The sequence below is a fragment of the Pseudomonas sp. GD03903 genome, assembly GCF_029840045.1.
In the GTDB taxonomy this organism is placed as follows: domain Bacteria; phylum Pseudomonadota; class Gammaproteobacteria; order Pseudomonadales; family Pseudomonadaceae; genus Pseudomonas; species Pseudomonas pseudonitroreducens.
This window is the reverse complement of sequence record NZ_JAOCBT010000001.1, coordinates 224,528-282,198: the sequence shown is the minus strand read 5'-3', so window position 1 is coordinate 282,198 and position 57,671 is coordinate 224,528. Positions and strand designations below refer to the sequence as shown.

Annotated in this window: 47 protein-coding genes and 2 tRNA genes (2 of these 49 running past the window's edge); 43 read left to right on the top strand and 6 right to left on the bottom strand. The window is 62.6% G+C overall.

Annotation, left to right across the window (positions count from 1 at the left end):
* The 4 genes in view from hisA to hisB are tightly spaced (at most 40 nt apart) and all read right to left on the bottom strand, a layout consistent with a single transcriptional unit that may run on beyond the window.
* On the bottom strand, positions 1-707 hold the 5' portion of the coding sequence (gene hisA / locus N5C91_RS01290) for a 1-(5-phosphoribosyl)-5-[(5-phosphoribosylamino)methylideneamino]imidazole-4-carboxamide isomerase (RefSeq protein WP_236171139.1). 31 nt of this gene lie to the left of the window's left edge; only the first 707 of its 738 coding nucleotides appear in the window; it begins with the start codon at positions 705-707; the stop codon falls past the left edge of the window.
* Between the two features lie 40 nt (positions 708-747).
* Positions 748-1,008: a DUF2164 domain-containing protein gene (locus N5C91_RS01285; protein WP_045215778.1), complete on the bottom strand. Its 261-nt coding sequence runs from the start codon at positions 1,006-1,008 to the stop codon at positions 748-750.
* Positions 1,009-1,011: 3 nt separating this feature from the next.
* Entirely contained in the window at positions 1,012-1,650 is a 639-nt protein-coding gene (hisH, locus tag N5C91_RS01280) for an imidazole glycerol phosphate synthase subunit HisH (RefSeq protein ID WP_024762242.1), read from the bottom strand.
* Positions 1,650-2,243 (bottom strand): imidazoleglycerol-phosphate dehydratase HisB, encoded by a 594-nt coding sequence (gene hisB, locus N5C91_RS01275; protein WP_015479330.1) that lies wholly within the window; start codon positions 2,241-2,243, stop codon positions 1,650-1,652. Before hisB ends, hisH begins: the two co-directional genes overlap by 1 nt.
* Before the next feature lie 139 nt (positions 2,244-2,382).
* Here hisB and N5C91_RS01270 point away from each other — a divergent pair, with 139 nt between their 5' ends.
* The 40 genes from N5C91_RS01270 to N5C91_RS01075 all read left to right on the top strand — a co-directional run bounded on the left by N5C91_RS01270 (position 2,383) and on the right by N5C91_RS01075 (position 52,950).
* Complete coding sequence (locus N5C91_RS01270; protein WP_279827139.1) at positions 2,383-2,781, top strand: acetyl-CoA sensor PanZ family protein; 399 nt, start codon at positions 2,383-2,385, stop codon at positions 2,779-2,781.
* Positions 2,782-2,922: 141 nt separating this feature from the next.
* Positions 2,923-5,151, top strand: a complete 2,229-nt coding sequence (locus tag N5C91_RS01265) for an AsmA family protein (protein WP_279827136.1) — start codon at positions 2,923-2,925, stop codon at positions 5,149-5,151.
* Positions 5,148-6,215, top strand: coding sequence for an A/G-specific adenine glycosylase (mutY, locus tag N5C91_RS01260; protein WP_279827133.1), 1,068 nt, complete (start codon positions 5,148-5,150; stop codon positions 6,213-6,215). Before N5C91_RS01265 ends, mutY begins: the two co-directional genes overlap by 4 nt.
* Entirely contained in the window at positions 6,212-6,484 is a 273-nt protein-coding gene (locus N5C91_RS01255; RefSeq protein WP_236171135.1) for an oxidative damage protection protein, read from the top strand. Before mutY ends, N5C91_RS01255 begins: the two co-directional genes overlap by 4 nt.
* A gap of 78 nt (positions 6,485-6,562) precedes the next feature.
* Positions 6,563-6,638: transfer RNA gene (locus N5C91_RS01250), tRNA-Phe, on the top strand.
* A 231-nt stretch (positions 6,639-6,869) separates the two neighbouring features.
* Positions 6,870-9,200 carry an LTA synthase family protein gene (locus N5C91_RS01245; RefSeq protein ID WP_236171134.1) on the top strand — a complete coding sequence of 777 codons (2,331 nt, stop codon included), beginning with the start codon at positions 6,870-6,872 and terminating at the stop codon, positions 9,198-9,200.
* Positions 9,201-9,495: 295 nt separating this feature from the next.
* Positions 9,496-10,269 (top strand): ABC transporter ATP-binding protein, encoded by a 774-nt coding sequence (locus tag N5C91_RS01240; protein ID WP_236171133.1) that lies wholly within the window; start codon positions 9,496-9,498, stop codon positions 10,267-10,269.
* Positions 10,270-10,283: 14 nt separating this feature from the next.
* Positions 10,284-11,036 (top strand): ABC transporter substrate-binding protein, encoded by a 753-nt coding sequence (locus tag N5C91_RS01235; RefSeq protein ID WP_236171132.1) that lies wholly within the window; start codon positions 10,284-10,286, stop codon positions 11,034-11,036.
* Positions 11,037-11,092: 56 nt separating this feature from the next.
* Positions 11,093-11,788, top strand: coding sequence for an ABC transporter permease (locus N5C91_RS01230; RefSeq protein ID WP_169935796.1), 696 nt, complete (start codon positions 11,093-11,095; stop codon positions 11,786-11,788).
* Positions 11,785-12,477, top strand: a complete 693-nt coding sequence (locus N5C91_RS01225) for an ABC transporter permease (protein ID WP_024762234.1) — start codon at positions 11,785-11,787, stop codon at positions 12,475-12,477. The genes N5C91_RS01230 and N5C91_RS01225 overlap by 4 nt, the downstream gene beginning before the upstream one ends.
* A gap of 66 nt (positions 12,478-12,543) precedes the next feature.
* The gene (locus tag N5C91_RS01220) at positions 12,544-13,764 is read left to right on the top strand and encodes a methyltransferase (protein ID WP_279827116.1); all 1,221 of its coding nucleotides are present in this window, start codon (positions 12,544-12,546) and stop codon (positions 13,762-13,764) included.
* 389 nt (positions 13,765-14,153) lie between these two features.
* Positions 14,154-14,627 (top strand): MarR family transcriptional regulator, encoded by a 474-nt coding sequence (locus tag N5C91_RS01215; RefSeq protein ID WP_236171129.1) that lies wholly within the window; start codon positions 14,154-14,156, stop codon positions 14,625-14,627.
* Positions 14,624-16,111, top strand: a complete 1,488-nt coding sequence (locus N5C91_RS01210; RefSeq protein ID WP_279827111.1) for an efflux transporter outer membrane subunit — start codon at positions 14,624-14,626, stop codon at positions 16,109-16,111. Before N5C91_RS01215 ends, N5C91_RS01210 begins: the two co-directional genes overlap by 4 nt.
* A 14-nt stretch (positions 16,112-16,125) precedes the next feature.
* On the top strand, positions 16,126-17,310 hold the full coding sequence (locus tag N5C91_RS01205; RefSeq protein WP_236199159.1) for an efflux RND transporter periplasmic adaptor subunit: 1,185 nt from the start codon (positions 16,126-16,128) through the stop codon (positions 17,308-17,310).
* Positions 17,311-17,323: 13 nt separating this feature from the next.
* Positions 17,324-18,862 carry a DHA2 family efflux MFS transporter permease subunit gene (locus tag N5C91_RS01200; protein WP_279827108.1) on the top strand — a complete coding sequence of 513 codons (1,539 nt, stop codon included), beginning with the start codon at positions 17,324-17,326 and terminating at the stop codon, positions 18,860-18,862.
* A 75-nt stretch (positions 18,863-18,937) separates the two neighbouring features.
* Positions 18,938-19,013: transfer RNA gene (locus N5C91_RS01195), tRNA-Thr, on the top strand.
* A 243-nt stretch (positions 19,014-19,256) separates the two neighbouring features.
* Positions 19,257-20,693, top strand: coding sequence for a mannose-1-phosphate guanylyltransferase/mannose-6-phosphate isomerase (locus N5C91_RS01190; RefSeq protein ID WP_279827107.1), 1,437 nt, complete (start codon positions 19,257-19,259; stop codon positions 20,691-20,693).
* 186 nt (positions 20,694-20,879) lie between these two features.
* Positions 20,880-21,677 (top strand): ABC transporter permease, encoded by a 798-nt coding sequence (locus tag N5C91_RS01185; protein ID WP_236199162.1) that lies wholly within the window; start codon positions 20,880-20,882, stop codon positions 21,675-21,677.
* Positions 21,674-22,924 (top strand): ABC transporter ATP-binding protein, encoded by a 1,251-nt coding sequence (locus N5C91_RS01180; RefSeq protein ID WP_279827103.1) that lies wholly within the window; start codon positions 21,674-21,676, stop codon positions 22,922-22,924. Before N5C91_RS01185 ends, N5C91_RS01180 begins: the two co-directional genes overlap by 4 nt.
* A complete protein-coding gene (locus N5C91_RS01175) occupies positions 22,917-24,227 on the top strand; it encodes a hypothetical protein (RefSeq protein WP_279827101.1) in 1,311 nt (436 codons plus the stop codon). The genes N5C91_RS01180 and N5C91_RS01175 overlap by 8 nt, the downstream gene beginning before the upstream one ends.
* Positions 24,228-24,318: 91 nt before the next feature.
* The gene (locus N5C91_RS01170) at positions 24,319-27,285 is read left to right on the top strand and encodes a glycosyltransferase (protein ID WP_279827099.1); all 2,967 of its coding nucleotides are present in this window, start codon (positions 24,319-24,321) and stop codon (positions 27,283-27,285) included.
* The gene (locus N5C91_RS01165) at positions 27,282-28,187 is read left to right on the top strand and encodes an NAD-dependent epimerase/dehydratase family protein (protein ID WP_236199166.1); all 906 of its coding nucleotides are present in this window, start codon (positions 27,282-27,284) and stop codon (positions 28,185-28,187) included. Before N5C91_RS01170 ends, N5C91_RS01165 begins: the two co-directional genes overlap by 4 nt.
* 2 nt (positions 28,188-28,189) lie before the next feature.
* A complete protein-coding gene (locus N5C91_RS01160) occupies positions 28,190-29,392 on the top strand; it encodes an acyltransferase (protein WP_279827097.1) in 1,203 nt (400 codons plus the stop codon).
* Positions 29,389-30,423 (top strand): GDP-mannose 4,6-dehydratase, encoded by a 1,035-nt coding sequence (gene gmd, locus N5C91_RS01155; protein WP_279827095.1) that lies wholly within the window; start codon positions 29,389-29,391, stop codon positions 30,421-30,423. Before N5C91_RS01160 ends, gmd begins: the two co-directional genes overlap by 4 nt.
* A gap of 67 nt (positions 30,424-30,490) precedes the next feature.
* On the top strand, positions 30,491-31,645 hold the full coding sequence (locus tag N5C91_RS01150; RefSeq protein ID WP_279827093.1) for a glycosyltransferase family 1 protein: 1,155 nt from the start codon (positions 30,491-30,493) through the stop codon (positions 31,643-31,645).
* 96 nt (positions 31,646-31,741) lie between these two features.
* Entirely contained in the window at positions 31,742-32,884 is a 1,143-nt protein-coding gene (locus tag N5C91_RS01145; RefSeq protein ID WP_279827092.1) for a glycosyltransferase, read from the top strand.
* Positions 32,885-33,046: 162 nt separating this feature from the next.
* Entirely contained in the window at positions 33,047-34,018 is a 972-nt protein-coding gene (locus tag N5C91_RS01140) for a glycosyltransferase family 2 protein (protein ID WP_279827090.1), read from the top strand.
* A gap of 4 nt (positions 34,019-34,022) precedes the next feature.
* On the top strand, positions 34,023-35,081 hold the full coding sequence (gene rfbB / locus N5C91_RS01135; RefSeq protein ID WP_236199172.1) for a dTDP-glucose 4,6-dehydratase: 1,059 nt from the start codon (positions 34,023-34,025) through the stop codon (positions 35,079-35,081).
* Entirely contained in the window at positions 35,078-35,983 is a 906-nt protein-coding gene (rfbD, locus tag N5C91_RS01130) for a dTDP-4-dehydrorhamnose reductase (protein WP_279827088.1), read from the top strand. The genes rfbB and rfbD overlap by 4 nt, the downstream gene beginning before the upstream one ends.
* A complete protein-coding gene (rfbA, locus tag N5C91_RS01125) occupies positions 35,980-36,861 on the top strand; it encodes a glucose-1-phosphate thymidylyltransferase RfbA (RefSeq protein WP_279827085.1) in 882 nt (293 codons plus the stop codon). Before rfbD ends, rfbA begins: the two co-directional genes overlap by 4 nt.
* Positions 36,861-37,406 carry a dTDP-4-dehydrorhamnose 3,5-epimerase gene (gene rfbC, locus N5C91_RS01120; RefSeq protein WP_236199175.1) on the top strand — a complete coding sequence of 182 codons (546 nt, stop codon included), beginning with the start codon at positions 36,861-36,863 and terminating at the stop codon, positions 37,404-37,406. The genes rfbA and rfbC overlap by 1 nt, the downstream gene beginning before the upstream one ends.
* Before the next feature lie 64 nt (positions 37,407-37,470).
* Positions 37,471-41,445: a rhamnan synthesis F family protein gene (locus N5C91_RS01115; protein ID WP_279827083.1), complete on the top strand. Its 3,975-nt coding sequence runs from the start codon at positions 37,471-37,473 to the stop codon at positions 41,443-41,445.
* 19 nt (positions 41,446-41,464) lie between these two features.
* Positions 41,465-42,076 (top strand): adenylyl-sulfate kinase, encoded by a 612-nt coding sequence (cysC, locus tag N5C91_RS01110; RefSeq protein ID WP_236199177.1) that lies wholly within the window; start codon positions 41,465-41,467, stop codon positions 42,074-42,076.
* 48 nt (positions 42,077-42,124) lie between these two features.
* Positions 42,125-43,924 (top strand): sensor histidine kinase, encoded by a 1,800-nt coding sequence (locus N5C91_RS01105; protein WP_236199178.1) that lies wholly within the window; start codon positions 42,125-42,127, stop codon positions 43,922-43,924.
* On the top strand, positions 43,921-45,315 hold the full coding sequence (locus N5C91_RS01100; protein ID WP_279827081.1) for a sigma-54 dependent transcriptional regulator: 1,395 nt from the start codon (positions 43,921-43,923) through the stop codon (positions 45,313-45,315). The genes N5C91_RS01105 and N5C91_RS01100 overlap by 4 nt, the downstream gene beginning before the upstream one ends.
* Positions 45,316-45,901: 586 nt before the next feature.
* Positions 45,902-47,353: an arginine-ornithine antiporter gene (gene arcD, locus N5C91_RS01095; RefSeq protein WP_233297491.1), complete on the top strand. Its 1,452-nt coding sequence runs from the start codon at positions 45,902-45,904 to the stop codon at positions 47,351-47,353.
* Positions 47,354-47,369: 16 nt separating this feature from the next.
* On the top strand, positions 47,370-48,626 hold the full coding sequence (gene arcA, locus N5C91_RS01090; RefSeq protein ID WP_045215707.1) for an arginine deiminase: 1,257 nt from the start codon (positions 47,370-47,372) through the stop codon (positions 48,624-48,626).
* Between the two features lie 141 nt (positions 48,627-48,767).
* Complete coding sequence (locus N5C91_RS01085; protein WP_045215705.1) at positions 48,768-49,778, top strand: ornithine carbamoyltransferase; 1,011 nt, start codon at positions 48,768-48,770, stop codon at positions 49,776-49,778.
* 72 nt (positions 49,779-49,850) lie between these two features.
* A complete protein-coding gene (gene arcC / locus N5C91_RS01080; RefSeq protein ID WP_054908066.1) occupies positions 49,851-50,783 on the top strand; it encodes a carbamate kinase in 933 nt (310 codons plus the stop codon).
* A 268-nt stretch (positions 50,784-51,051) separates the two neighbouring features.
* Positions 51,052-52,950, top strand: a complete 1,899-nt coding sequence (locus N5C91_RS01075) for a beta-ketoacyl synthase (RefSeq protein ID WP_279827074.1) — start codon at positions 51,052-51,054, stop codon at positions 52,948-52,950.
* Positions 52,951-53,186: 236 nt separating this feature from the next.
* Here N5C91_RS01075 and N5C91_RS01070 read toward each other — a convergent pair whose 3' ends face one another.
* The gene (locus N5C91_RS01070; RefSeq protein WP_236199286.1) at positions 53,187-54,011 is read right to left on the bottom strand and encodes an HDOD domain-containing protein; all 825 of its coding nucleotides are present in this window, start codon (positions 54,009-54,011) and stop codon (positions 53,187-53,189) included.
* A gap of 192 nt (positions 54,012-54,203) precedes the next feature.
* On the opposite strand from N5C91_RS01070, the gene N5C91_RS01065 reads away from it, so the two are divergent.
* Both N5C91_RS01065 and N5C91_RS01060 read left to right on the top strand, forming a co-directional pair.
* Complete coding sequence (locus N5C91_RS01065) at positions 54,204-54,743, top strand: type 1 glutamine amidotransferase (RefSeq protein WP_279827072.1); 540 nt, start codon at positions 54,204-54,206, stop codon at positions 54,741-54,743.
* An 87-nt stretch (positions 54,744-54,830) separates the two neighbouring features.
* A complete protein-coding gene (locus N5C91_RS01060) occupies positions 54,831-56,027 on the top strand; it encodes a class I SAM-dependent rRNA methyltransferase (protein ID WP_279827071.1) in 1,197 nt (398 codons plus the stop codon).
* Between the two features lie 234 nt (positions 56,028-56,261).
* Here N5C91_RS01060 and N5C91_RS01055 read toward each other — a convergent pair whose 3' ends face one another.
* Positions 56,262-56,576, bottom strand: a complete 315-nt coding sequence (locus N5C91_RS01055) for a hypothetical protein (RefSeq protein ID WP_279827070.1) — start codon at positions 56,574-56,576, stop codon at positions 56,262-56,264.
* A 375-nt stretch (positions 56,577-56,951) separates the two neighbouring features.
* Between N5C91_RS01055 and ilvD the strand changes: the two genes are divergently transcribed.
* A protein-coding gene (gene ilvD, locus N5C91_RS01050) for a dihydroxy-acid dehydratase (protein ID WP_279827068.1) crosses the window boundary here: on the top strand, positions 56,952-57,671 show its start. It continues 1,119 nt past the right edge of the window; 720 of the gene's 1,839 nt are visible here — the first part of the coding sequence; its start codon is at positions 56,952-56,954; the stop codon falls past the right edge of the window.

Here is a 57,671-nt window from a genome sequence, read left to right as displayed (position 1 = left end):
GCTTCGGCGACGTCCAGGGTGCCTTCGTAGATCGCCCGGCCGGTGATGGCGCCAACGATGCCCGGCGTGCGAGCGTCCAGCAGTTTCTGGATGTCGCCCAGGTTGTGGATGCCGCCCGAAGCGATCACCGGGATGCGCGTGGCGTTGGCCAGCGCGGCGGTGGCTTCGACGTTGCAGCCCTGCATCATGCCGTCCTTGGAGATGTCGGTGTAGACGATGGCGGAGACGCCGTCGGCTTCGAAGCGCTTGGCCAGGTCGATCACCTGCACTTCGCTGACTTCAGCCCAGCCGTCGGTGGCAACGAAGCCGTCTTTGGCGTCGAGGCCGACGATGACCTTGCCCGGGAAGGCGCGGCAGGCTTCGGCGACGAACTCCGGCTGCTTGACCGCTTTGGTGCCGATGATCACGTAGCTGACGCCGGCGCGGACGTAGTGCTCAATGGTTTCCAGCGAGCGGATGCCGCCGCCGATCTGGATCGGCAGGTTCGGGTAGCGCTTGGCGATGGCGGTGACCACTTCACCGTTGACCGGCTTGCCTTCGAAGGCGCCGTTCAGGTCCACCAGGTGCAGACGGCGGCAGCCGCCCTCCACCCACTTGGCGGCCATGGATACCGGGTCGTCGGAGAAGACGGTGGCGTCTTCCATCAGGCCCTGGCGCAGGCGCACGCAGGCGCCGTCTTTCAGATCGATTGCGGGGATGATCAGCATGGGTTGAACCTGCTCGAATCCAAAGATGAATGGGGTCGGGTCAGCTCTTCTCGAGCGCCCACAAGTCGCTTTCGATGCTCTCGAACCGGTCTTTCAGGTGAGATTGCACGTCGAAGATCGCCTTGTTGTAGAACAGCGGGCCGAACTCGCGCAGGAAGAAATCCAGCGCCTCCTCGGCCTCGAAGGAACCTACATCCAGCTCGAAGCGGTCTTCGAGAAAACGCTGGATGGCCCGCGCCGCGCTCTGGCGCTGGGCGCCATCGAGCTCGAGGATCGCAGGCTTGTCCTTCTGCCGAGCCATGGCTTACCAGCGCCCATCCCAGGCGGCGAAGTTCTGCAGCAGCTGCAGGCCATGGGTATGGCTCTTCTCCGGGTGGAACTGCACGGCGAAGCGCGAGCCATCGGCCAGTGCGGCGGCGAAATCACGCCCGTAGTGGCCGCGGCCAACCACCTGGCGCGGGTTGCCCGCCTCGATGTAATAGCTGTGCACGAAATAGAAGCGCGCGTTGTTCGGGATGTCGTGCCACAGCGGGTGATCGACGCCCTGCGCCACTTCGTTCCAGCCCATGTGCGGCACCTTCAGGTGCTCGCCGTCCTCGTGCAGGTCCTTGCCGAAGAAGCGTACCTGGCCGGGGAACAAGCCGATGCAGTCGACGCCGTCGTTCTCTTCACTACGCTCCATCAGCGCCTGCATGCCGACGCAGATGCCGAGGAACGGACGGTCCTGACTGACTTCACGTACCAGGCTGTCGAAGCCCAGGCGCTTGATCTCGGCCATGCAGTCGCGGATCGCGCCGACGCCGGGGAACACCACGCGGTCCGCCTCGCGGATCACGTTGGCGTCACTGGTCACCAGCACGCGCCCGGCGCCAACGCGCTCCAGCGCCTTGGACACCGAGTGCAGGTTGCCCATGCCGTAGTCGATGACGGCGACGGTCTGCATTACAGGCACCCTTTGGTGGACGGCATCTGGCCGGCCATGCGCTCGTCTAGCTCGATGGCCATGCGCAGCGCACGGCCGAAGGCCTTGAACACGGTCTCGATCTGGTGGTGGGTGTTGTGCCCGCGCAGGTTGTCGATGTGCAGGGTGACGTTGGCGTGGTTGACGAAGCCCTGGAAGAACTCCATGAACAGGTCCACATCGAAGCCGCCGACGCTGGCGCGGGTAAACGGCACGTGCATCTGCAGGCCGGGGCGCCCGGAGAAATCGATGACCACGCGCGACAGCGCCTCGTCCAGCGGCACGTAGGCGTGGCCGTAGCGACGGATGCCTTTCTTGTCGCCGATGGCCTTGGCGAAGGCCTGGCCGAGGGTGATGCCGATGTCTTCGACGGTATGGTGGTCGTCGATATGCAGGTCGCCCTTGCACTCGATGTCCAGGTCGATCAGGCCGTGGCGGGCGATCTGGTCCATCATGTGCTCGAGGAAGGGAACCCCGGTATCGAAGCGGGCCTTACCCGTTCCATCCAGGTCGATGGAAACCTTGATCTGGGTTTCCAGGGTGTCGCGCGCGACGGATGCCTTGCGTTCGGCCATCACCAGCTCCACAGCTAACACTGCACGTAATTATAAGAAGGGCCGGCATTATAGGCGCGCCGGGCGCTGCGCGGCTACGGGCGGTGGTCGGCGCTGGCCGATGGTCCTAAACTGCGCGCCCCGAACACGAGGATCGCCCATGCCCGTCGTCGTCCAGCACCTGACCCAGCCCAGCGACCAGGACCGCCAGGACCTGCTGAAGATCTACGTCGATGCGCCACAATGGCTGCTGGCGCCCTTCGCCGACGCCGCCGAACTGGTCGAGCGCGGGCTTGCCGAAGGCCAGCTGTTCACCGGGCGCTTCAACGATCGCCTGCTGGGCGCCGCCTGGATCGAGCGTGACAGCGATACCTGGCGACTTTCCCGCCTCTGTGTACGCCAGCTCACCCGCAATCGCGGCGTGGCCCGCCGCCTGCTCGAAGAAGCGCAGCGCCTGGCCGTGCTGCAGGGCGCCGCGCTGCGGCTGGCAGCGCCGGAGGGCCAGCACGACGTGGCTGCCTTTGCCGAGCATCTCGGCCTGACACTGGAAACGACCTGATCTCGCTCAAGGCGGGAACCGAGCGCCGCGTCCCCGTTCCAAACCCGCAGTAGCGGCACCTTGCCTTGCGGGCTGGGGTGCCGGCCCGTCATTGGTATACTTTCTCGCCATTCCATTCGCCGCCTGAACAAGGACCCGTCCATGAAAGCGTTCGGCAAAATCATCGGCATCATTGCCCTGGTCCTGCTGCTGCTCATCGTCGCCGCCGGCTTCGTGCTGACCCATTTCTTCGATCCGAACGACTACAAGGACGAGATCCGCCAGCTCGCCCGGGACAAGGCCAACCTCGAACTGAACCTGAAGGGCGACATCGGCTGGAGCCTGTTCCCCTGGCTCGGCCTGGAGCTGCATGACACCAGCGTGGCGAGCCTGCAGGCACCGGACAAGCCGTTCGCCGACGCACAACTGCTGGCCATGTCCGTGCGCGTGCTGCCGCTGCTGCGCAAGGAAGTGCAGATGAGCGACATCCGCGTCGAAGGCCTGACACTTTCCCTGAACAAGGACAAGAACGGCGTCGGCAACTGGGAAACGATCGGCAAGCCCCTGCCACCGGCCAACGGCACGCCACCCGCTGCACAGCCTGCTCCAGCACCGAGCGAACAGGCCAAGGCGGACGCGCAGCAATCCCACCAGGCAATGAAGCTGGATATCGACAGCCTGAGCGTGAAGAACGCCCGCATCGACTACGCCGACGCCCAGAGCGGCAAGAACTACAGCGTTGAAGGTATCGAGCTGAGCACCGGCGCAATCCGCGAAGGCAGCAATATCCCGCTCAAGCTCAGCGCCTACCTGGGCACCAACCAGCCGGTGATCCGCGCCCGCACCGAGCTGACCGGCAACCTGCGCTTCGACCGCGCGCTCAAGCGCTATCAGCTCGAAGACGCCAAGCTTTCCGGCGAAGTCTCCGGCGATCCGTTCCAGGGCAAGACCGCCAACTACAGCGCCCAGGGCCAGCTGGTACTCGACCAGGCGGCCCAGGTTGCCGAGTGGAATGGCCTGAAAGTCAGCGTCAATCAGCTGCGCGCACTGGGCGAGATCAAAGCCCGCGAATTGGACAAGGAGCCGAAGTTCGATGGCGGCCTGTCCCTGGCGCCATTCAACCTGCGTGAGTTCCTCGAAGGCATTGGCCAGACCCTGCCGGAAATGGCCGACACCACCACCCTGACCAAGCTGGAGCTGGCCGCCCGCATCAGCGGCACCCGCAACAGCCTGGCCTTGAACGATATCAAGCTGAAGCTGGACGACAGCACCTTCAGCGGCAGCCTCGGCCTCGCCGACTTCAGCAAGCAGGCCATCCGCGCGCAGCTGGCCGGCGACAAGCTGAATCTCGACCGCTACCTGCCCGCCAAGGTGAAGCAGGCCCAGGACGCCAGCAACAGCGCACGCAAAGCGGAAGTCGCGAGCACCGAGCAAAGCGCCATCAAGGGCGACACCCCGCTGCCCAGCCAACCGACCCAGCAGGCCTGGAGCGACGCCCCGCTGCTGCCTGTCGCCCGCCTGCGCGCGCTGGACCTGGACACCGGGCTGACCCTAGGCCAACTGACCCTGGACAAGCTGCCCATCGACAACGCCGTGCTCAAGCTGCGCGGGCAGGGCGGCCTGCTCAACCTCGACGACCTGCGCGGCGAGCTCTACGACGGCAAGTTCAACGCTACCGCGACGCTTGACGTGCGCCAGGACGTACCGACCCTGCAGGCGAAGAAGCATATCGCCGACGTGCCGGTGGAGCGCCTGCTCGAATCCCAGGGCCAGAAGCCGCCGGTGAAGGGCCTGCTGGACCTGGATGCCGACATCAGCACCCAGGGCAACAGTCAAAAGGCCTGGATCGACAACCTCAACGGCACCGCGCGCTTCGTCCTGACCCAGGGCGTGCTGCTCAATGCCAACCTGGAACAACAGCTGTGCCAGGGCATCGCCACGCTCAACCGCAAGTCGCTCAGCGCCGAGCACGGCGGCAAGGACACGCCGTTCCGCGAACTGCAGGGCAACCTCACCTTCCGCAACGGCGTGGCCAGCAACCCCGACCTCAAGGCCAGCATCCCCGGCCTGACCGTCAAGGCTGACGGCGACCTCGACCTGCGCGTGCTGGGCATGGACTATCGCGTTGGCGTGACCATCGAAGGTGACAAGAGCGACATGCCCGACCCGGCCTGCGAAGTGAACAAGCGCTACGTCGGCATCGAATGGCCGCTACGCTGCCGCGGCCCGCTGGAGCTGGGCGCCAAGGCCTGCCGCCTGGACAAGGACGGCATCGGCAAGATCGCCGCACGGTTGGCCGGGGACCGGCTGAACCAGAAACTCGAAGAGAAGCTCGGCGACAAGGTCAGTCCCGAACTCAAAGACGCACTCAAAGGGCTGTTCAAGAAGTGACCCCGCAAAGCTTCAATTCGGCCGTGCTCGACTGGTTCGACACGCACGGCCGCCATGACCTGCCCTGGCAGCAGAACATCACGCCCTACCGGGTGTGGGTTTCGGAAATCATGCTGCAGCAAACCCAGGTCAGCACCGTGATGGGCTACTACGACCGCTTCATGACGGCGCTGCCGACGGTGGCGGATCTCGCCAACGCGCCGGAAGACGAAGTGCTGCACCTGTGGACCGGGCTGGGCTACTACACCCGCGCCCGCAACCTGCACAAGACGGCGAAGACGGTGATGGAACAGCACGGCGGAGAATTCCCCCGTGACGTCGAGCAGCTCGCCGAGTTGCCCGGCATCGGCCGCTCCACCGCCGGCGCCATCGCCAGCATCTCCATGGGCCTGCGCGCGCCGATTCTCGACGGCAACGTCAAGCGCGTACTGGCTCGCTACCTCGCCTGCGACGGCTACCCGGGCGAGCCCAAGGTGGCCAAGCAGCTGTGGGAGGCCGCCGAGCGCTTCACCCCGCACGAGCGGGTCAACCACTACACCCAGGCGATGATGGACCTGGGCGCCACCCTCTGTACCCGCAGCAAGCCGAGCTGTCTGCTCTGCCCGCTGCGCGAGGGCTGCCGTGCGCACTTCCTCGGCCGCGAGACCGACTTCCCGGTGTCCAAGCCGCGCAAGGCGCTGCCGCAGAAGCGCACGCTGATGCCGATCCTGGCCAACCGCGAGGGAGACATCCTGCTCTATCGCCGCCCGTCGACCGGTCTCTGGGGGGGTCTGTGGAGCTTCCCCGAGCTGGACGACCTGGCCGCCCTCGACCCGCTGGCCCAGCGCCACGCCCTGCGCCTGGGCGAGCGCCGCGAGCTGCCCGGCCTGACCCATACTTTCAGCCACTTCCAGCTGGCCATCGAGCCCTGGCTGGTGCGCGTCGAGGACGCAGCCCCCGCCGTGGCCGAGGCCGACTGGCTCTGGTATAACCTCGCCACCCCGCCGCGGCTCGGCCTTGCCGCCCCGGTGAAGAAGCTGCTCAAACGAGCCGCCGACGTGTTGAACGCAGGAGAAATGTCATGACCCGACTGGTGATGTGCCGCAAATTCAAAGAAGAGCTGCCCGGCCTCGATCGCGCGCCCTATCCCGGAGCCAAGGGCCAGGACATCTTCGAACACGTTTCGAAGAAAGCCTGGGACGAATGGCAGAAGCACCAGACCATGCTGATCAACGAGCGTCGCCTGAACATGATGAACGCCGAGGATCGCAAGTTCCTCACCGCCGAAATGGACAAGTTCCTCTCCGGCGAGGAATACGCACAGGCCGAGGGCTACGTCCCGCCCAGCGCGTAAGCTTCGGTATTATTTGAAAAATTTTTTCGCGGCACGCTTGACACCCTTTCCGAAAACCCTTTTAATGCGCGCCACGTTGCCCAGGTAGCTCAGTTGGTAGAGCAGGGGATTGAAAATCCCCGTGTCGGCGGTTCGATTCCGTCCCTGGGCACCAAGCCTTCCGAAAAGCCCCTGAAATCGCGAGATTTCAGGGGCTTTTTCATTCCCGTCCGAACAAGTCACTCCCCCGCCCTGGCTCGCTCCCGCGATTCGTATCGAATGTTTGCCTAAGTACAGTGTCTACTGGCACATAGCACACCGATCTTTCAGAATCATGACCATCCGGGCGATTTCCACACATCAGTGGGATACCCTCCGGGATTCGATGTTTGGTAGCGGAGTCACTGTGCGCAAACTCATTAGCTGGTGGAATTCCCGGGGCAACCTGGTTTCCCTGTCTGCCCTCTTCCTGCTGGTCCCTCTGGTCGGCCGCTACAGCCTTGGCTGGGGTTCCCCGCTGGGCTACCTGTCGGACCTGGCACTCGGCACACTGCTGGTCGTCGCCCTGCACAACCGCCGACTGTTCATCGCCCTTCCGCTCATGCTGGTCTGGGCACTGTCGGTAATCGGCACCGCCGAGCTGGTCAGCGCCGTGGGCCGCATGCCCGCACCGGAAGACCTGCACTTCCTCGCCGACCCGACCTTCGTCGCCAACTCCACCGAGGGCGGCGGCCTCAACCACCTGCACCTGGCGATCCTGATCGGCGCCGGCATCCTGCTCAGCGCATTGCTCTGGCGCCGCCGCGAGAAGCCGCTGCCGCGCTACGCCTATGCCGTGCCCGCGGTTCTGCTGGCAAGCCATGCCGCGGTGCAGTACTTCCAGCCCAGCGATGCGGAAATGTGGAAGCAGTTCAACCTGCCGCACCAACTCGTCTCCCGCGCTGTCACCAGTGGCGAGATCGCCTATCAGGACTGGCGCGACCGCGACCTTCCTGAAGTCCGCCCGGACGTCACCGGCCTGACCCAGCATGACCTCAATGGAACGCCGCTGCTGGCCGGCCGCGGCCAGGCGAAGAACGTGCTGATCATCGCCATGGAAGGTATTCCTGGCGCCTACGTGGCCACCAACCGTGCCGCATTGAGCAGCAGCTACGAAGAATCCATGATGCCGCGCCTGAGCACCTGGGCCGAGCGCGCCATGACCACCCCGGACTACGTGGTGCACAGCCACCAGACCATCCGCGGCCTCTACGCCATGCTCTGCGGTGACTACAGCAAGCTCGACAACGGCACGCCCAAGGGCGTCGAGCTGCTGGGCAATCCGACCCGTGCCGCCGAATGCCTGCCGGCGCAGATGCACCAGGCCGGCTTCAGCACCCACTTCCTTCAGGGCGCCGGGCTGCGCTTCATGGCCAAGGACAAGGTGATGCCGGCCATGGGCTTCGACAAGACCCTGGGCCGCGACTGGTTCAAGAAGAAGCCCTACCTGGAATTCGCCTGGGGCATGGATGACAAGGCCTTCTTCGAAGGGGCGCTGGACTATGTCGGCCAGCTGCGCCAGAAGAAACAGCCGTGGATGCTCACCCTGCTCACCGTCGGCACCCACCAGCCGTATTCGGCCACCCCGGAATACCTGGCCAAGTACCCGACGCCACGCCAGGCGGCCGTCGCCTACCTGGACGACGCCGTCGACGCCTTCCTCAAGGGCCTGGAAGAAAAAGGCGTGCTGAAGGACACCCTGGTGATCGTCACCTCCGACGAATCCCACGGCATCGACAACGTGCGCCTTGCCTCGGCCTGGGGCCTGAACCTGATCCTTGCACCGGAACAGGCCGCTTTGCCGCCCGTGAAGGCTGGCGTCTACGGCCACGTCGACCTGGAGTCCTCGGTGCTCGACTACTTCGCCATCAAGGCGCCGCAGGATATCGCCGGCCGCTCGCTGTTCCGCGAATACACCAATGGACGGGAGATGGTCTCCTTCACCAACGGCATGCAGCGTTACCACGACGGCAAGGGCAACTTCACCGAGTGCGACTTCCAGCAGGTCTGCCGGCGCTACCAGAGTGACGGCTTCATCGCCGACAGCGCCAAGTTCGTCGGCCGCTTCAGTGGCCGTGACGCCCGCCTGATGACCGCCCGCGCCGATATCCTCGACCAGTCGGTAACCAAGGCTCAGTCGGCCCGCGAATACCAGTTCGCGACCAAGGAACGCATCCGCCTGAAGCCGCAGATCGACAACGAGTACACCGACAACCTGATCGGCGCGCAGTACCTGGAGTTCCCGGCCAACACCCACACCACGGTGAGCCTGAAGATCCGCGCGATCCAGATGGACGCCAATGGGGCGAAAGTGACGCTCAAGACGCGCTCCTTCGAAAAGCCGGTGCCGATCGAGATTCCCGAACTCCCGCTGGTCAAGCGCAACCAGCCGCTGGAAGTGACCTTCGGCTTCGACAACGAGGAGGCGCGCAAGGCCTTCTCCTTCCACCTGCTGGCCGAAGGCAAGGGCATCATCGAGATCACCGACTTCCACGTGCTGACCCAGCCGCGCAAATCGACGATCAATGCCACCGAGGCTGGCGGTACCGGCCTGGCCGACGCCAAGCCACTGCCGATCCCGCGTCTTTCCGGGCACCCGAACCTGATGGCCAGCCAGCCTCCGGAATCCCAGGACGACATCACCCCCGCCGAAGCGATCGAAGACCCGAGCCCGCAACTGCGACAGATGATGCAGTGACCCAACCGGCGGCCCCAGCGCCGCCGGGCTTTTACTGGTCGGTCCAAACTGGCACTATCGCGCCCCCGCGCCATCAGCCGACGCCCTGATCCGGCGCAGCTAGTTCAGCCCAGGCGACAACGCCGAGCGGCAATGCGACAACTTGCCACTACAGCCGACGACCGCGGCAGATGGGCGCTTGGCGCACCCCGGAGTGCGTGTTAGGTTGCCCCTCGCCAGGATGGCCCCGATTCTGCAGCGAACTGCTGTGAAAGCCTGCTGCGAAAGCGTCCGAATAACAATAGAGGAGCCCCCTATGGCCACGGCCATACCCGCATTGGAAATCCGTAACCTGCACAAGCGTTACGGTGACCTGGAAGTGCTCAAAGGCATTTCCCTGACCGCCCGCGACGGCGATGTGATTTCCATTCTCGGCTCTTCCGGTTCCGGTAAATCCACGTTCCTGCGCTGCATCAACCTGCTGGAAAACCCGCACCAGGGCCAGATCCTGGTCGCCGGCGAAGAACTCAAGCTGAAGAAGTCCAAGGACGGCTCGCTGATCGCCTCCGACAGCAAGCAGATCAACCGACTGCGCAGCGAACTGGGCTTCGTCTTCCAGAACTTCAACCTCTGGCCGCACATGAGCATCCTCGACAACATCATCGAGGCGCCGCGCCGTGTGCTGGGCAAGACCAAGGCCGAAGCCACCGAGATCGCCGAGGCCCTGCTGGCCAAGGTCGGCATCTCCGACAAGCGCCACAGCTTCCCCGCGCAGCTTTCCGGTGGCCAGCAGCAACGCGCCGCCATCGCCCGCACCCTGGCGATGCAGCCCAAGGTCATCCTGTTCGACGAGCCGACGTCGGCACTGGACCCGGAAATGGTCCAGGAAGTGCTTAGCGTTATCCGCGCGCTCGCCGAGGAGGGTCGCACCATGCTGCTGGTGACCCATGAAATGAACTTTGCCCGCCAGGTGTCCAGCGAGGTGGTGTTCCTCCACCAGGGCCTGGTAGAAGAGCAGGGACCGCCGCAGCAGGTATTTGACAACCCGCAATCGGCACGCTGTAAACAATTCATGTCCAGCCACCGCTAACGGAGCATCACTGCATGAACAACTATAAGAAGATCGTTCTGGCTATCGCGGCCACCTTTGCACTGGGGAGCCAGGCCATCGCCGCGGACAAACTGCGCATCGGTACCGAAGGCGCCTACCCGCCCTTCAACGGCATCGACGCCAGCGGCCAGGTTGTCGGTTTCGACATCGAGATCGGCAAGGCGCTGTGCGCCAAGATGAAGACCGAATGCGACGTCGTCACCTCCGACTGGGACGGCATCATTCCGGCACTGAACGCCAAGAAGTTCGACTTCATCGTCGCGTCCATGTCGATTACCGACGAGCGCAAGCAGGCCGTCGACTTCACCAACCCCTACTACACCAACAAGCTGCAGTTCGTGGCGCCGAAGTCGACCGACTTCAAGACCGACAAGGGCTACCTCAAGGGCAAGGTGATCGGTGCGCAACGCGCGACCATCGCCGGTACCTGGCTTGAGGACAACATGGCCGACACCGTCACCATCAAACTGTACGACACCCAGGAAAACGCCTACCTCGACCTGTCCTCGGGCCGCCTTGACGGCGTGCTGGCCGACAAGTTCGTGCAGTACGACTGGCTGAAGAGCGATGCCGGCAAGGACTTCGAGTTCAAGGGCGAGCCGGTGTTCGACAACGACAAGATCGGCATCGCCGTGCGCAAGGGCGACCCGCTGCGTGACAAGCTGAACGCCGCTCTGAAGGAAATCGTCGACGACGGTACCTACAAGAAGATCAACGACAAGTACTTCCCCTTCAGCATCTACTGATGCACGTGCCGCGCCGCCCATTGCCGGGCGGCGCGCGCCTTCAGGCGTGACTCCCCATGATTTTCGACCTGCACGGCTTTGGCGATCAGTTGATCGCCGGCACCTGGATGACGCTCAAGCTCTCGCTCGCCGCAGTCTGCGTGGGACTGATCCTCGGCCTGCTCGGCGCCGTCGCCAAGACCTCGAACAACAGCTTCCTGCGCATGCTCGGCGGCTTCTATACCACCGTGGTGCGCGGCGTACCCGAGACACTCTGGGTACTGATGATCTATTTCGGCACCGTGGCCGGCCTCAACGCCATCGGTGACCTGTTCGGCTACCCCGAATTCGCTCTCTCGCCCTTCGCCGCCGGCACCTGCGCCCTGGGCCTGTGCTTCGGCGCCTACGCCACCGAAGTCTTCCGTGGCGCGCTGCTGGCGATCCCCAAGGGCCATCGCGAGGCAGGCCAGGCGCTGGGCCTCTCGGCTCCACGGATATTCTGGCGCATCGTCCTGCCGCAAGTGTGGCGCGTGGCGCTACCGGGCCTGGGCAATCTCTATCTGATCCTGCTGAAGGACACCGCCCTGGTCTCGCTGATCACCCTCGATGAAATCATGCGCAAGGCCCAGGTCGCTTCCAACGCGACCAAGGAGCCCTTCACCTTCTACATGACCGCGGCCTTCATCTACCTGGGCCTGACCGTCTTCATCATGGCCGCCCTGCACTTCCTCGAGCGTCGCGCCGGCCGTGGCTTCGTGAGGAACGAGCTATGACCGATCTCGAGCTGATCCTCAAATGGCTGCCGAAGATGCTCCAGGGCGCCACCCTGACCCTGGAGCTGCTGGCCATCGCCGTGGTCGCCGGCCTGTGCCTCGCCGTACCGCTGGGCATCGCCCGCGCCTCGCGGCACTGGTATGTGCGCGCAGTGCCCTACGCCTACATCTTCTTCTTCCGCGGCACGCCTCTGCTGCTGCAGCTGTTCATCGTCTACTACGGCTTTGCCCAGTTCGAGAGCGTGCGCAAGGGACCGCTCTGGCCATACCTGCGCGACCCGTACTGGTGCGCGCTGCTGACCATGACCCTGCACACCGCGGCCTACATCGCCGAAATCCTGCGCGGTGCCATCCACGCCATCCCCGTCGGTGAAGTGGAAGCCGCCCGCGCGCTGGGCATGTCCCGCCGCCAGGCGCTGTTCCACATCATCCTGCCGCGTGCCGCACGTATCGCCATGCCTGCCTACAGCAACGAGGTGATCCTCATGCTCAAGGCCAGCGCGGTGGTCTACACCGTGACCCTGTTCGACATCATGGGCATGACCCGCACCATCATCGCGCGTACCTACGAGGCCATGCTGTTCTTCTGCCTCGCCGGGGTGTTCTACCTGGTCATCACCCTGCTGCTGACCCGCATCTTCCGCCTGCTGGAACGCTGGCTGAAGGTCGACTCCATGCAGGGCCGCTGACCGGCGCACCACTCGCCCATGGGGCCGCTATAATGCGCGCCCCGTGGTTTGCCTCCGCTTCGCATCGTGCTTCCGAACGACACTCTCCTCACCGGCCCCGACCTGCTCCAGCGCTTCCTCGCGCTGGACAGCTTCCTGCTGGAACACCAGGCACTGTGGCGACCGAAACCCTTCACGATGCAGGAGATACCCTGGGAACGCGACCACCCGGAATTGGCCGCCTGGCTGCGCAGCCGCAGCCTCGAAGACGCTGACGCCGTGCACAACGAGCCAGAGCATCTCGACGCCCCTGCGCCCTTTCCCGCCCTGGCCGCCGAGGCAGCCAGGCTGTCCGCCATCGGGGCATTCCCGGCAACACCGCTGGGCAAGCTGCCAAACCAGCTGACCGTCGATGTTCCCGGCCGCAAATGGCAGCAGATCGAAGCCTTCGCCAGTTGCCTGGGTTTCACCGAAGCGCCGCAGCAATGGCTCGACTGGTGCGCCGGCAAAGGCCATCTGGGCCGCCTGCTGGCCCGCGACGGCAAGCCGCTGCTGAGCCTGGAGTTCGACAGCGCACTGGTGGAAGACGGCCAGCGCCTGAGCGACCGGCTTCAGTTGCAGGCCCGCCACCGCCAGCAGGACGTGCTCGCCCCGAGCGCCCATGAGCACCTGCAAGCCGGGCATACAGCCGTCGCCCTGCACGCTTGCGGCGACTTGCACGTACGCCTGTTGCAGCTCGCCAGCCGCCATGGCTGCCGGCAGCTTGCGGTGGCACCGTGCTGCTACAACCGCATCGATAGCGAGCACTACCGGCCGCTTTCGCACGCCGCGCAACGCTCCACCCTTCAGCTCTCGCGGGACGACCTGCGCCTGCCGCTGGCCGAAACCGTAACCGCCGGCGCCCGCGTGCGCCGCCAGCGCGACGCTTCGATGGCACGTCGACTGGCCTTCGATCTGCTGCAACGGGATATCCGCCGCAGCGATGACTACCTACCCACCCCTTCATTGCCGCCGGCCTGGCTGGACAAGCCCTTCGCCGACTATTGCCGCGACCTCGCCGCCCTCAAGGGACTCGAACTGCCTACCGACGCAGACTGGAAGGACCTGGAGGCCAGGGGCTGGCAGCGACTGGCTCAGGTCCGCAACCTGGAACTGGTGCGCGGACTGTTCCGCCGGCCCATGGAATTATGGCTGCTGCTCGACCGCGCACTATTCCTCGAAGAGCAAGGCTATCGCGCCATCCTGGGGGCCTTCTGCGCCGCCCGGATGACCCCACGCAACCTGCTGTTGCTGGCCGAACGCATCTGAGACGGGCGTTCCAGAGATTCACTCACAGCACCTGTGGATAACTCTGTTGGTAAGCCGGGAAAAACATCCTCTTGCCGGGCACCTAGACCGCCTCGCCACAATCTGATCATTTTCTGTACAGCCGATTTTAATCCTTTAAAAACAAATAGTTATCGAATTGCGTGATTGCTATCACATCTCATATGCGATTTACGCCCTATAGCCTTCCTGCTTGTGCATAAAGAGCCGTCGACGGTGTAGGAAATCGGCTATTCGTGTTGCCAATCCTGAACCAATAGCGCTTCGTCGAACGGATTGTTGCGTAATCGCGACAATTGAGCCTTGTCAATCGCTGCCTAGGCAGTATCATTTCGAAACATTTCACTGCCTAAGCAGCTTTTTGTTTTGACATGAATCACTACAACGTCGCGGACTTTCCGTTCAAAGGCTCCATCGGCCAGCTGCTGGGCGCTACGGCGATCCTCAAGGATCGTCTGATGGACAAGCACCTGGCACACCTGGATATCACCGCCGCCCAGTTCAAGGTCCTGTTCTTCGTTGGCCAGGGGCGCGCCAACACTCCGGCCGAGCTGTGCCGCGAGCTGTCCATCGATAGCGGCTCGATGACCCGCATGCTTGATCGCCTGGCGCGCAAGGACCTGCTCGTTCGCGAACCCTGCCAGAACGACCGCCGCAGTGTGCGCCTGAGTCTCAGCCCCGCGGGCGAGGCAGTGAACGACGAAGCGCCGCGCATCGCCGCCGCCGCGATGAACGAGCTGGTTGGCGGCCTCTCCCGCGATGAACTGCAGACCCTCACCGGCCTGCTCGACAAGATCCTGCGCGCCCACGGCGCCGCGGCCCATTGCGCGGCGCAGGAGAAATGAACATGAACCACCCTCGTATCGCCCTGCTGCCCGCCGCCGTGTTCGCTGCGATGCTGGGACTTTCCGGCTGCGTCAGTTACTCGGGCCTGGATACCAGCGGCAAGGCCGTCGACCCCGCCAGCCTGAAGGCGGGTGTCAGCCTCGACGGCACTCCGCTATCGCCGGCCGCATGGCCCAGCGAGCACTGGTGGACCAGCCTCGGTGATCCGCAACTGGACAGCCTGATCGGCGAAGCACTGCGCGGCACCCCGGACCTGGATATCGCCAGCGCCCGTGCCCGCCAGGCCATCGCCGCCGCGCAAGCGCAGGACGCCGCACGCATGCCCAGCGTAAAGGGCAGCGCCAGCTATGCCGGTATCCGCGCGCCGGAGAGCGTCCTGCCGGCACCGACGGGCGGTCGCTACTCGGCGGTGAAGTACCTGTCGATGAGCTTCAGCTACGACCTCGATCTCTGGGGCGGCCAGCGCGACGCCTGGGAAGCGGCCCTCGGCCAGGCCAACGCAGCCGAGGTGGATCGCCAGGCCGCGTCGATCACCCTCTCGACCAATGTCGCCCGCGCCTACAGCGAACTGGCCCACGCCTTCGTTGCGCGTGACCTGGCCCGCGACGAACTGGACCGCTCCCAGCATCTGTTCCAGCTCAGCCAGAAACGCATGGACGCCGGCCTCGACAGCAAGGTCCAACTGCAGCAGACGCAAACCCAGGTCGCCAGTGCCAAGCAGCAACTGGCCGCCGCGGAGCAGGACATCGCCAGCGACCGCATTGCCCTCGCCGTCCTGCTCGGCCAGGGTCCGGACCGTGGCCTGGATCTGCAGCGCCCCCAGGAGCTCAAGCCCGGCGCACTGAGCCTGCCGTCGAACCTGCCGGCTGAGCTGCTGGGGCGGCGCCCGGATATCGTCGCCGCGCGCTGGCGGGTCGAAGCCGCGTCGAAAAGCATCGACTCGGCGAAGACCGAGTTCTACCCCAACGTGAATCTGGGTGCGATGGTCGGCCTGGCCGCCCTGCACACCAGCGACGTGCTGAAGGCGCCGAGCCGTTTCTTCCAGATCGCCCCGGCGATCTCCCTGCCGATCTTCGATGGCGGCCGCCTGCGCGCCAGCCTGGCCGGGAAGGACGCCGACTACGACCTCGCCGTCGCCCAGTACAACAAGACCCTGGTCAACGCCCTCGGCGAGGTCGCCGACGATCTCGGCAAGCTGCGCTCGCTGGAGCAGCAGCTCGACGACCAGCGCGATGCCCGCGACATCGCCAAATCCAACTTCGACCTGGCCATGCGCCGTTACGGCGAAGGCGTCGGCAACTACCTCGACGCCCTCAGCGTGCAGCAGCAGTTGCTCCTCACCGAGCGCCAACTGGCCAGCCTGGACGCCCAGCGCATCGATATCTCGGTGCAGCTGGTCCAGGCCCTGGGCGGTGGCTACCAGCCCGACACTACTTCCACTCCCGCCCCGCTCGCCCAGGCGAACGCGGCCGCCGCGCACTGAACGAGGCACCCGACATGAGCACCGCCACCCAAGAAACCCCGAACAGCAATCCCAAGCGCAAGCGCTGGCTGCTGATCCTGCTCGCCGTCGTCATCCTCGCCGGCCTCGCCAGCATCGCCTGGGAAATCCTCTACGGCCGCTGGCACGAGGACACCGATGACGCCTACGTGAACGGCAATATCGTGCAGATCACGCCGCAGATCACTGGCACCGTGGTCAGCATCGGCGCCGATGACGGCGACCTGGTGCACAAGGGCCAGGTACTGGTGAAATTCGACCCCAGCGACGCCGATATCGCCCTGCAGCAGGCCGAAGCCAACCTGGCCCGCACCGTGCGCCAGGTGCGCGGGCTGTTCAGCAACGTCGACGGTTACAAGGCCGACGTGGCCGCGAAGAAAGTCGCGCTGACCAAGGCCGAGGCGGACTTCAAACGTCGCCAACATCTGGCGAGCGACGGCGCCATCTCCCAGGAGGAGCTGGCCCACGCCCGCGACGCGCTGGACACGGCACGCAGCTCGCTGACCACCTCCGAACAGCAACTGGACACCAATCGCGCGCTGGTCGACGACACCGTGATTGCCTCCCACCCTGACGTCAAAGCCGCCGCCGCCAAGCTGCGCCAGGCCTACCTGGACGACGCCCGCGCGGTGATCATCGCGCCGGTCACCGGCTATGTCGCCAAGCGCACCGTGCAGGTTGGCCAGCGCGTGCAGCCGGGTGCGGCGCTGATGGCGGTGATCCCGCTGGACCAGGTGTGGATCGACGCCAACTTCAAGGAAACCCAGCTCAAGCACATGCGCATCGGCCAGCCGGTGGAGATCCGCTCCGACCTTTACGGCAGCGAAGTGAAGTACTCCGGCACCGTCGACAGCCTCGGCGTCGGCACCGGCAGCGCCTTCTCCCTGCTGCCAGCGCAGAACGCCACCGGCAACTGGATCAAGATCGTCCAGCGCGTCCCGGTACGCATCCGCGTCAACGCCGAGGAGCTGGCGAAGAATCCGCTGCGCATCGGCCTGTCCATGGACGTCAATGTCAGCCTGCACGACCAGAGCGGCCCCGCACTGGCCCAGCAGGCACCGCACGAGGCGGTGTTCTCCACCGATATCTACCAGGAACAATTGGCCTCTGCGGACCAACTGATCGAGAAGCTGATCCAGGCCAACCTGGCCGACGCCAACCACAGCACCGCGCAGCGCTGATCCGACCGCCGCCATGAGCCAGTCCAACAGCAGCAGTTTCAGCCCGCCCAGCCTGGTCATGGCGACCATCGGCCTGTCGCTGGCGACTTTCATGCAGGTGCTCGACACCACCATCGCCAACGTCGCCCTGCCGACCATCTCCGGTAACCTCGGGGTCAGCTCCGAGCAGGGCACCTGGGTCATCACCTCGTTCGCGGTGAGCAACGCCATCGCCCTGCCGCTCACCGGCTGGCTCAGCCGCAAGGTCGGCGAGGTACGCCTGTTCATCGCCGCCACCCTGCTCTTCGTGATTGCCTCGTTCCTCTGCGGCATAGCTCAGCAGATGGGCATGCTGGTCGGCTTCCGCGCCATCCAGGGCTTTGTCGCCGGGCCGCTCTACCCGATCACCCAGACCCTGCTGATCTCCATCTATCCCCCGGCGAAAAGGGGGATGGCACTGGCACTGCTGGCGATGGTCACGGTGGTGGCACCGATCGCCGGGCCGATCCTCGGCGGCTGGATCACCGACAGCTACAGCTGGCCGTGGATCTTCTTCATCAACGTGCCCATCGGCCTGTTCGCCGCCATGGTCGTCTACCAGCAGTTGCGCGCCCGCCCGGTGGTGATCAAGCACGCGCCCATGGACTACATGGGCCTGGCGATGCTGGTGATCGGCGTCGGCGCCCTGCAGATCGTGCTCGACAAGGGCAACGACCTGGACTGGTTCGAATCCGGCTTCATCATCGGTGGCACGGTCATCGCGGTGATCGCCCTGGCGGTCTTCGTGATCTGGGAACTGACCGACAAGCACCCGATCGTCAACCTGCGACTGTTCGTGCACCGCAACTTCACCGTCGGAACCCTGGCGCTGGTCGGCGGCTACGCCGGCTTCTTCGGCATGAACCTGCTGCTTCCGCAATGGCTGCAGACCCAGATGGGCTACACCGCCACCTGGGCCGGACTGGCGGCGGCGCCGATCGGCATCCTGCCGGTCTTCCTCTCACCGCTCGTCGGACGCTACGCGAACAATTTCGATCTTCGCCTGCTGGCCGGCCTGGCCTTCCTGGCGATGGCGGCGACCTGCTTCATGCGCGCCGACTTCACCACCGAAGTCGACTATATGCACATCGCCCTGGTGCAGTTGTTCATGGGCCTGGGCGTGGCGTTCTTCTTCATGCCGATCCTGAGCATCCTGCTCTCGGACCTGCCGCCGGACCAGATCGCCGACGGCTCCGGCCTGGCGACCTTCCTGCGGACGCTGGCGGGCAGCTTCGCCGCGTCCCTCACCACCTGGATCTGGAACCGCCGCGCCACCATGCATCACGCCTACCTGACCGAGAACATCAGCCAGTACGACCCGGCCACCCGCGCCACCGTCGAACAGCTCGGCGGCCCTGGCCAGCACAGCGCCGCGCTGCTTGAGCGCATGGTGGAAAGCCAGGCCTACATGATCAGCACCATCGACTACTTCACCCTGCTCGGCTGGCTGTTCCTCGCCATGCTGGTGATCATCTGCCTGGCCAAGCCACCCTTCGGCGCCAAGCCCGGCGCTGCCGCAGCCGGAGGACACTGACAGAAACGGTCGGATCATTCTGACAAATCAGTGGTTTACACCAAGGACGGCGTAGATATAATGGCCGCCCTCCTTGCCGGTATAGCTCAGCTGGTAGAGCAACTGACTTGTAATCAGTAGGTCCCGGGTTCGACTCCTGGTGCCGGCACCAAACTTCAAGAAAGCCCACCGGTCGGTGGGCTTTTTGCATTTTGAACCGAACCATTTCCGGGCACTCCAAAACTTGGAGTAACTGCGCATTACCGGCTCAGTGGTCGGATGGTCTATGAGCATCGGGTGCCATTGCGGTAATCTTACGCGCTCGCCTGGAGGTTCGAGTTTCGCCATCCGCCGGATCGGGACTCACTACCAAGTGACGCAGCGCAGGACGACTTTTGCAAAGGAATTTTCATAGATGCTGATCCCAGTGATCATTTGCGGCGGCGCAGGCAGCCGGTTGTGGCCGGTTTCGCGCGAGGCGCACCCCAAACCCTTCATGCCCCTTCCGGATGGGCAGAATCTCCTGCAGAAGACGCTGCTCCGTGCTGTCGCCCTGGATGGCGTGTCGGAAGTGATGACCGTCACCAACCGCGAATTGTTCTTCAAGACCGAGGACGAGTACCGTTCGCTCAAGCATCAGGCTGAGTGCCTGAGCTATGTGCTCGAGCCGTTCGGCCGCAACACCGCTGCCGCTGTCCTGTCGGCCGCACTGCAACTGAATCAGGCTCACGGCCCCGAAGCTCTGATGCTGGTGTTACCGGCAGATCACCTGATCAAGCACACCGATGCATTTGCCGAAGCGGTTGCGAACGCGACCCGACTGGCAGCCGCAGGCTGGCTGGTGACTTTCGGCATTCAGCCGCAGTACCCGGAAACCGGCTTCGGCTACATCGAAAGCGACAGCGATGTGCTCGATGGCGGCCTGAAAGTCAAACGTTTCGTCGAGAAGCCAAGCCTGGAGAAAGCCGAGGAATACCTCGCCGCAGGCAACTATTTCTGGAATTCCGGCATGTTCTGCTTCCGCGTGGGAACCCTGCTGGAAGAAATGAAGACTCATGCACCGGAAGTTCATGATGCCGTGGCAGCCACCCTGGCACAGTCCCGCCTGACCGAGGCCCCGTCGCATCGCTGCCTTTCCCTGGAAGGCGAGCCGTTCAAGCGCGTCCCCGACATTTCCATCGACTATGCACTGATGGAGCGCTCCAACAAGGTCGCCACCGTTCCCTGTAATCTGGGCTGGAGCGACATCGGCTCCTGGAACGCGTTGAGCGAGCTGACGGTCGAAGACGGGAACGGCAATCGCTGCGAAGGGGAAGTCCTAGTCCACGGCGCCAACAATAACTACGTACATAGCCCGGAGCGCCTGGCGGCCCTGGTTGGCGTCCAGAACCTGATCGTGGTCGATACGCCCGACGCCCTGCTGATCGCCCACAAAGAGCACACCCAGGACGTCAAGCAGATCGTCGCACAATTGAAGAAGAACGGTCACACCGCACACCTGTTACATCGTACGGTTCACCGCCCCTGGGGTACCTATACCACCCTCGAGGAAGGCCACCGTTTCAAGATCAAGCGCATCGTCGTGAAGCCCGGGGCGTCGCTGTCGCTGCAGATGCACCATCACCGCAGCGAGCACTGGATCGTAGTGACCGGCATGGCGCAAGTAGTCAATGGCGAGACCACCATGATGCTCAACAGCAATGAATCGACCTTCATTCCTGCTGGCCACAAACACCGCCTGGAGAATCCCGGCGTGATCGATCTGGTATTGATCGAAGTGCAAAGTGGAGACTACCTCGGCGAGGATGACATCGTGCGCTTCCAGGACAACTACGGCCGCGCTCCCTGCTGATCCGAGTCACTGATCGCTGCGCACCGAACGCACAGCGATCAGGCCATTGCAACGCCCCGAGCAGGCCGCTTGGCCTGCTCTGCATTCATCGAACAGGATCATCCTTGCATCCAAGCCTGACCATGACATCCCTTGCGGTAACGGGAACTCCAGGACGGCGATGCGGATCCTTGCTGGGCCCGTAGAATGATCGGACTACTCAAGAACATCTGGCTTTACCGGCACTTCATTCTTTCTTCAATCAAGAACGAATTCCTGGTCCGCTTCTCGAGAAGCCGACTGGGCGCACTCTGGATGCTGGTCCACCCGCTGACCCAGGTCCTAATTTATGCGCTGGTGCTGTCCAATGTGCTGGCAGCAAAGCTGCCAGGCGTCAGCAATCACTATGCCTACGCAATCTACCTTCTGGCAGGGATGCTCGGCTGGAATCTGTTCTCCGAAATAGTTAGTCGCTGCCTGACCATTTTCACCGATCAGGGAAACCTGATTAAGAAGATGCTGTTCCCCCGAATCACGCTCCCTGCCATTGCCGTCGGCGCCTGCCTGGTCAATAACGCGTTGCTGGCAATCGCCATGGTGGCCGTACTCTTTGTGCTGGGTCATCCGCCAGGCCTGGAAATGCTCTGGCTGGTCCCGCTGACCCTGCTAGTGATTGCTCTCTCCGTTGGCGCAGGCCTGACGCTAGGCATCCTCAACGTCTTCGTGCGGGACATAGGACAGGTCGTACCAATCTTCCTGCAGATTCTTTTCTGGTTCACCCCGATCGTCTATCCCGTGAACATCATTCCGGAAAGCTTGAAGGGCCTTGTGGAATACAACCCGCTCTACCACATCATTGGCGCCTATCATCAGGTCATTCTCTACAATGCCCCGCCACAACTAGACGCTACCGCCCTGATCCTGTTGGCGTTCGCACTCGGACTGCTGGCTTTCGGCCTGTTCATTTTCCGCCGCGCCGCGCCTGAAATCGTGGACTCGCTATGAGCCTCCTGACTGTCGTCAACCTCGGAAAATCCTATCGGCAGTACCGCAGCGAATGGCAGCGGTTCGCCCGCTGGTTTGGCATTCCCACCACGCCCGCACAAGAGCACTGGGTTGTTCGCGGCATCGATTTCGAAGTGTCCGCTGGCGAAAAGATAGGGATTCTCGGTAAGAACGGCGCCGGCAAGAGCACACTGCTGAAAATGATCACCGGCACGCTGCAACCCAGCGAAGGCACAGTGACCGTGAATGGTCGTGTGGCGGCGATTCTGGAACTGGGCATGGGATTCAATCCTGAACTCACCGGCCGCCAGAATGTCTTCCACGCAGCGGGCCTGATGGGCTTCACCCAGCAACAGATTGAATCCGCCGTTGATGAAATCCAGGATTTCGCGGATATCGGGGAGTATTTCGACCAGCCGGTTAGGATCTATTCCAGCGGCATGCAATCGCGTGTCTCTTTTGCAGTGGCCACCTGCTTCCGTTCGGACATCCTGATCATCGACGAGGCACTCGCCGTAGGTGATGCCGCCTTCCAGCGCAAATGCTTCCGCCGTCTTGAGGAGCTTTGCGAGCAGGGAACGGCCCTGCTGTTCGTCAGCCACGATATCGAGAGCGTCAAGAAGATCTGCCAACGCGCCGTCCACATCGAAGCGGGAGCGCTGGTAGAGGTCGGCGAGGCGAAACCCGTTTGTGATCGCTACGAAAAGGCCCTATTCAGCCGGACACCGGCAAAGGCTGCCCCCCCGCAGGCGCAACCGGTAGTGGATGCCGCGCTGGTAAGCGACTGCGAGCTGTCGTACGGCGATGGCCGGGCCTTGATCACTGATGTCGCGCTGGCAAACAGTGAGGGTATCCGGGCCAATGTCCTTCGGTGCAACGAGATGATGAAAATCCTCTTCACCGTGAACTTCCATCACGCCGTTGGAAATCCCATATTCACTTGCCTGGTAAAAACCAGAGAAGGAATCGCCATATTTGGAACGGATTCAGCATTCCTCAAGCAGGAACTTCGCGACGTCAGAGCGGGTAGTTCCGTGCAGGTGGAGTTCGCATTCAAGGCTGCGTTACTGCCGGGTATCTACTACATCAACTGCGGCGTTCGCGACCCCAGCGAATCCGATACCGATTTCCTTCACAGAAGGGTGGATGTGGCGATGTTCAGAGTCACCAGCAGTGAAAGCTCCACGGCTCTTGCGGGCCTGACCGATCTTCAAGCCATTGCCAGCGTGCAGCTTTGCCATGAATAACAGCCCGATCTTCATCCACTCGCTGTTCCGCTCCGGCAGCACCTACCTGTTCAACGTATTTCGGCGGACTGGGAATTATTGGTGTTATCAGGAGCCGGAGAACGAATGGCTCCTGGAGCTGGACAACAAGCCCGAGGCATTGCTCGCCGTGACAACCAACAACGGCGGTAACATTCATCACCCGGACATCGGCAAGCCCTACTTCTGGGAGTTCCATGAGGTTCGCGACTCGCTGAGGGGACTATTCAAACAGAGCTTCTGCTTCGACGATCTGTTCCTCGAGGAACTCTCCGCGGACCAGCGGGCTTACTACCAAGCGCTGATTGAGGCCTCACGCGCACGGACCATGTTCCAGTTCTGTCGAAGCTTCGGCCAGCCGCAGGCATTCAAGTCGCTCTTCGGCGGTATACATGTGCATCTCTGGCGCGAACCTCGCAGCCAATGGTGGTCGTTCAAGATCAACGACTACTTCGATGCAGCCACCCAGTTGATCTACGGCGCGGCACACCTGCCGCCGGCGCTTCAGGCAATCAAGACCTCTTGCAGAATTAATCCGCCCGCTAGCGAAAACCTGGGAACTGCCCGCGCGCAGGCCGAGCGGAGCCCACTAAAATGGCGGGAGAATTACCGAGCGTTCTTCGCACTCTGGCTGTACGCACAGCTAGAGCTCAGGCAACAGGCCGATCTTGACCTGAGTATCGATCGCCTCTCCCAGGACGCAGCCTATCGTGACGCCAAACTGGTGGAGTTTCGCACACTAGGCATCAACGATATCGATCTTTCGGATAGCCGCTCCCCTTTGATCCGGCTGACCTCCGAGGAAGCCGCGCTCTTCCGCGAAATCGAGGAAGAGGTCGCAAACGTCTTCAAGACCAACGGCTTCACCTACAGCGATATCCAGACCATCTTCGCCATGATCGACGAGATCCAGGATCAAGACAGGACGTCTGTGTCCGGCGCGGCCGCCAACATTCGCGGGGTGGCATTGCGCTTGCTGGATCGCCGTGCGGAGGTGCTCAACGAGAACCTCAATCTGCAGGATACTTTGCAGCGCCTTAGCGACCACATCGCCAATCAGGACCGAGCCATCAAGCTTCTGAACGATCACGGCGACGCAGCACGAAAACAGATCGCCGACTATGACAACGCGGTATCACGCCTGCAAAGTTACTCCGCTGACCTTGAGGAAGCGCTGAAAAAGGTGCAGGACTACGCAGAGAATCTGGACCGCGCGCGACTCCAGGCACTGGAGCAGATCGAATCGCTGGAGACTGAGCTGAGCCAATTGAGGCCAACCGAGTAAAGCGGCTCATTCACTATCCATGGAAAGCACTAGAAACAATCGGGACCGTACTTTGAACACGAATAGCATTTGGCTGGACATCACTACTTCCATGCAATGGCCTGGTGGCGTCGTCGGAATCGTGCGCGCGGAACTTGAAGTGGCCGCAGCACTGAATCGGCAGTTCCCGGAACTGCGCTTCAGCATGTTCAGTAATGGACGTTTCGTCGAGATCGCCAAAAGCGAACTGCTTTGGCTCCACGGCGAGCACAACGTCGCCGAAAAATATCTTGAGACGCGCAACCAGAAAGGCCAGCAGTTGGCCAAACTAGAAGCGGCCGAACAGAACAGCAAAGTAGACAACTACCTGGCCAACCTGAAGGCCGAGACTCCTAGCCGCTCGCTGCGCCTTGAGCGTGCGATGCTGCTAGCGGCCAGTGCCCTGCCGTATCGCTATCAACCCACCGGACTCGCGCTGAGCTGGCTGCCGCGCAAGGCATTGGGTGCGGCCATTCGCAGCTACAGTCTGCTACGCAAAGCGTTGCCCAGTGCTCCGGTTCAGAGCGTTGCGCCAGTTGCGGCTCCACTGTCGGCAGTTGCCCCCCTCAGCTATCCGTACAAGAGCGGCGACCTGGTCGTCTGTCTAGGCTGGCTCGACAGCGGCAAGGAGCGTTTCTATACCCAGGTGAAGGAGCGCGAGCCGGGCGTGGCACTGGCTTACATGTGCTACGACACCATCCTCCTGGGCGAATCCACCCACCACCTCTATCGCCCCCAAGAAGAAGAAAGCTTCCGCACCTACTTCAAATGGATTTCGGAGAACTGCGACTTCATCCTTTATGGCGGCCGCAGCCCGCAGCGCGATGGCGAGTACTACCAGAAGAAATTCGGCTGGCCGACGCCGGCTAGTATCGCCATTCCTTACGGCGGTACCGATCTCACCAAGAAGACCGGCGATGGCGACGACCAGCAACTGCTGAAGAGCATTGGCATCGAAGGCCCGTTCATACTCACCGTCGGCACAGTGGAGGTGCGCAAGAACCACGACACGCTCTACAAGGCTTATGTGTCGCTCATCGAGCGCGGCGCCAAGAACCTGCCCACCATGGTCTTCGCCGGCAAGCCGGGGTGGCGTACGGGCGACCTGATCGACACCATCAAGCGCGACCCTCGCGTGGCCGGCAAGCTCCTGGTCCTGTCGCCCAGCGATGCCGAACTGGATGCGCTGTATCGCAATTGCCTCTTCACCATGTTGCCCAGCTTCTATGAAGGCTGGAGCCTGCCGATGCCCGAAGGCCTCAGTTACGGCAAGTTGTGCCTGGCGTCGGATGTCGAACCGCTGCGCGAAATCGGCGGCACGTTCCCCGACTACATCCACCCGCTAGATGTGATGGGCTGGGCCGATCGCATCGAGTACTACAGCAACCACCCTGAAGCCCTGCGCGAGAAAGAGCAGAACATCCGCGACAACTGGCAGGGCACCTCCTGGGAAAAATGCGGCGCCGACGTACTTGAAGCCATTCGCAGCTTCGCCACCATCGCCCAGACCCGTCGCCGTACCGGCCATCTGTGGGTGGACCTGACGCTGTCCTATGCCGTCTGGCGCGGTGGTGTCACTGGCATTATCCGCTCCGAGTTGATCCTCGCACACCACCTAGAGAAGCTGGTGCCGGGGGTACGTTTCTTCGCGTTCCACGAAGGGCGCTATTTCGAAATTCCCCGTGATCGCCTGATCTGGTTATTCGAGGATTCGGACGTCAACACGTCCTATGCGCACTTCCAGAAATTCTGGGGCGAGAAAGAAGCGACCGGGGAAGCGCACCGGATACCCAACTACGGTGTTCAGCAGGGCACCGTCAGCCAAGGTCCCATTCTGCAACCTCACATCCCTGCGCTGGCCCACGTGGCCTCTCCGGCACTGACAGGACGCGGTCGCCTAAAGATCGCCGCTGCCTATGTCGTCAGCGTTCTGCCCAAGGTCTTGCGCGACATGGCCATCAGCTACGCCAAGCGCAGCGGCAATATCCCCGCCCACGCTCTGACAGATGAAGAGTACAAGCGCAACCAGGAAGCCAGCCCCGGCCAGGGCGATATCCGCATCGACCTTCAGCCATTGCTGGAAGGACCCGCGCAGAAGTTGCCGTTCGGCCGCGAAGATATGGTGTTCTCCGCCGGCATCAACTGGGACCCGAAACCGCTGGCCGAGATCATAAAGGCCAAACGCCAGTCGCCGTTCCACTTCGCGCAGATCATCTACGATCTGACACCGCTGAATACTCCCCACCTGCACGCCAAGGAAGCCTATGACTGGTACCAGAAGTTCTTCTACCTGGCCGGATTGGCGAGCGACAAGATCATTTATGGTGGCGAGACCGCGATGATCGATGGCCAGAAGTGGCAGAAAGATCATGGCTGGGAGGTTATCGACGGCCTGCCGATCAAGTTCGGCTCCGACATCGCGCCGCACACCGATCACTCTCGCGATCAGCAATTGCTTGAAGAAATGGGCGTAACCGGCCCGTTCATCCTGAGCGTCGGCACGCTGGAAATCCGCAAGAATCACGAAACGCTCTACAAGGCGTACCTGAAGCTGCTGGAAAATGGGGTGGAGAATCTGCCTCAGATGGTCTTCGTCGGCGGCCCGGGCTGGAAGGCCCAGGACCTGTTCGAGGTGATCATGCGGGACGAGCGCGTCAAAGGCCGCCTGCTGATCCTGCGTACGACCGATCAGCAACTGGACGTGCTCTATCGGCACTGCCAATTCACCCTGCTGTCCAGTCTCTATGAAGGATGGAGTCTGACGCTTCCCGAAAGCTTGGGTTACGGCAAGTTCTGCCTGACCTCCGACGTTCCGCCTCTGCGTGAGACAGGGCGCGACCTAGTCGAATTCATCCATCCGTGGGATGTGGTCCGCTGGGCTGACCGCATCGCCTTCTATTCCAGCAACCCCGACGAACTGAAAAAGCGTGAAATCCGCATCCAGGAAGAGTGGCACACCATCACCTGGAAGGAATGTGCCTCGAATCTCACCGGCTATTTCCAACTGATAGCCCAAAGCAACTCGGAGGAAAAAGCATGAAAGGCTCCCGCGTTCTCGTCACCGGTGGCAGCGGTTTCATCGGCCAGTACCTGATCCATGAACTCAAGGAGCGTGGCGCCACGGTGCTTGGCACGTCCATGGGTATCAAGACCAACGACCTAGTGCCGATTTCGCTGTCGGACAAAGAGGGACTGACCCGCACGATTGAAGAGTTCGCCCCTGACTGGATTGTCCACCTTGCCGCCATTGCGCTGGTCACCCACGGCGACATCCAGCAGATCTACGGCGTCAACGTGCTGGGCTCCGAGAATCTCTTCGAAGCGGTATTGGCCGCCCAGATCAAGCGTCCCACCATGTTGCTGGCCAGCACCGCTGGCGTGTATGGAAACCAGAGCGTCGAGTATCTTTCCGAAAACCTGGCATACAACCCCTCCAACCATTACTCGTACAGCAAGATGGTCATGGAGATGTTGGCCAAGCAATACGCCGACGACATCAAGATCCACATCGTGCGGCCCTTCAACATCATAGGCTCGGGTCAGGCAGAATCCTTCCTGATCCCAAAGATTGTTCGCCACTTCGTTGACCGCGCACCGGAACTGAAGCTGGGCAACATCAACTCAGTCCGCGACTATGTCGATGTTCATCGCTGCGCATGGATGCTCGCGGAATTGATGTCGAAGAGACACGAGTCGCCATTTACGGTGAACCTGTGCTCCGGTCGGGGCTGGACGGGTTACGACGTTCTCGACTGCCTGACCGAGATCGCCGGCTATCGCCCTTCGATCGAGGTCTCGAACATGTTCGTACGCAAGAACGAGGTGTGGCGCCTGGTCGGTGACAACCACCGCCTGCATGAGCTGCTGCAGGTCAACCCGCAACTGCCAGATCTGAAGCAGATACTGGAGTCAATGTATAACTCCCTCAAGCAGGAAGCCTGAGGATGTGGGTCGAGCTGTCCTATTTATTGCTGACGATTGTCAATTTTCTGCTTGCTTGCCTGATCCTGACGTTTTTAGGCAAGCGCCTGGGTATCCATGAATCGCAGCAAGCAGGCTTTTCCAGTTCTCTGGAAGTGCTACGCGGCATGACTGCCTTCCTGGTATTCGGGGCGCACTCGACCATGTATTTCGGTTTGGCGCCCAAGCAGGTCATGGCAGCATCCATGGGAGAGCTCGGCGTACTGCTGTTCTTCATGCTCACCGGCCACCTGTTCTGGAGTCAGATCAAGGCTGGCAAGTACGACGGCAATAGCTTCTTCATCAAGCGTATCCGCCGTCTGGTCCCCATCATGCTGGTGGTGATAGCGACGTTCAGCTTCCTGGATTGGATCATGGGAGGCCTGCCGATTCCCACCGCCCAGCAACTGGTCAGCCTGTTCCGCAACTTCGGTTTCGGCAAGGTGGTGGCCAGCACCGGCGATGTGAACGACGTGTTCACCAAGGACATGTACCTTCGTATCAACACCACCTGGACGTTGCGTTGGGAGTGGCTGTTCTACCTCTGCCTGCCGCTGGTGGCGGCTCTGGCGCGCTTTCGTTGCGTCACCGTTTTCGCCATCGCCGTCGTGTTGATGTTCATGGATCCGTTCCAGATCACCAGCGGCGGTACCGATGCCGTCTTTGTCCTGGCCTTTTGGCTAGGCGCCCTGAGTCGGTCCCTGGAAGATTTCAGCGGTAGCTGGTTAGCACCCTTGTTCACTCGGTCGGGTAGCGTGCTCGCCCTGCTTATCGGCATTGCGGCAACCGGTTACTATCTGGTCGGCGGGCCAGAATTGGTCCAGAAGAGTGTTCGCGTTCCAGTGATGGTCTTCACGATCTTCCCGGTATTCCTGTACTTCGTCGTGAGCAAGCGATTCCCTGACCGTCTCGCCTTGCCCTCGTTCCAACTGGTAGGGAAGGTCAGCTACTCCTTCTATCTCTGGCACCTGGGCATCAACTACTTCGTGGTCCGCATCATGGCCCGGCTGTTCGAACAGCCCCAGTCGCCCACAGCATTCGTCCTTACCTGCATGGCCATGATGGTCATCGGGGTAACGATTTCGGCATTCACCTATCGATTCGTCGAAGAACCATTCCTTAAAAAAAAGCAAACACAACACCATCTGAATTCGCACTACAAAGGAGCTAAGCAGGAGGCTTTATGAAAACCGCACTGATCACCGGTATCACTGGACAAGATGGCGCTTACCTGGCGCAGTTGCTGCTGGAAAAGGGCTACACCGTCTATGGAACCTATCGCCGGACCAGCTCCGTCAACTTCTGGCGTATCGAGGAACTGGGCATCAGCCAACACCCGAGCCTGCATCTGGTCGAATATGATCTGACCGATCTTTCCGCCAGCATCCGCCTGCTGCAGACCACCCAGGCCACCGAGGTTTACAACCTCGCCGCGCAGAGCTTCGTCGGCGTGTCGTTCGAGCAGCCAGCAACCACCGCCGAAATCACCGGCATCGGCGCTCTGAATCTTCTCGAAGCCATCCGCATCGTCAATCCGAAGATTCGCTTCTATCAGGCATCGACTTCCGAGATGTTCGGCAAGGTGCAGGCTATTCCACAGAAGGAAGACACCCCCTTCTATCCGCGCAGCCCCTACGGCGTAGCCAAGCTCTACGCTCACTGGATCACCATCAACTACCGGGAAAGCTATGGCATCTTCGGTAGCAGTGGCATACTTTTCAACCATGAGTCTCCGCTGCGTGGTCGTGAGTTCGTGACCCGCAAGATCACCGACTCCGTCGCCAAGATCAAACTGGGAAAACTGGACGTGCTGGAACTGGGCAACCTCGACGCCAAGCGCGACTGGGGCTTTGCCAAGGAGTACGTGGAAGGCATGTGGCGCATGCTGCAGGCCGATGAGCCGGACACCTTTGTTCTGGCCACCAACCGCACCGAAACTGTTCGCGACTTCGTGTCCATGGCCTTCAAGGCTGCCGGCATCGAAATCCGCTTCGAAGGTAGCGACGAAAATGAGATCGGTATCGACGCCACCAACGGCAAAACGCTGGTGCGCATCAATCCGAAGTTCTATCGTCCGGCGGAAGTGGAGTTGCTCATCGGCGACCCGGCTCATGCGCGCAATACCCTGGGCTGGGAGCCCAAGACCACGCTGGAAGAGCTGTGCAAGATGATGGTCGAGGCCGACCTACGCCGCAACGAAGCGGGCTTCTCGTTCTAAGACCGCCTTGAAGGACGTGCCTGGCCAGGCACGTCCTTTCTTCACTCTTCATTCAAGGAGCCCTCGCATGCGCGTTGGTCTGGGAGTCACTGTCTGGGCCAAGGGCAGCATCGCTGGTCATCTTGATGGAATCGGCGTCTACACTCGCGCGCTCTGGTATGCACTGAGCCAGCACGCTCAGCAGAAAAACTCCGATCTTTCCCTGTATCCCTACGCATTTGGCCGGCAGTTACCCGAGCTCGAATGTGGTCTGCCTGCAAAGCTGGGCGACCGATTTTCCATCCATGCCCTGCGCAGCACACTCTGTGGCGCCCCGGTTGGGCTCTCGGCGAAAACCCGCGAGCGGATCGAATTGTTCCACGCAACGGACCATCACATCCCTCGGCTACGAGGGGTCCCCGTAGTGGCCAATGTCATGGACCTGATACCCCTCCTGCATCCGGAATGGGCAGCCTCGGGTCTTCGCTCGTTGAAAAATTGGCTGTTCACGCGGACTGTTCGCAGCGCCGAACACCTGATCACCATTTCCGAGTACAGCAAACAGGACCTGATCAATCATCTTGGCATCGCTTCGGAGCGAATCTCCGTCACACCGCTGGGCGTGGCGCCCGAATATTTTGAGAAAATTTCGCCCGCGGAAGTCACCCAGACGCTTGCTGAATTGCGCTTGCAACCGGGGTTCTTCCTTTTCGTCGGAACCCTGCAGCCGCGCAAAAACCTCTCGCGCGTACTGGCTGCACACAAGTCCCTGCCCGCAGACATCCGCCGACGCCACCCGCTGATCGTCGTGGGGAGAACGGGATGGAAGGCCGATGAACTGCTAACGGAACTGCAGGACCTTGAACGTCGCGGAGAAGGGAGGCGGTTCGAATACCTTCCAGGGCGGACCGTCCGCGCACTGCTGCAGAGTGCCAGCACCCTGGTATTTCCGTCTTTGTATGAAGGATTTGGCCTGCCCGTGATAGAGGCGTTCGCGGCGCGATGCCCGGTCATTACTTCCAATACCACCTCGCTGCCAGAGGTGGCCGGCGATGCCGCGATATTGATCGATCCCACCCAGACAGATGCAATTGCCGCGGCCATGCGTCGGATCCTCGAAGAACCGGAGCAAACGGCGCTGCGCGCCGACCTAGGCCTGCAGCGGGCGTCCAGCTACTCCTGGGAAGCCTGCGCGTCGGAGACACTGGAAGTCTATCGACGCATTCGTGCTTTGCACGACTAACGAGGCTGTCCTGTTTGACGTAGACCCTGTAACTTTCCGCGCCTTCAATTTCCGCAATCCGCCGCTACGCTGAGCAATATCCCCGCGAGATGAACAATGGCGAATAAACGCATACTGCTAGTCAACAAGTACTACGCTCCCTCAACCGGCGGGATCGAAACGGCGGTCAAGCAATACGCCCATTGGTATAATGAGCGCGGCTACCAGGTAACTGTTCTGTGCTGCGCCAACGTCCGCATGTTGCGCTCGCGTCTGGAGATGATCGATGGCATCCGCGTACTGCGCGCCGCCTCGCTGGGGAACCTGCTCTCGGTACCCTTGAGCTTCGCCTTCTTCTGGCATTTTCTTCTTCGAGGGCTCAAGGCTGACATCGTCCACATCAATCTTCAGTTCCCCTCGGCAAGCCTGGCGCTGCTCCTGACTCACTGGCTGATCCGCGGCAAGACCATCGTAAGCTATCACTGCGATGTCTACCGTCAACGCTACCTCAAGCGTGTCACCTACCTGTTCGATCGACTCGCGGTACGCAAGGCTGACCTGGTGATCACCGGCAGCCCCGCCCTGCGCGAGCACTCCGAAGTGCTCGGCGATATCGTTCGCGATATCCGAGCCATTCCCTACACCGTGAGCCTCAAACATATCGACGACTGCCTGTCGCGCAATCCTGAACAGACGTTACCCGCGCATTTCCGCGAGGAAGGCTACTGCGTCTTCTTCGGCCGTCTGGTGAGCTACAAGGGTACCGAAACACTGGACGCAGCCTTCCGCCAGCTGATGTCTCGTGGCGAGGCGGTAAATCTGGTGATCTTCGGTATCGGACCGGAAGAACAGCGCTTCTGGAAGCTGGCCCAGGATTTCCCCGCCCGCGTGCACTTCATCAACGCCTTTGTCAGCGATACCGACAAATACCACCTGATAAAGGGCGCGAGGATGTTCCTGTTCCCATCGGTCTACTATTCAGAAGCTTTTGGCATTGCCCAACTGGACGCCATGGCGTGCGCAAGGCCGATCATCAACTGCTGGCTGCAAACCGGGGTAAATTGGGTGGCGCCCGAGGGCGAGGCCGCCCTCACCATCCAGGCAGGTAGCTCGGAAGAGCTTGCCCAGGCGATTCTTGCCCTGCAGAAAAATCCTGAACAAGTTGCCGCGCTTGGGAAAAACGGAAAGCGACGCTGCCAGGAGCTCTTTGCCGAAGAAGTGGTGCAGGCAAAATTCATCGAGTTAATCGATCAGCTCTGAACACATTGCGGCACCCGCGACCTGCTCGCTATCGAGAGAAAGAGGCCCCAGAAAAACTGACTGACCAGTCACCGCGAAGCAGGGTTGCCGGGGTGCATTGCAGACACTTATCCTGCTCGATAAAAGCAAAAAAATAACTAATAAAAAGTAGGGGATCCCGCTTTGGAAAGACAGTTTTCTGCGCTTGCCATGCCTTTTGCGAACCCCAACCGCGTGGCCAGGATCGCCATTCTCCTGTCGACCTACAATGGTGCTGCCTATCTCAGCGAGCAGTTGGAGTCGCTTCTCTCCCAGACAGTGAAGAACTGGGTGATACACGCCTCGGACGATGGTTCGAACGACGCCACGCTGGAAATTCTGTTCCAGTTCCAGCGAAGAGTCGGTGCAGATCGTTTCCATATCCATGCGGGGCCGCGCCAGGGATTCGCCGCGAACTTCCTTTCTGCGCTCAAACGCACCAAAGGCCAGGCCGAGTACTTCGCCTTCTGCGACCAGGACGACCTTTGGGAGCCGGACAAGCTCGAGCGCGGCCTGCAGTGGGCATCGTCCCAGCCGCCAGACAGCCCTCTTCTTTATTGCTCGCGCACCCGCCTGATCGACTCCAGCGGGCAGTGCATCGGCTACTCGCCGCTGTTCCGCCGGGCACCCAGCTTCGCCAACGCCCTGGTGCAAAGCATCGCGGGCGGCAACACCATGCTGTTCAACAGCGTGACTGCAGAGCTGCTCTGTCGCACTCCGCGCCACACACCCATCATCTCCCACGACTGGTGGGCATATATCCTGGTGACCGGTTGCGGCGGGTGCGTGAACTACGACGAGCATCCGGCAATCAACTACCGCCAACACGGCAATAACCTGATAGGCTCAAACTCCAGCGTCAGAGACCGATTTGTTCGTCTCCAACGCATGCTGAAAGGGACGTTCCGACACTGGAACGACGTGAACCTGGAGGCCGTCTCCCATTTCAGGGAGCACCTGACCCACGAGAACCAGCAGATCCTCGAGTTGTTCGGCAGCGCGCGCCGTGCGCCGCTGCATCGCAAGCTGTCGCTGATCAGTCAGTCAGGGGTTTATCGACAAACGCTTCCCGGCAACCTCGGTCTGGTTGCCGCATCGCTTATTCAGAGGCTGTGACCCAATGACGATCCTCGTAACAGGCAGCGCCGGCTTCATCGGCGCCAACTTCGTGCTCGACTGGCTGGGGGTTCAGGACGAAACCGTCGTCAGCCTGGACAAGCTGACCTATGCGGGCAATCGCGAAAACCTGGCGAGCGTGGATGGCGATGCACGCCATCATTTTGTGCACGGCGATATCGGTGATACGCAGCTGGTAGCGGCCCTGCTGCAGCAATATCAGCCTCGCGCCGTGCTGAACTTCGCGGCCGAGTCCCACGTGGATCGCTCGATTCTCGGCCCGGAAGACTTCATCCAGACCAACGTGGTCGGAACATTCCACCTGCTTGAAGCAGTGCGCGCCTACTGGAGTGCGCTGGACGAGCAGCGCAAGAGCGAATTCCGCTTCCTCCACGTATCCACCGACGAAGTCTATGGCTCCCTGGAGGCCAACGCTCCGGCGTTCACCGAACAGCACCCCTACCAGCCCAACAGCCCGTACTCGGCATCCAAGGCGGCGTCCGACCATCTGGTGCGCGCCTACCATCACACCTACGGCTTGCCGGTGCTGACCACCAATTGCTCGAACAACTACGGCCCGTACCACTTCCCCGAGAAGCTGATCCCACTGGTAATCCGTAATGCACTGGCCGGCGAAACACTGCCGATCTACGGTGATGGCCAGCAGATCCGCGACTGGCTGTACGTCAAGGATCACTGCAGCGCCATTCGCCGCGTGCTGGAGGCGGGCCAGGTGGGCGAGACGTACAACGTCGGTGGCTGGAACGAAAAAGCCAACCTGGAAGTCGTGCACCGCATCTGCGACACCCTCGACCAGGAGTCGCCCCGTGCAGACGGTCGCAGTTACCGCGAGCAGATCAGCTTCGTGAAGGATCGCCCCGGCCACGACCGCCGCTACGCCATCGATGCTTCCCGCCTGGAACGCGAACTGGGCTGGAAGCCGGCCGAAACCTTTGAAAGCGGTATTGCCAAGACCGTTCGCTGGTACCTGGACAATCAGGCCTGGGTCGAGAACGTCGCCAGTGGTGCCTATCGGGAGTGGCTGAGCCAGCAGTACGCATGAACGATATCCTGATCCTGGGCGCCAACGGCCAGGTTGGCTGGGAGTTGCAGCGCTCGCTGGCCCCCCTCGGCCGACTGCTCGTCTGTGACCGCCAGCGTGGCGATCTGGAAGACCTCGATGGCCTGCGAGCCATGATCCTCCAGCAACGGCCGGCGATCATCGTCAATGCCGCTGCCTACACGGCGGTGGACAAGGCCGAATCCGACCCGGAGCGCGCGCAGCAGGTGAACGCCGCGGCCGTCGGCCTGCTCGCCAAGCTGGCCGGCGAACTCGATGCCTGGCTGGTGCACTACTCCACGGACTATGTATTCGATGGCCAGGGCGACCGCCCATTCCGTGAAGATCACCCGACCGCGCCACTCAACGTTTATGGCCGGACCAAGCTGGCCGGTGAGCAGGCGATCCGTGAAAGCGGCTGCCGCCACCTGATTTTCCGCACGAGCTGGGTCTATGCGACTCGCGGCGCCAATTTCGCCAAGACCATGCTGCGCCTGGCCGGCGACCGCGACGAGCTGCGCGTGGTTGCCGATCAGGTCGGCGCTCCGACCAGCGCCGAACTGATTGCCGATGTGACCGCCCAGGCGCTCTCTACCCTGCGCCAGCATCCACAGGCGGAGCAGCTGACGGGGATTTATCACCTGGCCGCGGGGGGCGAAACCAGCTGGCACGGTTTCGCGCGTTTCGTCATCGCGGAAGCGACGAACCTGGGCATGTCCCTGCGCACGCCCGCCGAGCGGGTACTGCCAATTACCACGCAGGAATATCCGCTGCCTGCCGTCCGGCCTGCGAACTCCAGGCTCGACACGACACGACTCAGAGAGACTTTCGGCCTCACCTTGCCGGACTGGCAGTTCCACGTCCGGCGCATGCTGGTCGAACTGATTGGAAACAAGGCTACATGAAACGCAAAGGCATCATTCTCGCCGGCGGCTCCGGCACCCGGCTGCATCCGGCCACGCTGTCGGTATCCAAGCAATTGCTGCCGGTCTACGACAAACCGATGATCTACTACCCGCTGAGCACCCTGATGCTCGCGGGCATCAGGGAAATCCTGATCATCTCCACCCCACAGGACACGCCGCGCTTCCAGCAATTGCTGGGCGATGGCAAACGCTGGGGCGTGGAGTTGCAGTACGCGGTACAGGAGTCTCCCGACGGTCTGGCGCAAGCCTTCCTGATCGGCGAGGAGTTCATTGGTGACAACCTCAGCGCCCTGGTACTCGGCGACAACATCTACCACGGCCATGACTTCCAGGAACTGCTGGTCAGCGCCATGCAGCGCGATAGCGGCGCCAGCGTATTCGCCTATCACGTGCACGACCCGGAGCGTTACGGCGTTGTGGAGTTCGACAGCCAGGGCAAGGCGATCAGCCTGGAAGAAAAACCGACCGCGCCAAAGTCCAACTACGCAGTGACCGGCCTGTATTTCTACGACAAACACGTGGTCGAGATCGCCAAGAGCATTCGCCCGTCGGCTCGCGGCGAGCTGGAGATCACCGACGTCAACCGTGCCTACCTGGAGCGCGGCGAGCTGTCGGTCGAGATCATGGGGCGCGGCTATGCCTGGCTCGACACCGGCACCCACGAATCGCTTCTGGAGGCCAGCCAGTTCATTGCCACCCTGGAAAACCGCCAGGGCCTCAAGGTCGCCTGCCCCGAGGAAATCGCCTTCCGCCAGGGCTGGATCAGCGCCGAAGAGCTGCAACGCCTGGCCGCGCCGCTCGCCAAGAGCGGGTACGGCCTCTACCTCCAACGCCTTCTGACGCAAACGGTCTACTGATGAAAGTCACTCCGCTGGCGATTCCCGATGTACTGCTGCTGGAGCCACAGGTTTTTGGCGACAGTCGCGGATTCTTCTTCGAAAGCTTCAATCAAAAGAAATTCGAGCAGGCCGTGGGACATCCGGTCGACTTCGTCCAGGACAACCATTCCCGCTCGGCCCGCAACGTCCTCCGCGGCCTGCATTACCAGATTCGCCAGGCACAGGGAAAACTCGTTCGCGTGGTTCAGGGCGAGGTATTCGACGTAGCGGTCGACCTGCGCCGTGGCTCTCCTACCTTCGGTCGCTGGGTCGGCCAGATGCTGAGCGCCGAGAACAAGCTGCAAATGTGGGTTCCCGAGGGTTTTGCCCACGGCTTCGTGGTCACCAGCGAGAGCGCCGAGTTTCTCTACAAGACCACCGACTTCTGGGCGCCCGAGCACGAGCGCTGCATCGCCTGGAATGATCCGCAGCTGGCCATCGAGTGGCCATTGCAGGGCGAGCCCGAGCTGTCCGGCAAGGACCGCCAGGGCGTCGCTCTGGGAGAGGCCGAGCTCTTCTCGTGACCGACGGCCGCCTGCCTGAGGCGGCCAAGATCGACCATAACTACAAGAACGACGGAGATTCAGTGTGCAAGAGCGTCAACGAGCCATAGTCGTTCTCGGCATGCACCGCAGCGGTACCAGTGCGATTGCCAGGGGGCTCACGACACTGGGCGTGGAGTTGGGCGATAACCTGATGCCAGCGGCGCAGAGCAATAATGAGCGCGGTTTCTGGGAAGATCAGGAAATCGTCGACATCAACACCGATGTCCTCGAGGAACTCGGACACACCTGGCACTCGCTCAAGCCATTGAGTGCGGAGGGGCTAGCCAGTTTCGAAGGTTCCGCACTGCAGAAGCGAGCGCTGGATTACCTTCGCGAGTTCTTCGGCCAGGCCCCGCTCTTCGGCCTGAAGGACCCACGCATCTCCCTGCTGCTGCCCTTCTGGCTGCGCGTCTTCGAGTTGGCCGGTATCGAACCGGCCTTCATCCTCAGCCTGCGCCACCCCCTGAGCGTGGCCAGCTCGCTGCACAAACGCGACGGTTTCAGCGAAGCCAAGGGGCTTTACCTCTGGCTCGACTACATGCTGCAGGGGCTGCTGCACAGCCGCGGCCAGCAGGCCGCCGTACTCAGCTACGACCGCCTGATGAGTGCGCCGGCCGAGCAGATACGGCGACTGGCCACGCAACTGAACCTGCCGGCTCCTGCGCAATCGGAACTCAGCGAGTACATCGAGAAGTTCCTCAGTGCCGATCTGCAGCACAGCCGTTTCTCCCGCGACGGTAATCAGCTGGTCGAGCGTGCTCCTGGCGAAGTCGTCGAATGCTTTGAACTGCTGCATCGCCTGGCCGACGACGAACTGGCCCTCGGCAGCCCCGAAGCCCTGCAGCAGATCGAGCGGCTGAGTGAACATTGCCGAGCGCTACGCCCCACACTGGAGGCCCTGCACCAGCAGGACTGCCTGCACCTCGCGGCGCTCCAGGAATCGCGCGCCACCATCGACAGCCTGCAGTTCGTGATTGCCAAACAGAATCTGGAGCTGGAAGACGCGCAACAGCGGCTGAACGATATTGCCCGCCTCACCGCCAACCTGGAGCACAGCGAATCGCTCCTGGCCAGCGCCCGTGGATCGCTGGACGAGATTCAGCGCTCGGTCTCCTGGACGCTGACCAAGCCCGTGCGTTTTGCCTCGCGCATGGCCCGCGGCCGACGCGGGGAAGCGCTGGTCAGCCTGCGCAACTACCTGCACCAGATCGGACGCTCGATCTACTGGCGCATCCCGGCCGCGCAGCGCGAAAGGCTACTGCTGACTGCCTATCGCCGCTTCGGCTTCGCGTTCCAGGGACTGGGCCATTACGAACGCTGGAAGCGCCAGCTCGACCAGCAGGCGCAGCCGCCGGCACACTGGCCCACTGAGCTGACGGATATCTATCAGGTCGCTCCGTGCGAGGCGCTGGATGGCCGCATCGCCATTCACCTGCACATGTACTACTGCGATCTGGCCGAGGAATTCCGCGGCTACCTGAGTCACATGCCGTTCCCCTACGACCTGTACGTTTCGGTCAAGGACGAGGTGGGGCTGCGAGCCTGCAAGGCAACCTTCGCCAACCTGCCCCACCAGGGCTCCCTGCAGGTCGAGATCGTCCCCAACCGTGGCCGGGACATCGCTCCCATGTTCTGCCAGTTTGGCGAAGCACTGAAGCAGTACGATTATCTGCTGCACCTGCACAGCAAGAAATCGCTGTTCAACAACGGCGCCACCGATGGCTGGCGCGAGTACCTGTGCCAGAGCCTGGCCGGCAGCGAGCGGCAGATCCGCGCGATCTTCGAGCTGTTGTCGTCGCGCCAGGCCGGCATCGTCTATCCACAGAACTTCGAACGCCTCCACTACGTGGCCAACACCTGGCTGGCCAACCGCGCCATGGGCCACCAATGGTGCCAGCGCCTGGGTATCACCGACATCCCGGAGAGCTATTTCCACTTCCCCGCCGGCAGCATGTTCTGGGCCTCGCGCGAAGCACTGGCGCCGCTGTTTGAAGCCGGCATCAGCCTGGACGACTTCGCCGAAGAGGCCGGACAGACCGATGGCACGTTCGCCCACTGCCTGGAGCGCCTGCTGGTGCTGACCAGCCGCAGCCAGGGCCTGCCTCCCGCCATCCTGCGCTGCCAGCACACGAACTCCTGGTCGGCCTGGCGCTTCGACACCTACCTGGCGCGCAACGAGCAGGACCTGCAACGGCAGATTTCCAACCCCACCATCAAGACAGTCGCCTTCGACATCTTCGATACCCTGCTGCTGCGCCCGCTGCTCGATCCGGAGTCGATCAAGCGCCTGACGGCCCAGCGCGTCGACAAGGGCACTGCGGAAAAATACCTGCGCTATCGGGCCATCGCGGAGGCTCGCGCCAGGGAGAAAGCCGGCCGCGACATCACCACCGCGGAAATCTTCGATGAACTGGGCCGCCTGGCCGGCATCGAGAAAGGTACCCTCCTGGCCCTGCGCCAGCGCGAGGAAGAGACCGAGTTCGCCTGTGTCACTCCGCGCCCCGACAGCATCGCACTGCTGCGCTATGCCAAGCGCCTGGGCAAACGTGTCGTGCTGCTCAGCGACATGTTCCTGCCACAGCCGGTGATCACCGCCATGCTGCAGAAGTCCAGCATCCTGCAGTGGGACAAGCTGTACATCTCCGGAGAAGTCGGAGTACGCAAGGATACCGGACAGCTCTACGAGCTGGCCCTGCGCGAGGAGCAATTGCTGCCGGAACAGATGCTCATGATTGGCGACAACGAGCGCTCCGACGTACAGATCCCCGGTGACATGGGTCTGGACCTGCTGCATGTGCTCAAACCGGTAGACCTCGCGCGCGGCCTGCCGCACTGGAGCCGCCTGGTGGAAAGCATCCGCGGTCGTGACGACCTCAGCGCCGAACTGGCACTGGGCCTGCTGCTGCGCCGCAACTTCGCCAAGATCGCCTTTGGCACCTTCCGCCCGGCGGCCTTCTCCCAGGGCTCGGCGGAGTTGCTTGGATACAACGTGGTCGGACCGCTGCTCACCCACTTCGTGACCTGGCTACGCGAGCGCGCCGAGCGCGATGGCACCGAGCGCCTCTACTTCCTCTCCCGCGAAGGCAAACTGCTCAAGGCGGCCTTCGATCTGTGGGAGGAACGCGAGCCTGGCACGGCCTCAGCACACTACCTGGTGCTGTCGCGCCGGGCAGTCAGCGTTCCGCGTCTAGGTGATTTCGACGACATTCTGACCCTCGCCCGGCCCAACTACTTCTCCGGCACTCTGGAAAATCTGCTCGCCGCTCGCTTCGGTGTCGTTCTCGACGACGTCGAGCTGCACGACCTGGAAGCACGAGGTCTGTGGAATGCCGGGCGGTTGCTCGATATCGGCAACAACGACGTCAGCCATATCGAGCCGGTGCTGCGCCATCTGATGCCACGCATTCTCGCCCAGGCCGAACTCGAGGCCCCGGCACTGCAACGCTATCTGGAAGAATCCGGGCTGACCGACGAAGGCAAACTGGCCGTCGTCGATGTCGGCTACTCCGGCACCATCCAGCGCCACCTGAACGCCTGGCTGGAAAGACCGATCAACGGCTACTACATGGTCACCGACGAACTGGTCGATACTTTCGCTGGTCACTATGGGGTGATCGCTGACGGATGCTTCTCCGACCGCGTATCCCGTGCTACCCGTGGCAACTGCAGCCTGTTCGACCAGAACTTCCTGCTCGAGCAACTGCTCAGCGCCGACGACGCCCAGGTCAATCATTACCAGCTGGAAGACGACGGCAGCCTGGCTGCCCGGTTCCAGGATCTGGGCGATGAAGAGTTGGCCGCGCGGGATATCCGCCAGCAGATCCAGGGCGGGGCGCTGGCGTACCTGCGGGACGTACTGGACATCCGAGCGACCCTGCACGCAGATTTCCTGCCGCCGCGCGACCTGGCCAAGGACATCTGGGCGACCTTCAGCGTCAGCCCCGATGAAGAAGAACGTAAGCTGCTCAAGCAACTGGTGCTGGACGACCACTACTGTGGCCGCGGACTGGTCAGTTGAGCGAGCCAGAAAGGAACCCATGCAGAACATGAGCACCAACCAGAATATCCGCTGGCACACTGGCCGTCTGAGCGCCGAAGAACGTGCCACCCGCATGCGCCAGAAGCCGGCGACCCTGTGGCTGACCGGGCTGAGCGGCTCGGGCAAGTCCACCCTGGCCTTCGCCCTCGAATACACCCTGCACGAGCTGGGCTACTCCGCCGTTGTGCTCGACGGCGACAACGTCCGCCATGGCCTGTGCAAGGACCTGGGATTCAGCCATGAAGACCGCACCGAGAACATCCGCCGGGTCGCGGAAGTGGCGAACCTGATGAACGATGCCGGGCTGATCGTCATCACCTCCTTCATCTCGCCCTTCCGCGAAGACCGCGAGCAGGCGCGGCAAATCATTGGTGAGGAGCGTTTCCGCGAGATCCACCTGAGCACCGAACTCAGCGTCTGCGAAGAGCGCGATCCCAAGGGGCTGTACAAGAAAGCGCGAGCCGGCAAGCTGCCGGACTTCACCGGCATCGGCTCGCCCTACGAAGCGCCGCTGGAGCCCTTCGAACGTATCGACACCGACCACCTCAGCCTGGAGGAAAGCGTGGCGCGGCTGATGAAACTCCTGCAGTTGCAGCCCATCGTGCGCTGATCGGTGTAGCATCGGCGGCGGAAACAACCGTATGCGACGTACGCCGCCTTGAACCCACACCTCACCCGCTGGCGATCCCTGGCCCTGCTGGCGCTGCTGATCGCCCCGCTGCTCTGGCCTCTGCACTACTTCGCCGAGCGCTACTACAGCCAGCAACTGGCCGAACAGAACCAGCAGACGCTCGACCTCTACGTCGCCAACCTGCTGGGCACGTTGCGTCGCTACGAAGACCTGCCGCCCATCCTCGGCGAACTGCCCACCCTGCGCGCCGCCCTGCAGGCGCCCGATAGCCTGGCGGCACAGAACGCCGCCAACCTCGAGTTGCAACGCATCCGCGGGCGTACCGGCGCGGACGTCATCTACCTGATCCAGGCCGACGGCATGACCCATGCTGCGTCCAACTGGGACCAGGCAGACAGCTTCGTCGGCCGCAACTTCGCCTTCCGCCCCTACTACAAGGAAGCGACCCAGGGCCGCCAGGGCCGTTTCTTTGGCCTGGGAACCACCTCCAAGCGACGTGGCTACTACTTCGCCAGCGACGTGCGTGACGGCGGCAAACTGCTCGGCGTGCTGGTGGTGAAGGTCGACCTGGAGCACATGGAGCAGCTCTGGGGAAATACGCCGGAGCAATTGCTGGTCATGGACTCCAACGGCGTTGTCATCCTCTCCTCAAGCAATGCGTGGCGCTTCCACACCGGCAAGGAGCTCTCGCCTGCCAAGCAACGGGAGATCGCCGAGAACATTCCCTATCCGGTGCTTCACCCGGCGCCCCTGAAGATCGACCAGCGCCGCTGGATCAGCCAGAGCCGCCATCTGCCGGAGACCGGCTGGACGGTAAGCATCTACACCCCGCGCACTCAGGTCGACGCACCCGTGCGCAGCGTCGTGCTGATCGGTGCCGCGACCCTGGTCACATTGCTCCTGCTGCTCTCCCTGCTGACTATCAGCCGCCGCCACTACCTGGAGAGGATCGCGCTCGAAGCCCAGGCCAAGCACGAACTGGAACTGCGCGTGCAGGAGCGCACCCAGGAGCTGGAAGGAGCCAATACGCGGCTGCTGGAAGAGATCAGCAACCGCGAGCAGGCGCAACGCGAGCTCATGCACGCCCAGGACGAAGTGGTGCAGGCCGGCAAGCTCACAGCCCTGGGCACCATGTCTGCAAGCATCAGCCACGAGCTCAATCAGCCACTGGCGGCAATCCGCAGCTACGCCGACAACGCCCGCGTGCTGCTCGACCACGAGCGCTACGACGACGCCCGTGGCAACCTGCAGCAGATCGGCGAACTGACCGGGCGCATGGCCTCGATCATCGGCCACCTCAAGGCCTACGCGCGCGGAGCTCGCCGTGCGCCGGAGAACGTCGCCCTGCAGCCGGCAATCAACGACGCCCTGGCGCTGGTCGCCCAACGCCGCCAGGCGATGAACGTGGAACTGCTGCGCGACCTGCCGGATGCGGCGATCTGGGTGCAGGCGGGCGAGACACGGCTGCGGCAGATCCTCTCCAACCTGATCTCCAACGCCCTCGATGCCCTGACCGAGAAGGGCCTGCCCCGGCGAATCTGGCTGACCGCCGAGCAGACGCCGGAACGCATCATCCTGTCCCTGCGCGACAACGGCCCCGGGTTCTCCGAGGAGGCCCTGGCCCACGCCCGCGAGCCGTTCTTCACCACCAAGACCAGCGCAAAAGGCCTGGGCCTGGGCCTGGCCATCTGCGACACCCTGCTGCGCACGCTGGGCGGACATCTTGAATTGGGCAATCACCCCGAGGGCGGCGCTCTCGTACAATTGCACCTGTTGCCGGGTATCCCCGGCGTGACCCTGACGCCGCAAGAGGAAACCCGCGCATGAGTTTGGCCGAGCCGTTCGACTCCACCACCCAGGTGCTGCTGATCGATGACGATGCGCACCTGCGCCAGGCGCTCTGCCAGACCCTCGACCTCGCCGGCTTCAAGGTGGTTGCCCTGGGCGATGCGCGGCAGATCGACCCGCAACAGGCACGCGACTGGCCGGGCGTGATCGTCAGCGACATCCGCATGCCGGGCATCGATGGCCTGCAACTGCTGGAGCAACTGCACGCGCAGGATTCCGGACTGCCGGTGATCCTGATCACCGGCCATGGCGATGTACCGCTCGCCGTGCAGGCCATGCGCTCGGGCGCCTACGACTTCCTCGAGAAACCTTTCCCCAGCGATGCACTGCTGGACAGTGTGCGTCGCGCACTGGACGTACGCCGACTGGTGCTGGAAAACCGCAGCCTGCGCATGGCCCTGACCGAACAGAAGGAAGTCCGCGGGCGTCTGGTCGGACAGTCGGCGCCCATGCAGCGCTTGCAGCAGCAGGTCGCGTCGCTCGCGGCAATCCAGGCGGACGTGCTGGTCCTGGGTGAGACCGGCTCGGGCAAGGAAGTGGTCGCACGCGCCCTGCATGACCTGTCGAGCCGCCGCAACGGCCCCTTCGTCGCCATCAACGCCGGCGCACTGGCCGAGTCGGTGGTGGAGAGCGAGTTGTTCGGCCATGAGCAGGGCGCTTTCACTGGCGCGCAGAAGCGCCGTATCGGCAAGTTCGAGTTCGCCAACGGCGGCACACTGTTCCTCGACGAGATCGAGAGCATGAGCCTGGACGTGCAGGTCAAGCTGTTGCGCCTGTTGCAGGAGCGCACCGTCGAACGCCTGGGCTCCAACCAGCTCATCCCCCTGGATATCCGCATCATCGCGGCGACCAAGGAAGACCTGCGCCTGGCCTCCGATGAAGGCCGTTTCCGTGCCGACCTCTACTACCGCCTGAATGTCGCCAGCCTGCGCATCCCACCGCTGCGCGAGCGCGGCGATGACATCCTTATTCTGTTTCAGCACTTTTCCGAACGTGGCGCGGAACGCCATGGCCTGGCCGCTCGCCCCCTGGATTCGGCGCAACGTGCGCAACTGCTGGCACATGGCTGGCCGGGCAATGTCCGCGAGCTGCAGAACGCCGCGGAGCGCTATGCGCTCGGCCTGGACCTGGGGCTGGATGACAGCCATGGCCAGGCCATGGCCATTGCGCCCGGCGCAGGCCTGAACGAGCAGGTGGAGTCGTTCGAGCGCTCGCTGATCGCCGCGGAGATGAGCCGAACGCACAACTCCCTGCGCAGCCTTGCCGAAGCACTCGGCCTGCCGCGCAAGACACTGCATGACAAGTTGCGCAAGCACGGCCTGCTGTTTTCCGGCAGTGGCGGAAATTCCGCCGATGACGCCGACGGCTGAGCAGAAATCCGCCGATCGCTTCGACTGCGACCAAGGGCGAACAGCGTTGCAGAGCGCTCTGGCGTAGTCTCCGGCTCTGGCACACACCTTGCTCTGCGACACGGGTGCGATTGCCTTGCGCATCACATCTCGCGACGTGCTCGCCACGCCGCGCCCGCCAGGCCACGAACCCGGCGGTGTCCTTCGGGCTTCTTGCCATCTCGCGCCTTCGCTTCGACAGGCGCACCGCCGGGTGCAGTGATCCTGCCCCGGCCAATTCCCTCCTCGCAGATCCTCGTTCAGGACATTCCTACATAGCGGTCCTGCGCCTGCCAACACCTCGGAATCCAGCGCTACCGCGCGCCCTGCGCGGGTCCGCAAATTCGGCTGCCATTCTGCGGTCATGAAAGCGCGCTCAAATCTTCACGAAATCCCCTCTAAATCGGGCGCTAATGCAAAACCTCTCCTATGGTTTATCCGGGGTGGGCAGAGCAGGAAGTACTGCCCAATACATTGGATAGCAAGCTATTGACCTGAATCAGGGGCGAGCCCCGGGGACAAGCGCCTAATAGCTTCACTCTCCAACTTCCTATAGGGAGATTCTTAAATGTCGCAAGAAAGCAGCCAAAAACTACGACTCGGCGCGCTGACAGCGCTGGTCGTAGGATCCATGATCGGCGGGGGCATTTTCTCCCTTCCGCAAAACATGGCGGCCAGTGCAGACGTCGGCGCCATCCTCATCGGCTGGGCCATCACCGCGGTCGGCATGCTGACCCTGGCCTTCGTCTTCCAGACCCTGGCCAACCGCAAACCCCAACTTGACGGCGGTGTGTACGCCTACGCCAAGGCCGGTTTCGGTGACTACATGGGCTTCTCCTCGGCCTGGGGTTACTGGATCAGCGCCTGGCTCGGCAACGTCGGTTACTTCCTTCTGCTGTTCAGCACCCTGGGCTACTTCTTCCCGATCTTCGGCAAGGGTGACACCGTCGCGGCGATCGTCTGCGCGTCGATCCTCTTGTGGGCCCTGCACTTCCTGGTGCTGCGCGGGATCAAGGAAGCGGCGTTCATCAACACCATCACCACGGTGGCGAAGATCGTCCCGCTGTTCCTGTTCATCCTGATCTGCCTGTTCGCCTTCAAGCTGGACATCTTCACCGCCGACATCTGGGGCAAGAGCAATCCTGACCTGGGCAGCGTGATGAACCAGGTGCGCAACATGATGCTGGTCACCGTGTGGGTGTTCATCGGCATCGAAGGCGCGAGCATCTTCTCCTCCCGTGCGGAAAAACGCTCGGACGTCGGTAAAGCTACCGTGATCGGCTTCATCACCGTCCTGCTGCTGCTGGTACTGGTGAACGTGCTGTCCATGGGCGTGATGACCCAGCCGGAACTGGCCAAGCTGCAGAACCCGTCGATGGCGCTGGTGCTGGAGCACGTGGTCGGTCACTGGGGCGCTGTCCTGATCAGCGTCGGTCTGCTGATCTCCCTGCTGGGTGCCCTGCTCTCCTGGGTACTGTTGTGCGCCGAGATCATGTTCGCCGCCGCCAAGGACCACACCATGCCGGAGTTCCTCCGCAAGGAGAACGCCAACCAGGTGCCGGCCAACGCCCTGTGGCTGACCAACATCTGCGTGCAGGTCTTCCTGGTCATCGTGTTCTTCACCTCCGGCAGCGCCGATGGTGGCATGGACCCGTACACCAAGATGCTGCTGCTGGCCACCTCGATGATCCTGATCCCGTACTTCTGGTCCGCGGCCTACGGCCTGCTGCTGGCAGTCAAGGGCGAGACCTACGAGACCGACTCGGCCGACCGCACCAAAGACCTGATCATCGCCGGTATCTCGGTTCTCTACGCGGTGTGGCTGATCTACGCAGGCGGTCTGAAATACCTGCTGCTGTCGGCGCTGCTCTACGCGCCCGGCGTCATCCTCTTCGCCAAAGCGAAACATGAAGTGGGTCAACCCATCTTCACCAATGTCGAGAAGCTCATCTTCGCAGTAGTCGTGATCGGTGCACTGATCGCGGCCTATGGCCTCTACGACGGCTTCCTCACTCTGTAACTCCTGGAGACATCTCATGAGCACGGAAAAAACCAAACTTGGCGTCCATTCTGAAGCTGGCAAACTACGCAAAGTGATGGTCTGCTCGCCCGGACTCGCCCACCAACGCCTGACCCCGAGCAACTGCGACGAGTTGCTGTTCGACGACGTTATCTGGGTGAACCAGGCGAAGCGTGACCACTTCGACTTCGTCACCAAGATGCGCGAGCGTGGCATCGACGTCCTCGAAATGCACAACCTGCTGACCGAGACCGTCCAGAATCCCGAAGCCCTCAAGTGGATCCTCGATCGCAAGATCACCAACGACAGCGTTGGCGTCGGCCTGACCCAGGAACTGCGTGGCTGGCTGGAAAGCCTGGAGCCCCGCAAGCTGGCTGAATTCCTCATTGGTGGCGTGGCCTCCGATGACATCCCGGAAAGCGAAGGCGCGAAAGCGCTGAAGATGTACCGCGACTACCTCGGCCACTCCAGCTTCCTGCTGCCGCCGCTGCCCAACACCCAGTTCACTCGTGACACCACCTGCTGGATCTACGGCGGTGTGACCCTGAACCCGATGTACTGGCCGGCGCGACGTCAGGAAACCCTGCTGACCACCGCGATCTACAAGTTCCACCCGGAATTCACCAACGCCGAATTCGAAGTCTGGTACGGCGATCCGGACAAGGACCACGGCATGTCCACCCTCGAAGGCGGCGACGTCATGCCCATCGGCAACGGTGTCGTGCTGATCGGTATGGGTGAGCGCTCCTCCCGCCAGGCCATCGGCCAGGTCGCCCAGGCACTGTTCGCCAAGGGCGCTGCCGAGAAAGTCATCGTCGCCGGCCTGCCGAAGTCCCGCGCCGCGATGCACCTGGACACCGTCTTCACCTTCTGCGACCGCGACCTGGTCACTGTCTTCCCGGAAGTGGTGAAAGAGATCGTTGCCTTCACCCTGCGCCCGGACGAGAAGAGCCCCTACGGCATCAACGTCCAGCGCGAAGACAAGGACTTCATGACCGTCGTCGCCGAGAGCCTGGGCCTGAAGAAACTGCGCGTCGTCGAAACCGGCGGCAACAGCTTCGCCGCCGAGCGCGAGCAGTGGGACGACGGCAACAACGTGGTCTGCCTGGAACCGGGCGTGGTGGTTGGTTATGACCGCAACACCTACACCAACACCCTGCTGCGCAAGGCCGGTGTGGAAGTCATCACCATCAGCGCCGGCGAACTGGGCCGGGGCCGTGGCGGCGGTCACTGCATGACCTGCCCGATCATCCGTGACCCGATCGACTATTGATCCGCGGTCACACCAGGAACGCAATTACCTCCAACAGAGCGCATTGATCTGAAAAAGGCGGCCCTAGCCGGGGCCGCCTGCCCCGCCAGCCACGAGCTGTACTGACGAGGCCTAGCTTTCCATCCCACAAGGAGAACGAACATGGCTTTCAATATGCACAACCGCAACCTGCTCAGCCTGATGCACCACAGCACTCGCGAGTTGCGCTATCTGCTCGACCTGTCCCGCGACCTCAAGCGCGCCAAGTACACCGGTACCGAGCAGCAACACCTCAAAGGCAACAACATTGCGCTGATCTTCGAAAAGACCTCGACCCGCACCCGTTGTGCCTTCGAAGTCGCCGCCTATGACCAGGGCGCCAACGTCACCTACATCGACCCGAACTCCTCGCAGATCGGCCACAAGGAATCGATGAAGGACACCGCCCGCGTTCTGGGTCGCATGTACGACGCCATCGAGTACCGTGGCTTCAAGCAGGAGATCGTCGAGGAGCTGGCCAAGTTCGCCGGTGTTCCGGTGTTCAACGGCCTCACCGACGAGTACCACCCGACCCAGATGCTGGCCGACGTGCTGACCATGCGTGAGCACAGCGACAAGCCGCTGCACGACATCAGCTACGCCTACCTGGGTGACGCCCGCAACAACATGGGTAACTCCCTGCTGCTGATCGGCGCCAAGCTCGGCATGGACGTGCGTATCGCCGCACCGAAGGAACTCTGGCCGACCGACGAACACGTCGCCGCCTGCAAGAAATTCGCTGAAGAAAGCGGTGCGCGCATCACCATCACCGAAGACCCGAAAGTGGCAGTCAAGGGCGTGGACTTCATCCACACTGACGTCTGGGTTTCCATGGGTGAGCCGGTGGAAGCCTGGGGCGAACGCATCAACGAGCTGCTGCCGTATCAGGTCAACATGGACATGATGAAAGCTGCCGGCAATCCGCGCGTGAAGTTCATGCACTGCCTGCCCGCCTTCCACAACAGCGAGACCAAGGTCGGCAAGGAAATCGCCGCCAAGTACCCGAACCTGAAGAACGGCATCGAAGTCACCGAAGACGTCTTCGAATCCCCGTACAACATTGCCTTCGAGCAAGCGGAAAACCGCATGCACACCATCAAGGCAATCCTCGTATCGACCCTCGCCGACATGTAATGCCGGGCCGCCCCGGGGCCGCGTTGAAGCGCAGGCCCCGGGCGCGTTTCCACTCTTTCGGAGGTACTGAATATGCGTATCGTCGTCGCATTGGGCGGTAATGCCCTGCTGCGTCGTGGCGAGCCCATGACTGCTGACAATCAACGCTTGAACGTTCGGATCGCCGCCGAACAGATTTCCAAGGTCGCTCCCGGCAACGAGCTGGTGATCGCCCACGGCAACGGCCCGCAGGTCGGCCTCCTGGCCCTGCAGGGCGCTGCCTACGACAAGGTTGCACCCTATCCGCTGGATGTCCTCGGCGCCGAGACCGAAGGCATGATCGGCTACATGATCGAACAGGAAATGGGCAACCTGCTGCCGTTCGAAGTACCGTTCGCCACCATCCTCACCCAGGTCGAAGTCGACGCCAAGGACCCGGCCTTCCAGAACCCGACCAAGCCCATCGGCCCGGTCTACTCCAAGGAAGAGGCAGAAGCCCTCGCCAAGGAGAAGGGCTGGAGCATCGCCCCGGACGGCGACAAGTTCCGCCGCGTGGTCGCCAGCCCGCGTCCGAAGCGCATCTTCGAGATCCGCCCAGTCAAGTGGCTGCTGGAGAAAGGCACCATCGTCATCTGCGCAGGCGGCGGCGGCATCCCGACCATGTACGACGAATCCGGCAAGAAACTCTCCGGCGTCGAAGCGGTGATCGACAAGGACCTCTGCTCCTCGCTGCTGGCCCAGGAGCTGTCGGCTGACATCCTGATCATCGCCACCGACGTGGACGCCGCCTACATCGACTGGGGCAAACCGACCCAGAAAGGCATCGCCCAGGCCCACCCGGACGAACTGGAACGCCTCGGCTTCGCCGCCGGCTCCATGGGTCCGAAGGTCATGGCGGCCATCGAGTTCGCCCGCGCCACCGGTAAAGATGCAGTGATCGGCTCGCTGGAAAACATCGTCGCTATCACCAAAGGCGAATCCGGCACCCGCGTCAGCACCAAAAAGGCTGGCATCGAGTACCGTTAAGCCCTGCCCTCAGCAAAGGCAATATCGAAACGGGAGCCCGGAACGGCTCCCGTTTTCGTTCAGAGTCCCCTGAGCGATCTGCCTGGAAACTCGTCGCCTTCTTCCGACAATTCCTGGCGCGAGCGTGACTCGGCGGTCATGATCCTCGTCAGCTAAAGCATTCGAATCACTAGAAGCCACCGCCTGGCTTTGTGCCACCGGGCCGCGCCTCCATGCGCAACTGGCGCCCAGTCGCACAAGATGCACTTGCTGAAGGAGTTTCCGAGAGATGTCTCGACTACCGGTCATCGTTGGTTTTGGTGGATATAACGCGGCTGGCCGCAGTTCCTTCCACCATGGGTTCCGCCGCACCGTCCTCGAATCCATGGAGCCCGCCGCCCGCCAGGAAACCCTCGCCGGCCTCGCGGTGATGATGAAGCTGGTCAAGGTCGTCGACGGCCAATACCAGGATGCCGACGGCAACGCCCTAGATCTGGCTGCCATCGAGCAACGTTTCGAGCAGCAGATTCGCCAGTCCACCCTGATCCGCCGCATCGAGCTGCAATACCTCGACGTCGACGCCGCGCATTGCCACAAGAGCCTGACCGTCAATGCCGCCGGCAACCCGGTGAGCTTCAGCACCCTGCGCAAGCAACTGCCCGAGCCACTGCCGGCCAACTGGTCGGTGGAAGAGCTCGAAGGCGGTGAAGTTCGCGTCACCCTGCACGACAGCTGCGAATTCAAGGTCGACAGCTACCGTGCGCTGCCGGTGAAATCCGCCGGCCAACTGCCCACCGGCTTCGAGCCGGGCGAGTTGTACAACTCGCGCTTCCACCCACGCGGCCTGCAGATGTCCGTGGTCGCCGCCACCGACGCCGTGCGCTCCACCGGCATCGATTGGCAGACCATCTGCAACGCGGTGCAACCCGACGAAATCGCCGTATTCTCCAGCAGCATCATGAGCCAGCTGGACGAGAACGGCTTCGGCGGCCTGCTGCAATCGCGCCTGCGCGGCCACCGCGTGTCGGCCAAGCAGCTGCCGCTGGGCTTCAACAGCATGCCCACCGACTTCATCAACGCCTACGTGCTCGGCAGTGTCGGCATGACCGGCAGCGTCACCGGCGCCTGCGCGACTTTCCTGTACAACCTGCAGAAAGGCATCGACGTCATCACCACCGGCCAGGCCCGCGTGGCCATCGTCGGCAACGCCGAGGCGCCGATCACCTCGGAAATCATCGAGGGCTACGCCGCCATGGGCGCGCTGGCCACCGAGGAAGGCCTGCGCCTGATCGAAGGCCGCGACGACGTCGACTTCCGCCGCGCCAGCCGCCCGTTCGGCGACAACTGCGGTTTCTCCCTGGCGGAGTCCGCGCAGTACGTGGTGTTGATGGACGACGCCCTGGCCCTGGAGCTGGGCGCCGATATCCATGGTTCGGTGCCGGACGTGTTCATCAACGCCGACGGCTTCAAGAAGTCCATTTCCGCTCCCGGCCCGGGCAACTACCTGACCATGGCCAAGGCCGTGGCCGCCGCCGCGCAGATCGTTGGCGAGAAAAGCGTGCGCCAGCACAGCTTCGTCCACGCCCACGGCTCCAGTACCCCGGCCAACCGCGTGACCGAGTCGGAAATCCTCGACCGCGTCGCCACCGCCTTCGGCATCGAAGGCTGGCCGGTCACCGCAGTGAAAGCCTTCGTCGGCCACTCCCTGGCCACCGCCAGCGCCGACCAGTTGATCTCTGCCCTGGGCACCTTCCGCTACGGTGTGATTCCCGGCATCAAGACCGTCGACAAGTTCGCCGACGATGTCTTCAAGGATCACATCGCCCTGTCCAACAGCGATGTGCGCCGCGACGACCTGGAAGTCTGCTTCATCAATTCCAAGGGCTTCGGCGGCAACAACGCCACCGGTGTGCTGCTGTCCCCGGCCGTCACCGAGAAGATGCTGCGCAAGCGCCACGGCGATGCGGCCTTCAACGACTACCAGGCACGCCGCGAAGCCACCCGCGCCGCCGCCCGCCAGTACGACGAAGCCGCGACCCAGGGCCGTTTCGACATCATCTACAACTTCGGCAACGACATGATCGACGAGCAGGCCATCGAGATCAGCGACCGGGGCATCCAGGTCCCCGGCTTCAGCCAGACCATCGCCTACAAGAAGGACGAGCGTTTCAGCGACATGATCGACTGATCACCGACGTTGAACGAAAAAGCCGGGCAGATGCCCGGCTTTTTCATGCCTGACGAGTCACAGGGCGTGTCGGTAAATGTGTAGGAGCGAGCTCGCTCGCGAACCGCTCAACGCCGTCGTCGTCGGGAAAATTCGTTCGCGAGCAAGCTCGCTCCTACAGGGACACCTGGAGGTCCGACCGGCCGAGTAGGAGCGGATTTATCCGCGATCGCTACCCGCCGCTTCGGGGCGCCAGATCAGTAAGTTCCCTGCCCCACACCCAGTTCGAGAATGCTGCCCTTGAGGTTCTCGAAGTCGTACTCGGTGAGGCCGACGTAGTCCAGTACCAGCGCGCGCACGCTCTCCCATTCGTGGTCCTCGTCCTGGTTGCCCAGTACGCGGTAGGAGCCGCAGATGTGCTCGGCCATCTTGAGGATCGCCAGCAGGTTCTTCAGCTGGGTATCGCGGGAGTTGTCGTCACTGAAGATCGACAGCGCGTTGTGATGGTTGGCGATCGCTTCGCAGACGTGCTCCGGCAAGCGCCAGGAGCGCGCGGTGAAGTAGCCGACCACCGCGTGGTTGGTGTTCAGCACGCGGTTCTCGGTATCCACCACCCGACGCTCGTCGCTCGCGCTGGCATAGGCCTCCTCCAGCACCGCCATGTAGTGCGGGAAGCGCTTGAGCATCAGCGGGATGCCGCAGTTGTGGAACAACCCCAGCGCATAGGCCTCGTCCACCGATTCGTAGCCGATGCGCTTGGCCAGGGTCAGGCAACTCATGGCGACGTCCTGGGCGGTGTCCCAGAAGCGGTTGAGAGTGACGATGGTGGCGTCGGTCATCTCGCCCTTGATCGACTGGGCGTTGATCAGGTTGATCACCGAGCGGCTGCCCAGCAGGTTCACCGCGCGCTGGATCGAGGTGATGCGATTGGCCAGGCCGAAGAACGGTGAATTCACCAGTTTCAGCAGTGCACCGGACAGCCCCGGGTCCTGGCTGATCAGCTTGGCGATCGCCTTCAGGTCGGGGTTGGGCATGAACTGCTCCATCTGCAGGTCAACCATGATCTGCGGCTGTGGCGGCACGCTGATGCCCTGCAGGGCCTGACGGATCTGTTCGGCGGAGAGTTCTTGGGACATGGGGCGCGCTGTGAAAAGTTGACGGGGCGCACAGTTTACCCAGAGCCGAGGCTTCTGGAACGTCTGCTTTTGATTGAACTTTCATCGGCAGCTGTGTCGGAACCTTTACACCCAAGCGGAAGAAATGGGAGACAAGCCATGAGCCAGACACTCAAAGGCAAGACCATTGCCATCCTGGTCACCGACGGCTTCGAGCAGGTCGAACTGACCGGCCCGCGCGAGGCGCTCGAGGAGGCCGGCGCCAAGGTGAAAATCCTCTCCGACAGTACCGACAAGGTACGCGGCTGGCACCACGACAAGCCGGCGGACAACTTCAAGGTCGACGGCACCTTCGAGACCGCCCGCATCGATGACTATGACGCGGTGCTGCTGCCCGGCGGCGTGATCAACGCCGACCAGATCCGCAACCTGCCCAAGGCCCAGGAAATCGTGCAGAAGGCCGCCGGGGCCGACAAACCCATCGCCGTGATCTGCCATGGCGCCTGGCTGCTGGTATCGGCCGGGCTGGTGAGGGGCAAGACCCTGACCAGCTGGAACTCGCTCAAGGACGACATCAACAATGCCGGCGGCCACTGGGTCGACCGCCAGGTGGTCAAGGACGGCCTGCTGATCAGCAGCCGCAAGCCCGATGATATCCCCGCCTTCAACAAACAGCTGATCGAAACCCTGGCCGCCTGAACGCCGCCGATCAAAAGCCCGTGCGCCGCGCTCCGGCGGCGCACGTCGCTGCGCTATAATCCCGCTCTTTTGCCGGAGCCCTTCCCCATGACCCTGCCCAGCCTGCGTCTGAAAGCCAACGCCGAGCGCCGCCTGCGCGCCGGCCACCTGTGGGTCTACAGCAATGAGGTGGACGTCGCCGCCACCCCGCTGAACGGATTCGGCGCCGGCGAACAGGCCATCCTCGAAATGGCCAACGGCAAGCCGCTGGGCATCGTCGCGATGAGCCCGAACAACCTCATCTGTGCCCGCCTGATCTCCCGCGATACCAAGCACGTTCTCGACAAATCCCTGCTGGTTCACCGCCTGAACGTGGCCCTGAGCCTGCGTGAGCGCCTGTTCGACAAGCCGTTCTACCGCCTCGTCTATGGTGACGCCGACCTGCTGCCGGGCCTGGTGGTCGACCGTTTCGGCGACGTGCTGGTAGTCCAGCTCGCCTCGGCGACCATGGAGAAGCACCGCGACGACGTCCTCGCCGCCCTGCTGCAGGTGCTCAAGCCCAGCGCCGTGCTGTGGAAGAACGACTCCAGCGCCCGCGATGCCGAAGGCCTTGAGCGCTACGTCGAGAACGCCTACGGCGAAGTCCCGGAATGGGTCGGCCTGGAAGAGAACGGCGTGAAGTTCGAAGCCCCGGTATTGGCTGGCCAGAAGACCGGCTGGTTCTACGACCACCGCATGAACCGCGCGCGCCTGCAGCCCTATGTGCAGGGCAAGCGCGTGCTCGACCTGTTCAGCTACATCGGCGGCTGGGGCATCCAGGCGGCGGCCTTCGGCGCCAGCGAAGTGATGTGCGTCGACGCCTCCGGCTTCGCCCTGGATGGCGTCGAGCGCAACGCCACCCTCAACGGCCTGGCCGAGAAAGTCGCCTGCGTGGAAGGTGACGTGTTCGATGCCCTGCGCGAACTGAAGGCCGCCGACGAACGCTTCGATGTGATCGTTGCCGACCCGCCCGCCTTCATCAAGCGCAAGAAGGACCTGAAGAACGGCGAGGCCGCCTACCGCCGCCTCAACGAACAGGCCATGCGCCTGCTGTCCAAGGACGGCGTGCTGGTCAGCGCCTCCTGCTCGATGCACCTGCCCGAGGACGACCTGCAGAACATCCTGCTGGGCAGCGCCCGCCACCTGGACCGCAACATCCAGCTGCTCGAGCGCGGCGGCCAGGGCCCGGACCATCCGGTCCACCTGGCAATCCCGGAAACCCGCTACATCAAGAGCCTGACCGTGCGCCTGCTGCCCAACGGCTAAGACGGTTCAGCCCGAAAACGGGGCGCCTCCAGATAGAAGGCGCCCCGTTTTTCGTTTCAACGGCGGACGGCGGATAACGCTTGAGGCGTTATGCACCCTACGACCGGCAACGCTGCATCATTTCAGTAAAGTAGGGCGCGTAAAGCGGAACGCTTTATCCGCCGGCTCCATCCACGAGTCGGCGGATAACACCAGGGGCGTTATGCGCCCTACGAGATAAGGTCCCTCACCCCCTTACTTCACCGGCATCAGCGAATCCGCTTCGCTGATCACCGCCTTGCCGGTGCTGCGCTGGAACAGGCACAGCTCGCGGCCCTGCTTGCCCTGCATATGTTTCTGCGGGTAGCGACCGCCGATCATCAGTGCCGTATAGCCGACGCTATCGTCGAACAACACCGGCGCGCCCAGCACCTTCTTGTTCTGCAGATGGCTCAGCGCCAGGCAGGCCTCGCGCTGCTGCTTGTCCTGCGCCTGCCAGGCCGCGTCGGACGAGGCCTGCACGCTACCAACGCAGAGCGCGGCCAGTAGGGCGACGGAGATGACTTTCATGGGGTTGCTCCTTCAACGAACGGGATCGAAAAGCCTCAATGGCCATTCTGACCACGCCAGCGCGGCGAAAGTCTATGGCCCGCGCCGACCGCCAGCCTTTCCCTGGCGGCAAGGGCCGGCGTAGAATCCGGCTCATTCCTGCCATTTATCCCCCGGCGGGCCTGTGAGCCCCGGCCGAGCAGGCGGTGACCCCGCCACGCCCCGCGCCGACCTCGCCCATGCAAGGCCATCTGCTGTTTGCATCCGGTGCGTACCGCGCTCACGATACGACTTAGAGTCTGCTCAAGGTCTCGCCGGCCAGCCCTACCCGCTGTACGCCGCCGCACAGAAGACCCGGATCGACTCCCACCGTGACCTGATGCGCAGGAACCTGTCATGCCCGATTACCGCTCGAAAACCTCCACCCATGGCCGCAACATGGCCGGCGCCCGTGCCCTCTGGCGCGCCACCGGGATGAAGGACGAAGACTTCAAGAAACCGATCATCGCCATCGCCAACTCCTTCACCCAGTTCGTGCCCGGCCACGTGCACCTGAAGGACCTGGGCCAACTGGTCGCCCGCGAGATCGAAAAACACGGCGGCGTGGCCAAGGAATTCAACACCATCGCCGTGGACGACGGCATCGCCATGGGCCATGACGGCATGCTCTATTCCCTGCCGTCGCGCGAGATCATCGCCGACTCCGTGGAATACATGGTCAACGCCCACTGCGCCGACGCCATCGTCTGCATCTCCAACTGCGACAAGATCACCCCCGGCATGCTGATGGCCGCCCTGCGCCTGAACATCCCGGTGGTGTTCGTCTCCGGCGGCCCGATGGAAGCCGGCAAGACCAAGCTGGCCAACCACGGTCTGGACCTGGTCGACGCCATGGTGGTTGCCGCCGACGACTCCTGCTCCGACGAAAAAGTCGCCGAGTACGAGCGCAGCGCCTGCCCGACCTGCGGTTCCTGCTCCGGCATGTTCACCGCCAACTCGATGAACTGCCTGGTCGAAGCCCTCGGCCTCGGCCTGCCCGGCAACGGCTCCACCCTGGCGACCCACTCCGACCGCGAGCAGCTGTTCCTGCGCGCCGGCCGCCTGGCCGTCGAGCTC

Coding starts and splice junctions, on each gene's coding strand:
- N5C91_RS01285 (WP_045215778.1), bottom strand. CDS start 1,008: ATGGCTCGGCAGAAGGACAAGCCTGCGATCCTCGAGCTCGATGGCGCC.
- hisH (WP_024762242.1), bottom strand. CDS start 1,650: ATGCAGACCGTCGCCGTCATCGACTACGGCATGGGCAACCTGCACTCG.
- hisB (WP_015479330.1), bottom strand. CDS start 2,243: ATGGCCGAACGCAAGGCATCCGTCGCGCGCGACACCCTGGAAACCCAG.
- N5C91_RS01270 (WP_279827139.1), top strand. CDS start 2,383: ATGCCCGTCGTCGTCCAGCACCTGACCCAGCCCAGCGACCAGGACCGC.
- N5C91_RS01265 (WP_279827136.1), top strand. CDS start 2,923: ATGAAAGCGTTCGGCAAAATCATCGGCATCATTGCCCTGGTCCTGCTG.
- N5C91_RS01255 (WP_236171135.1), top strand. CDS start 6,212: ATGACCCGACTGGTGATGTGCCGCAAATTCAAAGAAGAGCTGCCCGGC.
- N5C91_RS01240 (WP_236171133.1), top strand. CDS start 9,496: ATGGCCACGGCCATACCCGCATTGGAAATCCGTAACCTGCACAAGCGT.
- N5C91_RS01235 (WP_236171132.1), top strand. CDS start 10,284: ATGAACAACTATAAGAAGATCGTTCTGGCTATCGCGGCCACCTTTGCA.
- N5C91_RS01230 (WP_169935796.1), top strand. CDS start 11,093: ATGATTTTCGACCTGCACGGCTTTGGCGATCAGTTGATCGCCGGCACC.
- N5C91_RS01225 (WP_024762234.1), top strand. CDS start 11,785: ATGACCGATCTCGAGCTGATCCTCAAATGGCTGCCGAAGATGCTCCAG.
- N5C91_RS01215 (WP_236171129.1), top strand. CDS start 14,154: ATGAATCACTACAACGTCGCGGACTTTCCGTTCAAAGGCTCCATCGGC.
- N5C91_RS01210 (WP_279827111.1), top strand. CDS start 14,624: ATGAACATGAACCACCCTCGTATCGCCCTGCTGCCCGCCGCCGTGTTC.
- N5C91_RS01205 (WP_236199159.1), top strand. CDS start 16,126: ATGAGCACCGCCACCCAAGAAACCCCGAACAGCAATCCCAAGCGCAAG.
- N5C91_RS01200 (WP_279827108.1), top strand. CDS start 17,324: ATGAGCCAGTCCAACAGCAGCAGTTTCAGCCCGCCCAGCCTGGTCATG.
- N5C91_RS01190 (WP_279827107.1), top strand. CDS start 19,257: ATGCTGATCCCAGTGATCATTTGCGGCGGCGCAGGCAGCCGGTTGTGG.
- N5C91_RS01185 (WP_236199162.1), top strand. CDS start 20,880: ATGATCGGACTACTCAAGAACATCTGGCTTTACCGGCACTTCATTCTT.
- N5C91_RS01180 (WP_279827103.1), top strand. CDS start 21,674: ATGAGCCTCCTGACTGTCGTCAACCTCGGAAAATCCTATCGGCAGTAC.
- N5C91_RS01175 (WP_279827101.1), top strand. CDS start 22,917: ATGAATAACAGCCCGATCTTCATCCACTCGCTGTTCCGCTCCGGCAGC.
- N5C91_RS01170 (WP_279827099.1), top strand. CDS start 24,319: ATGCAATGGCCTGGTGGCGTCGTCGGAATCGTGCGCGCGGAACTTGAA.
- N5C91_RS01165 (WP_236199166.1), top strand. CDS start 27,282: ATGAAAGGCTCCCGCGTTCTCGTCACCGGTGGCAGCGGTTTCATCGGC.
- N5C91_RS01160 (WP_279827097.1), top strand. CDS start 28,190: ATGTGGGTCGAGCTGTCCTATTTATTGCTGACGATTGTCAATTTTCTG.
- gmd (WP_279827095.1), top strand. CDS start 29,389: ATGAAAACCGCACTGATCACCGGTATCACTGGACAAGATGGCGCTTAC.
- N5C91_RS01150 (WP_279827093.1), top strand. CDS start 30,491: ATGCGCGTTGGTCTGGGAGTCACTGTCTGGGCCAAGGGCAGCATCGCT.
- N5C91_RS01145 (WP_279827092.1), top strand. CDS start 31,742: ATGGCGAATAAACGCATACTGCTAGTCAACAAGTACTACGCTCCCTCA.
- rfbB (WP_236199172.1), top strand. CDS start 34,023: ATGACGATCCTCGTAACAGGCAGCGCCGGCTTCATCGGCGCCAACTTC.
- rfbD (WP_279827088.1), top strand. CDS start 35,078: ATGAACGATATCCTGATCCTGGGCGCCAACGGCCAGGTTGGCTGGGAG.
- rfbA (WP_279827085.1), top strand. CDS start 35,980: ATGAAACGCAAAGGCATCATTCTCGCCGGCGGCTCCGGCACCCGGCTG.
- rfbC (WP_236199175.1), top strand. CDS start 36,861: ATGAAAGTCACTCCGCTGGCGATTCCCGATGTACTGCTGCTGGAGCCA.
- cysC (WP_236199177.1), top strand. CDS start 41,465: ATGCAGAACATGAGCACCAACCAGAATATCCGCTGGCACACTGGCCGT.
- N5C91_RS01100 (WP_279827081.1), top strand. CDS start 43,921: ATGAGTTTGGCCGAGCCGTTCGACTCCACCACCCAGGTGCTGCTGATC.
- arcD (WP_233297491.1), top strand. CDS start 45,902: ATGTCGCAAGAAAGCAGCCAAAAACTACGACTCGGCGCGCTGACAGCG.
- arcA (WP_045215707.1), top strand. CDS start 47,370: ATGAGCACGGAAAAAACCAAACTTGGCGTCCATTCTGAAGCTGGCAAA.
- N5C91_RS01085 (WP_045215705.1), top strand. CDS start 48,768: ATGGCTTTCAATATGCACAACCGCAACCTGCTCAGCCTGATGCACCAC.
- arcC (WP_054908066.1), top strand. CDS start 49,851: ATGCGTATCGTCGTCGCATTGGGCGGTAATGCCCTGCTGCGTCGTGGC.
- N5C91_RS01075 (WP_279827074.1), top strand. CDS start 51,052: ATGTCTCGACTACCGGTCATCGTTGGTTTTGGTGGATATAACGCGGCT.
- N5C91_RS01065 (WP_279827072.1), top strand. CDS start 54,204: ATGAGCCAGACACTCAAAGGCAAGACCATTGCCATCCTGGTCACCGAC.
- N5C91_RS01060 (WP_279827071.1), top strand. CDS start 54,831: ATGACCCTGCCCAGCCTGCGTCTGAAAGCCAACGCCGAGCGCCGCCTG.
- N5C91_RS01055 (WP_279827070.1), bottom strand. CDS start 56,576: ATGAAAGTCATCTCCGTCGCCCTACTGGCCGCGCTCTGCGTTGGTAGC.